49 protein-coding genes and 2 tRNA genes (2 of these 51 only partly in view) are annotated in these 57,143 nt (G+C 63.0%); 36 read left to right on the top strand and 15 right to left on the bottom strand.

Annotated elements, in window-relative coordinates:
• On the top strand, positions 1 to 599 hold the 3' portion of the coding sequence (locus BLR26_RS00795) for a trimeric intracellular cation channel family protein (RefSeq protein WP_038997454.1). It extends 13 nt beyond the left edge of the window; 599 of the gene's 612 nt are visible here — the last part of the coding sequence; its start codon lies off the left edge, out of view; the stop codon is at positions 597 to 599.
• 46 nt (positions 600 to 645) lie between these two features.
• On the opposite strand, the gene queG is transcribed toward BLR26_RS00795, so the two are convergent.
• Positions 646 to 1,743, bottom strand: a complete 1,098-nt coding sequence (queG, locus tag BLR26_RS00790) for a tRNA epoxyqueuosine(34) reductase QueG (RefSeq protein ID WP_093376728.1) — start codon at positions 1,741 to 1,743, stop codon at positions 646 to 648.
• A 62-nt stretch (positions 1,744 to 1,805) separates the two neighbouring features.
• Here queG and BLR26_RS00785 point away from each other — a divergent pair, with 62 nt between their 5' ends.
• From BLR26_RS00785 to BLR26_RS00730, 12 genes are all read left to right on the top strand, one after another.
• Positions 1,806 to 2,666 (top strand): NAD(P)H-hydrate dehydratase, encoded by an 861-nt coding sequence (locus BLR26_RS00785; protein ID WP_093376724.1) that lies wholly within the window; start codon positions 1,806 to 1,808, stop codon positions 2,664 to 2,666.
• Complete coding sequence (gene tsaE / locus BLR26_RS00780) at positions 2,654 to 3,124, top strand: tRNA (adenosine(37)-N6)-threonylcarbamoyltransferase complex ATPase subunit type 1 TsaE (RefSeq protein WP_093376720.1); 471 nt, start codon at positions 2,654 to 2,656, stop codon at positions 3,122 to 3,124. The genes BLR26_RS00785 and tsaE overlap by 13 nt, the downstream gene beginning before the upstream one ends.
• Positions 3,125 to 3,127: 3 nt before the next feature.
• Positions 3,128 to 4,552 carry an N-acetylmuramoyl-L-alanine amidase gene (locus tag BLR26_RS00775; protein WP_213602626.1) on the top strand — a complete coding sequence of 475 codons (1,425 nt, stop codon included), beginning with the start codon at positions 3,128 to 3,130 and terminating at the stop codon, positions 4,550 to 4,552.
• Positions 4,549 to 6,450, top strand: a complete 1,902-nt coding sequence (gene mutL, locus BLR26_RS00770; RefSeq protein ID WP_045193737.1) for a DNA mismatch repair endonuclease MutL — start codon at positions 4,549 to 4,551, stop codon at positions 6,448 to 6,450. Before BLR26_RS00775 ends, mutL begins: the two co-directional genes overlap by 4 nt.
• Position 6,451: 1 nt before the next feature.
• Complete coding sequence (gene miaA, locus BLR26_RS00765; protein ID WP_093376717.1) at positions 6,452 to 7,423, top strand: tRNA (adenosine(37)-N6)-dimethylallyltransferase MiaA; 972 nt, start codon at positions 6,452 to 6,454, stop codon at positions 7,421 to 7,423.
• A gap of 96 nt (positions 7,424 to 7,519) precedes the next feature.
• Complete coding sequence (hfq, locus tag BLR26_RS00760) at positions 7,520 to 7,780, top strand: RNA chaperone Hfq (RefSeq protein ID WP_010221594.1); 261 nt, start codon at positions 7,520 to 7,522, stop codon at positions 7,778 to 7,780.
• Positions 7,781 to 7,792: 12 nt separating this feature from the next.
• On the top strand, positions 7,793 to 9,094 hold the full coding sequence (hflX, locus tag BLR26_RS00755) for a ribosome rescue GTPase HflX (protein WP_010221595.1): 1,302 nt from the start codon (positions 7,793 to 7,795) through the stop codon (positions 9,092 to 9,094).
• Between the two features lie 96 nt (positions 9,095 to 9,190).
• On the top strand, positions 9,191 to 10,351 hold the full coding sequence (hflK, locus tag BLR26_RS00750; RefSeq protein WP_045193733.1) for an FtsH protease activity modulator HflK: 1,161 nt from the start codon (positions 9,191 to 9,193) through the stop codon (positions 10,349 to 10,351).
• On the top strand, positions 10,351 to 11,220 hold the full coding sequence (gene hflC, locus BLR26_RS00745; protein ID WP_045193732.1) for a protease modulator HflC: 870 nt from the start codon (positions 10,351 to 10,353) through the stop codon (positions 11,218 to 11,220). The genes hflK and hflC overlap by 1 nt, the downstream gene beginning before the upstream one ends.
• A 275-nt stretch (positions 11,221 to 11,495) precedes the next feature.
• Positions 11,496 to 12,683 carry an ATP phosphoribosyltransferase regulatory subunit gene (locus BLR26_RS00740; protein WP_045193730.1) on the top strand — a complete coding sequence of 396 codons (1,188 nt, stop codon included), beginning with the start codon at positions 11,496 to 11,498 and terminating at the stop codon, positions 12,681 to 12,683.
• A 54-nt stretch (positions 12,684 to 12,737) separates the two neighbouring features.
• Positions 12,738 to 14,030 carry an adenylosuccinate synthase gene (locus BLR26_RS00735; RefSeq protein WP_010221599.1) on the top strand — a complete coding sequence of 431 codons (1,293 nt, stop codon included), beginning with the start codon at positions 12,738 to 12,740 and terminating at the stop codon, positions 14,028 to 14,030.
• Positions 14,031 to 14,168: 138 nt separating this feature from the next.
• A complete protein-coding gene (locus tag BLR26_RS00730) occupies positions 14,169 to 16,103 on the top strand; it encodes a methyl-accepting chemotaxis protein (protein ID WP_093387181.1) in 1,935 nt (644 codons plus the stop codon).
• Between the two features lie 81 nt (positions 16,104 to 16,184).
• Here BLR26_RS00730 and BLR26_RS00725 read toward each other — a convergent pair whose 3' ends face one another.
• The 4 genes from BLR26_RS00725 to BLR26_RS00710 all read right to left on the bottom strand — a co-directional run bounded on the left by BLR26_RS00725 (position 16,185) and on the right by BLR26_RS00710 (position 19,203).
• A complete protein-coding gene (locus BLR26_RS00725) occupies positions 16,185 to 17,753 on the bottom strand; it encodes an ABC transporter permease (protein WP_093376711.1) in 1,569 nt (522 codons plus the stop codon).
• Entirely contained in the window at positions 17,753 to 18,766 is a 1,014-nt protein-coding gene (locus BLR26_RS00720; RefSeq protein WP_045196863.1) for an extracellular solute-binding protein, read from the bottom strand. The genes BLR26_RS00725 and BLR26_RS00720 overlap by 1 nt, the downstream gene beginning before the upstream one ends.
• Before the next feature lie 176 nt (positions 18,767 to 18,942).
• Positions 18,943 to 19,029, bottom strand: a tRNA-Leu gene (locus BLR26_RS00715).
• Between the two features lie 87 nt (positions 19,030 to 19,116).
• Positions 19,117 to 19,203, bottom strand: a tRNA-Leu gene (locus BLR26_RS00710).
• Positions 19,204 to 19,469: 266 nt separating this feature from the next.
• On the opposite strand from BLR26_RS00710, the gene rnr reads away from it, so the two are divergent.
• The 11 genes from rnr to BLR26_RS00655 all read left to right on the top strand — a co-directional run bounded on the left by rnr (position 19,470) and on the right by BLR26_RS00655 (position 36,067).
• Positions 19,470 to 22,067, top strand: coding sequence for a ribonuclease R (rnr, locus tag BLR26_RS00705; protein WP_045196866.1), 2,598 nt, complete (start codon positions 19,470 to 19,472; stop codon positions 22,065 to 22,067).
• Positions 22,064 to 22,816 carry a 23S rRNA (guanosine(2251)-2'-O)-methyltransferase RlmB gene (gene rlmB, locus BLR26_RS00700; RefSeq protein ID WP_045196868.1) on the top strand — a complete coding sequence of 251 codons (753 nt, stop codon included), beginning with the start codon at positions 22,064 to 22,066 and terminating at the stop codon, positions 22,814 to 22,816. Before rnr ends, rlmB begins: the two co-directional genes overlap by 4 nt.
• Before the next feature lie 254 nt (positions 22,817 to 23,070).
• Positions 23,071 to 23,493, top strand: coding sequence for a 30S ribosomal protein S6 (gene rpsF, locus BLR26_RS00695; protein ID WP_045196870.1), 423 nt, complete (start codon positions 23,071 to 23,073; stop codon positions 23,491 to 23,493).
• Positions 23,494 to 23,521: 28 nt separating this feature from the next.
• A complete protein-coding gene (rpsR, locus tag BLR26_RS00690) occupies positions 23,522 to 23,752 on the top strand; it encodes a 30S ribosomal protein S18 (RefSeq protein WP_009403887.1) in 231 nt (76 codons plus the stop codon).
• Positions 23,753 to 23,788: 36 nt separating this feature from the next.
• Complete coding sequence (locus BLR26_RS00685; RefSeq protein ID WP_045196874.1) at positions 23,789 to 24,688, top strand: hypothetical protein; 900 nt, start codon at positions 23,789 to 23,791, stop codon at positions 24,686 to 24,688.
• 21 nt (positions 24,689 to 24,709) lie between these two features.
• Positions 24,710 to 25,156 carry a 50S ribosomal protein L9 gene (gene rplI / locus BLR26_RS00680; protein WP_093376705.1) on the top strand — a complete coding sequence of 149 codons (447 nt, stop codon included), beginning with the start codon at positions 24,710 to 24,712 and terminating at the stop codon, positions 25,154 to 25,156.
• A gap of 110 nt (positions 25,157 to 25,266) precedes the next feature.
• Positions 25,267 to 26,664, top strand: a complete 1,398-nt coding sequence (gene dnaB, locus BLR26_RS00675) for a replicative DNA helicase (RefSeq protein WP_045196878.1) — start codon at positions 25,267 to 25,269, stop codon at positions 26,662 to 26,664.
• Between the two features lie 101 nt (positions 26,665 to 26,765).
• Positions 26,766 to 29,069 (top strand): YgiQ family radical SAM protein, encoded by a 2,304-nt coding sequence (locus BLR26_RS00670; RefSeq protein WP_093376702.1) that lies wholly within the window; start codon positions 26,766 to 26,768, stop codon positions 29,067 to 29,069.
• A gap of 282 nt (positions 29,070 to 29,351) precedes the next feature.
• Positions 29,352 to 32,636: a transglutaminase family protein gene (locus BLR26_RS00665; protein ID WP_093376697.1), complete on the top strand. Its 3,285-nt coding sequence runs from the start codon at positions 29,352 to 29,354 to the stop codon at positions 32,634 to 32,636.
• A 39-nt stretch (positions 32,637 to 32,675) separates the two neighbouring features.
• Complete coding sequence (locus BLR26_RS00660; RefSeq protein WP_045196884.1) at positions 32,676 to 35,162, top strand: circularly permuted type 2 ATP-grasp protein; 2,487 nt, start codon at positions 32,676 to 32,678, stop codon at positions 35,160 to 35,162.
• A complete protein-coding gene (locus BLR26_RS00655) occupies positions 35,162 to 36,067 on the top strand; it encodes a transglutaminase family protein (RefSeq protein WP_093376693.1) in 906 nt (301 codons plus the stop codon). The genes BLR26_RS00660 and BLR26_RS00655 overlap by 1 nt, the downstream gene beginning before the upstream one ends.
• Positions 36,068 to 36,095: 28 nt before the next feature.
• On the opposite strand, the gene BLR26_RS00650 is transcribed toward BLR26_RS00655, so the two are convergent.
• Positions 36,096 to 36,683: an LOG family protein gene (locus BLR26_RS00650; RefSeq protein WP_093376689.1), complete on the bottom strand. Its 588-nt coding sequence runs from the start codon at positions 36,681 to 36,683 to the stop codon at positions 36,096 to 36,098.
• 355 nt (positions 36,684 to 37,038) lie between these two features.
• On the opposite strand from BLR26_RS00650, the gene azu reads away from it, so the two are divergent.
• Positions 37,039 to 37,485, top strand: a complete 447-nt coding sequence (gene azu / locus BLR26_RS00645) for an azurin (protein ID WP_045196890.1) — start codon at positions 37,039 to 37,041, stop codon at positions 37,483 to 37,485.
• 62 nt (positions 37,486 to 37,547) lie between these two features.
• Here azu and nadE read toward each other — a convergent pair whose 3' ends face one another.
• On the bottom strand, positions 37,548 to 38,375 hold the full coding sequence (gene nadE, locus BLR26_RS00640) for an ammonia-dependent NAD(+) synthetase (protein WP_045196892.1): 828 nt from the start codon (positions 38,373 to 38,375) through the stop codon (positions 37,548 to 37,550).
• 3 nt (positions 38,376 to 38,378) lie between these two features.
• On the bottom strand, positions 38,379 to 39,581 hold the full coding sequence (gene pncB / locus BLR26_RS00635; RefSeq protein WP_045196893.1) for a nicotinate phosphoribosyltransferase: 1,203 nt from the start codon (positions 39,579 to 39,581) through the stop codon (positions 38,379 to 38,381).
• Between the two features lie 470 nt (positions 39,582 to 40,051).
• On the opposite strand from pncB, the gene BLR26_RS00630 reads away from it, so the two are divergent.
• The 6 genes from BLR26_RS00630 (at position 40,052) to BLR26_RS00600 (ending at position 46,578) form a co-directional block, all read left to right on the top strand.
• Complete coding sequence (locus BLR26_RS00630; RefSeq protein WP_045196895.1) at positions 40,052 to 41,188, top strand: branched-chain amino acid ABC transporter substrate-binding protein; 1,137 nt, start codon at positions 40,052 to 40,054, stop codon at positions 41,186 to 41,188.
• Positions 41,189 to 41,348: 160 nt separating this feature from the next.
• Positions 41,349 to 42,263, top strand: a complete 915-nt coding sequence (locus BLR26_RS00625) for an ABC transporter permease subunit (protein ID WP_010221625.1) — start codon at positions 41,349 to 41,351, stop codon at positions 42,261 to 42,263.
• Positions 42,264 to 42,265: 2 nt separating this feature from the next.
• Entirely contained in the window at positions 42,266 to 43,549 is a 1,284-nt protein-coding gene (gene livM, locus BLR26_RS00620; protein WP_045196897.1) for a high-affinity branched-chain amino acid ABC transporter permease LivM, read from the top strand.
• Complete coding sequence (locus BLR26_RS00615) at positions 43,546 to 44,421, top strand: ABC transporter ATP-binding protein (protein ID WP_038997426.1); 876 nt, start codon at positions 43,546 to 43,548, stop codon at positions 44,419 to 44,421. The genes livM and BLR26_RS00615 overlap by 4 nt, the downstream gene beginning before the upstream one ends.
• A complete protein-coding gene (locus tag BLR26_RS00610) occupies positions 44,418 to 45,134 on the top strand; it encodes an ABC transporter ATP-binding protein (RefSeq protein ID WP_038997425.1) in 717 nt (238 codons plus the stop codon). Before BLR26_RS00615 ends, BLR26_RS00610 begins: the two co-directional genes overlap by 4 nt.
• Before the next feature lie 676 nt (positions 45,135 to 45,810).
• Positions 45,811 to 46,578, top strand: coding sequence for an SDR family oxidoreductase (locus BLR26_RS00600; protein WP_093376681.1), 768 nt, complete (start codon positions 45,811 to 45,813; stop codon positions 46,576 to 46,578).
• A 12-nt stretch (positions 46,579 to 46,590) separates the two neighbouring features.
• On the opposite strand, the gene BLR26_RS00595 is transcribed toward BLR26_RS00600, so the two are convergent.
• From BLR26_RS00595 to BLR26_RS00585, 3 genes are all read right to left on the bottom strand, one after another.
• Positions 46,591 to 47,700 carry an AGE family epimerase/isomerase gene (locus tag BLR26_RS00595; RefSeq protein ID WP_093376676.1) on the bottom strand — a complete coding sequence of 370 codons (1,110 nt, stop codon included), beginning with the start codon at positions 47,698 to 47,700 and terminating at the stop codon, positions 46,591 to 46,593.
• Positions 47,701 to 47,833: 133 nt separating this feature from the next.
• On the bottom strand, positions 47,834 to 48,463 hold the full coding sequence (locus BLR26_RS00590; protein ID WP_045196907.1) for a TetR family transcriptional regulator: 630 nt from the start codon (positions 48,461 to 48,463) through the stop codon (positions 47,834 to 47,836).
• A 134-nt stretch (positions 48,464 to 48,597) separates the two neighbouring features.
• Entirely contained in the window at positions 48,598 to 48,954 is a 357-nt protein-coding gene (locus BLR26_RS00585; protein WP_093376673.1) for a hypothetical protein, read from the bottom strand.
• Positions 48,955 to 49,295: 341 nt separating this feature from the next.
• Between BLR26_RS00585 and BLR26_RS00580 the strand changes: the two genes are divergently transcribed.
• The gene (locus tag BLR26_RS00580) at positions 49,296 to 51,356 is read left to right on the top strand and encodes an AsmA family protein (protein ID WP_093376669.1); all 2,061 of its coding nucleotides are present in this window, start codon (positions 49,296 to 49,298) and stop codon (positions 51,354 to 51,356) included.
• A 116-nt stretch (positions 51,357 to 51,472) separates the two neighbouring features.
• Here BLR26_RS00580 and BLR26_RS00575 read toward each other — a convergent pair whose 3' ends face one another.
• The gene (locus BLR26_RS00575; protein WP_045196913.1) at positions 51,473 to 52,003 is read right to left on the bottom strand and encodes a ferritin-like domain-containing protein; all 531 of its coding nucleotides are present in this window, start codon (positions 52,001 to 52,003) and stop codon (positions 51,473 to 51,475) included.
• Between the two features lie 90 nt (positions 52,004 to 52,093).
• Positions 52,094 to 52,447 (bottom strand): osmotically-inducible lipoprotein OsmE, encoded by a 354-nt coding sequence (gene osmE, locus BLR26_RS00570; RefSeq protein WP_045196915.1) that lies wholly within the window; start codon positions 52,445 to 52,447, stop codon positions 52,094 to 52,096.
• 123 nt (positions 52,448 to 52,570) lie between these two features.
• Here osmE and BLR26_RS00565 point away from each other — a divergent pair, with 123 nt between their 5' ends.
• Complete coding sequence (locus BLR26_RS00565) at positions 52,571 to 53,461, top strand: lipase family alpha/beta hydrolase (RefSeq protein ID WP_045196917.1); 891 nt, start codon at positions 52,571 to 52,573, stop codon at positions 53,459 to 53,461.
• Here the strand turns inward: BLR26_RS00565 and BLR26_RS00560 are convergent.
• The gene (locus tag BLR26_RS00560) at positions 53,442 to 54,335 is read right to left on the bottom strand and encodes a DMT family transporter (RefSeq protein WP_093376664.1); all 894 of its coding nucleotides are present in this window, start codon (positions 54,333 to 54,335) and stop codon (positions 53,442 to 53,444) included. The genes BLR26_RS00565 and BLR26_RS00560 overlap by 20 nt on opposite strands.
• Positions 54,336 to 54,433: 98 nt before the next feature.
• On the opposite strand from BLR26_RS00560, the gene BLR26_RS00555 reads away from it, so the two are divergent.
• Complete coding sequence (locus BLR26_RS00555; RefSeq protein ID WP_093376659.1) at positions 54,434 to 55,225, top strand: AraC family transcriptional regulator; 792 nt, start codon at positions 54,434 to 54,436, stop codon at positions 55,223 to 55,225.
• A 62-nt stretch (positions 55,226 to 55,287) separates the two neighbouring features.
• Positions 55,288 to 55,569 carry a PsiF family protein gene (locus BLR26_RS00550; RefSeq protein WP_045196923.1) on the top strand — a complete coding sequence of 94 codons (282 nt, stop codon included), beginning with the start codon at positions 55,288 to 55,290 and terminating at the stop codon, positions 55,567 to 55,569.
• Between the two features lie 6 nt (positions 55,570 to 55,575).
• On the opposite strand, the gene BLR26_RS00545 is transcribed toward BLR26_RS00550, so the two are convergent.
• Complete coding sequence (locus BLR26_RS00545; protein WP_143013252.1) at positions 55,576 to 56,496, bottom strand: hypothetical protein; 921 nt, start codon at positions 56,494 to 56,496, stop codon at positions 55,576 to 55,578.
• Between the two features lie 219 nt (positions 56,497 to 56,715).
• Between BLR26_RS00545 and BLR26_RS00540 the strand changes: the two genes are divergently transcribed.
• On the top strand, positions 56,716 to 57,143 hold the start of the coding sequence (locus tag BLR26_RS00540; RefSeq protein ID WP_045196927.1) for an AI-2E family transporter. The gene runs 580 nt beyond the window's last position; only the first 428 of its 1,008 coding nucleotides appear in the window; the start codon lies at positions 56,716 to 56,718; its stop codon lies off the right edge, out of view.

Raw genomic sequence — 57,143 nt, 5'->3', positions numbered from 1 at the left:
TCTACCTCATTGCTATCACTGCCGAAGCCATGACTGGCGCGCTGTCTGCCGGGCGCCGCGGCATGGACTGGTTCGGCGTGGTGCTGATCGCCTGCATCACCGCCCTGGGCGGTGGTTCGGTGCGCGACGTGCTGCTGGGGCATTACCCGCTGACCTGGGTCAAGCACCCGGAATACTTGGTGCTGACCAGTTTCGCAGCGCTGATGACGATCTTTATCGCGCCGTTGATGCGTCACTTGCGCTCGCTATTCCTGGTGCTCGATGCCCTGGGGCTGGTGGCCTTTACCCTGATTGGCTGCATGACCGCGCTGGAAATGGGCCAGGGCATGCTGGTGGCGTCGATCAGCGGGGTAATCACCGGGGTGTTCGGCGGGATCCTCCGGGATATCTTCTGTAACGATATTCCGCTGATCTTCCGTCGGGAGCTGTATGCCAGTGTGTCGTTCGCCGCGGCCTGGTTTTACCTGGGCTGCGTGTACTTCAATGTGCCAGGCGAGCAGGCGATTCTGCTGACCCTGTTCGGCGGCTTCCTGCTACGCCTGCTGGCGATTCGCTTCCACTGGGAAATGCCCAAGTTTCATTACAACGACGAGCATTGAAGGCTTAAGCGGCAAGTGGCAAGCCACAAGCTGCAAGTTGAGGCGATCAGCTTGAAGCTTGTGGCTTGGTGCTCGCCGCTGTTTTCATGGCATGTTGCCCCAGTGCCCACTGCACATGCTCACGCACCAGCTCCGACGGAAAATCCTGCCGCGCCTTGAGCGCCTCCAGTACCTGGATGGTCGACGGCGCATTGCCAAGCCCCACCGCCAGGTTGCGCAACCAGCGCTCATAGCCGGCACGGCGCAGCGGCGAGCCTTCAGTGCTGTCGAGGAAGGTCTGTTCATCCCACATGAACAGCTCGGCAAGCCCGGCGCTGTCGAGGTTGTGCCGGGGCTTGAAGTCGTTTTCACCGCTCGGTCGGGCGAAGCGGTTCCATGGGCAGACGATCTGGCAGTCATCGCAGCCAAATACCCGATTGCCGATCAACGGTCGCAGATCTTCCGGGATCGCGCTTTTCAGTTCGATGGTCAGGTACGAGATACAGCGCCGGGCATCCAGCACATAGGGGCCGACAAAGGCCTGGGTCGGGCAGATGTCCAGGCAGGCGCTGCAGCGGCCGCAGTGTTCGCTGGCCTGCGGCGGGTCGACCGGCAGCGGCATGTCGACAAACAGCTCGGCAAGAAAGAAGTAACTGCCGGCCTTGCGGTTGAGCAGCAGGGTGTTCTTGCCGATCCAGCCCAGGCCAGCCTGCTCGGCAATGGCCTTTTCCAGCACCGGGGCGCTGTCGACAAAGGCCCGGAAGCCGAACGGGCCGATATCCTTCTGGATGCGCTCGGCCAGGTGCTGCACGCGTTTGCGCACCAGCTTGTGGTAGTCGCGACCCAGGGCGTAGCGGGAGATGTAGGCTTTTTCTGGATGCGCCAGCTGCTGGGCCATGCGCGTGTCGCCCGGCAGGTAGTCCATGCGCAGCGACACCACGCGCAAGGTGCCGGGCACCAGCTCATCGGGGTGCGAGCGCTTGCTGCCGTGGGCGCCCATGTAATCCATTTCGCCGTGGTAGCCCGCCTCGAGCCAGCGTTCCAGATGTTTTTCATGCTCGCCCAGGTCCACCCCGGTGATGCCGACATGGGCAAAACCGAGCTCTCGGCCCCAATCCTTGATCGATTGGGCCAGCGCAGGTAGATCGGGGGCAGAAGCAGACATGGGAATAAGGCAATACGGACTCAGGTGCGTATAATTCTGCCAGACATCAGAGCCTTTGACCCATGCCTCAGACCAAACACCCCGCAAACGAGCCCCATCGGCTCACCAGCGTCACCCTTGCGCCCCTGGCGCCACGTCCTGCTGACGCCCATAAGGGCGACTTCGGCCATGTGCTGGTGGTCGGTGGTGATCGCGGCACTGGCGGCGCGGTGCTGCTCAGCGCCGAAGCGGCGTTGCGCTGCGGCGCCGGCCTGGTATCGCTGGTCAGCCGGCCTGAGCATGTGCCTGCGGCCATGGCCCGCCTGCCCGAGGTGATGAGCCTGGGCGTGCATTCGGCCAACCAGCTGATGGCGCCGATCGAGCGGGCCTCGGTGCTGGTGGCAGGTCCAGGCCTGGGCCAGGCGGCCTGGGGGCGCAGCCTGTTGTCGGCGGTGGCCAGCAGCCCACTGCCTCAAGTGTGGGACGCCGATGCCCTCAACCTGCTGGCGCGCCAACCCTTGCCGCTGCCCAAGGGCAGCATCATTACCCCGCACCCGGGCGAGGCTGCGCGCCTGCTCGGTGTATCGACCGAAGCGGTACAGGCCGACCGGCCCGGGGCGGCGCGCAAACTCGCACGCAAATACGCGGTCGTATGCGTGCTCAAAGGCGCCGGCACCCTGGTCGCCGATCCGGCCGGGCAGTTGGCGCTGTGCTCGCGTGGTCATCCGGCCATGGCCGGCGCCGGTCTGGGCGATGTGCTCAGCGGCGTGCTCGGCGCTTTGCTGGCCCAGGGCATGTCGGCCTGGGACGCGGCCTGTCTGGGCGTCTGGCTGCATGCCTGCGCCGGCGAGCGCCTAGGCGCGCAGGGCCGTGGCCTGGCCGCCAGCGACATGGTCCCGGCAATTCGTCAGTTATTGGAGGAACATTCAGCGTGTCTGGCATAACCCTGTTTTTGGCCGATGAAGAGGCCATGGTGAATTTGGGCAAGCGTATTGCCGAAGTGACCAAAGGCCACGGTGTGATTTTTCTTGAAGGGGACCTGGGGGCCGGCAAGACCACCCTGTCGCGGGGCATTATTCGCGGCCTCGGCCACCAAGGTGCGGTAAAGAGTCCTACCTTTACTGTGGTTGAGCCTTACGAGATTGACGACATTCGTGCCTTCCACTTCGACCTCTATCGTCTGGTCGATCCGGAGGAGCTTGAATTCATGGGCATCCGCGATTATTTCGAAGGTGACGCCTTGTGCCTGTTCGAGTGGCCGCAAAAAGGGGCAGGCATTTTGCCAAAGCCCGACCTGACCATTACCATAAGCCCCCAGGCGGGCGGTCGTTCGCTCAACCTGTCGCCGCAGGGGGCACGTGGCGAAGCCTGGTGTGCCGCTCTGGCCTTGGAATTCAAATAGAAAATGGGGATAGGTATGCGCATTCGCGCACTGGTTTCTGTCGTAGGACTGCTGCTTACGGTAGTGACCGTTAACGCTCTGGCCGTCACGCAAGTCAAAAGTGTGCGTTTATGGCGAGCGCCCGATAACACACGGCTGGTCTTCGACCTCTCGGGCCCTGTGCAGCACAGCGTGTTTACCTTGACCGCCCCGGACCGCCTGGTGATCGACATCAATGGCGCGACCCTGGCTGCGCCGTTGTCGGTGTCCACCTCCAATACCCCGATTACCAGCGTGCGCTCGGCCCAGCGTACGCCGACCGACCTGCGCGTGGTGGTCGACCTGAAAAAGTCGGTGACGCCCAAGAGCTTCACCCTGGCGCCCAATGCCCAGTACGGTAACCGCCTGGTAGTCGACTTGTTCGACCAGGAAGCCGATGCCGCGCCGCCACCGCCCACACCGCCGGTGGCAACCACCCCTGCGGTACCGGTCACGCCGGCGCAACCGGCGATCAAGCTGACCCCGGTGCCCAATGGCAAACGTGACATCGTCATCGCCATCGATGCCGGTCACGGCGGTGAAGACCCGGGTGCCTCCGGTTCGCGCGGCCAGCATGAAAAAGACATCGTCCTGGCCATCGCCAAGGAGCTGCAGCGCCAGATCAACACCGAGAAGGGCTTTCGCGCCGAGCTGACCCGTACCGGCGATTACTTCATCCCGCTGCGCAAACGCACCGAGATTGCCCGCAAGAAGGGCGCTGACCTGTTCATCTCGATCCACGCCGACGCCGCGCCGTCCAAGGCCGCGTTCGGTGCCTCGGTGTTCGCCCTGTCCGATCGCGGCGCTACCTCGGAAACCGCACGCTGGCTGGCCGATAGCGAAAACCGCTCCGACTTGATCGGGGGGGCCGGCAACGTCAGCCTCGATGACAAGGACCGCATGCTCGCCGGCGTGCTGCTTGATCTGTCGATGACCGCTTCGTTGAGCTCCAGCCTCAACGTCGGCCAGAAGGTTTTGGGCAACATGGGCCGCATCACCCCGCTGCACAAGCAGCGCGTCGAGCAGGCCGGGTTCATGGTGCTGAAATCGCCGGACATCCCGTCGATCCTGGTGGAAACCGGCTTTATCTCCAACGCCAACGAGGCGGCCAAGCTGGCCACCCCAAGCCACCAGCAGTCGCTGGCGCGTTCGATTCACAGTGGCGTACGCCAGTTCTTCCAGCAGAACCCGCCGCCGGGCACCTATGTGGCCTGGTTGCGTGACAGCGGCAAGATCGCCCAGGGCCCGCGCGAGCATTCGGTGCGCCCGGGCGAGACCCTGGCGATGATCGCCGTGCGTTATCAGGTCAGCGTCGCCAGCCTGCGCAGTGCCAACAGCCTGAAGACCGATGAACTGAAAGTCGGCCAGCACCTGAACATCCCGACCACGGCACTGGCGGCCCAGCAATGAGCAGCAGTGCCCGGATCGAGCTGCTCAGCCCGCGGCTGGCTAACCAGATTGCCGCCGGTGAGGTGGTCGAACGCCCGGCCTCGGTGATCAAGGAACTGCTGGAAAACAGCCTGGACTCCGGCGCCAAGCGCATCGACGTCGAAGTCGAGCAGGGCGGCGTCAAGCTGCTGCGCGTTCGCGACGACGGTGGTGGTATCGCCGCTGACGACCTGCCGCTGGCCCTTGCCCGCCACGCCACCAGCAAGATCCGCGACCTGGAAGACCTTGAGCGGGTCATGAGCCTGGGTTTTCGCGGTGAAGCGCTGGCGTCGATCAGCTCGGTCGCCCGCCTGACCCTGACTTCGCGTACCCGCGACGCCGAACAGGCCTGGCAGGTGGAAACCGAAGGCCGCGACATGGCCCCGCGGGTGCAGCCGGCGGCGCATCCGGTCGGTACCTCGGTGGAAGTGCGTGACCTGTTCTTCAATACCCCGGCACGGCGCAAGTTCCTCAAGACCGAGAAAACCGAATTCGATCACCTGCAGGAAGTGATCCGCCGCCTGGCGCTGGCGCGTTTCGATGTGGGTTTTCACCTGCGCCACAACGGCAAGAGCATCCTCAGCCTGCATGAAGCCCATGACGATACCGCGCGCGCTCGCCGTGTCGCGGCAATCTGCGGCCCGGGTTTCCTCGAGCAGGCACTGCCGATCGAGGTCGAGCGCAACGGCCTGCACCTGTGGGGCTGGGTCGGGTTGCCGACCTTCTCGCGCAGCCAGGCTGATCTGCAGTACTTCTTCGTCAACGGCCGCGCGGTGCGCGACAAGCTGGTCGCCCACGCCGTGCGCCAGGCCTACCGTGATGTGCTGTTCAACGGCCGGCACCCGACTTTCGTGCTGTTTTTCGAGGTCGACCCTACCGGTGTCGACGTCAACGTGCACCCGACCAAGCACGAAGTACGCTTTCGTGACGGGCGCATGGTCCATGACTTTCTGTACGGCACCCTGCACCGCGCCCTGGCCGATGTACGCCCGGAAGACCAACTGGCCGCGCCCGCTGCCAGCAGCGAGATCGTCCGCCCGAGCGGTATTCAGGCCGGTGAATTCGGCCCCCAGGGCGAGATGCGCCTGGCCGCCAATCTGCTGGAGCAGCCGCCCGCTGAACCGGGCCTGCGCCCGTCCGTGGGCAGCAATGGCAGTGGCGCCGGTTATCAATACCAGTACACGCCAAGGCCGACCCAGGCCTTGCCTGCGGCCGAGGCCCAGGGTGTGTACCGGGAATTTTTCGCGCCGCTGGCCGAGGCAGCACCGCCAGCCTTGCCCGAAGGCCAGGGCGACATCCCGCCGCTGGGCTATGCCCTGGCCCAGCTCAAGGGCATCTATATCCTGGCTGAAAACGCCGTCGGCCTGGTGCTGGTGGACATGCATGCCGCCCATGAGCGGATCATGTACGAGCGCCTCAAGGTGGCCATGGCCAGCGAAGGCCTCAGCGGCCAGCCGCTGCTGGTGCCCGAATCCCTGGCCTTGAGCCAGCGCGAAGCCGATTGCGCCGAAGAGCACGCCGAGTGGTTCCAGCGCCTGGGCTTCGAGTTGCAGCGCCTGGGCCCGGAAAGCCTGGCGATCCGGCAGATTCCGGCGCTGCTCAAGCAGGCCGAGGCCAATCGCCTGGTCCAGGACGTACTGGCCGACCTGATGGAGTACGGCACCAGCGACCGCATTCAGGCGCACCTGAACGAACTGCTCGGGACCATGGCCTGCCACGGCGCCATCCGCGCCAACCGGCGCCTGGCCATCGCTGAAATGAACGGCCTGCTGCGCGATATGGAAAACACCGAGCGTAGCGGTCAATGCAACCATGGCCGGCCGACCTGGACCCAGATGGGCCTGGACGATCTGGACAAACTGTTCTTGCGCGGTCGATGACATGAGCGGCAAACCCCCCGCGATATTCCTGATGGGCCCGACTGCGGCGGGCAAGACCGACCTTGCCATCGAGCTGACCAAGGTGTTGCCGTGCGAGCTGATCAGTGTCGATTCGGCGCTGGTCTACCGTGGCATGGACATCGGCAGCGCCAAGCCGTCGAAAGAGATCCTCGCCGCCCATCCGCACCGGCTGATCGACATCCTCGACCCGGCCGAAAGCTATTCGGCCGCCGATTTTCGTCGTGATGCCCTGGAGGCCATGGCCGAGATCACCGTGCGCGGCAAGATTCCGCTGCTGGTCGGCGGCACCATGCTTTATTACAAGGCATTGCTCGAAGGCCTGGCGGACATGCCGGCGGCCGACCCGCACGTGCGTGCCGAGCTCGAAGAGCAGGTTCAGCGCCTGGGTTTGCACGCCCTGCACCAGCAACTGGCGGCGGTCGACCCGGAGTCGGCGGCGCGTATTCATCCCAATGACCCGCAGCGGCTGATCCGCGCGCTGGAGGTTTACCGGGTCAGCGGCCTGACGATGACCGAACATCGTCAGCGTCAATCCGCGCAAAGTAGCGCCGCAGGCGCGTCCGCAGCGGGACAATTGCCCTATACTGTCGCCAGCCTGGCCATTGCGCCAACCGATCGGCACATACTGCACGAGCGGATTGCGCTACGATTCGGGCAAATGCTGGAACAGGGCTTCGTTGACGAGGTCCGATTGCTGCGAGCCAGAAGTGACTTGCACGCGGGGCTGCCGTCTATACGGGCGGTTGGTTATCGCCAGGTCTGGGATTACCTTGATGGCAAGTTGACTTCAGTTGAAATGCAGGAGCGCGGCATTATTGCCACTCGCCAACTGGCGAAGCGGCAGTTCACCTGGTTGCGTAGTTGGGCTGACCTGCACTGGCTGGACAGCCTGGACTGCGACAATCTGTCTCGCACCTTGAAATACCTTGGATCGGTCTCCATATTGAGCTGAGTCCTTGCAATTGCCGTCTATCCTTGGGGTGGGGCGGCTTGAGCCATCAGTTTTTCTTTGATTTTTTTACTATTGATCCTTACAGGAGTGCGGCATATGTCAAAAGGGCATTCGCTACAAGACCCTTACTTGAATACTTTGAGAAAAGAAAAAGTTGGGGTTTCGATCTATCTGGTTAACGGCATCAAGCTGCAAGGCACGATCGAATCCTTCGACCAGTTCGTGATTCTGCTGAAGAACACCGTCAGCCAGATGGTTTACAAACACGCCATCTCGACAGTTGTCCCTGTGCGTCCGATCCGTCTGCCTAGCGCAACCGAATCCGAGCAAGGCGACGCTGAGCCAGGTAACGCCTGATAGGAGTCTGCTTTGTTCTTTGAGCGCCACGGTGGTGGTGAACGGGCAGTCCTCGTTCACTTGGAAGGTCAGAACCCTGAGGCGCGCGAAGATCCGCAGGAGTTTCAGGAGCTGGCACTGTCGGCTGGGGCCGATATTGTCGCGTTCGCCAATGTGGCGCGACATCAGCCCACCGCCAAATACCTGATTGGCAGCGGCAAGGTCGAAGAATTGCGCGACCTGGTCAACGCCGAACAGGTAGATTTGGTGATTTTCAATCACACCCTCACCCCCAGTCAGGAACGTAACCTCGAACGAGTCTTCGAGTGTCGCGTGCTTGACCGCACCGGTCTGATTCTCGATATCTTCGCCCAGCGGGCGCGTACCCATGAAGGCAAGCTGCAGGTCGAACTGGCCCAGCTCGAGCACATGAGCACGCGGCTGGTACGTGGCTGGACTCACCTTGAGCGGCAAAAAGGCGGTATCGGCCTGCGCGGCCCGGGTGAAACCCAACTGGAAACCGACCGCCGCCTGCTGCGGGTACGCCTGCGCCAGATCAAGGCGCGCCTGGAGAAGGTCCGCAGCCAGCGTGAGCAGGCTCGTCGTGGCCGTAAACGGGCGGATATCCCTTCGGTTTCCCTGGTCGGCTACACCAACGCCGGCAAATCCACGCTGTTCAACGCCCTGACCCAGTCCGAGGTCTACGCTGCCGACCAGTTGTTCGCGACCCTCGACCCGACCTTGCGCCGGCTCGAGCTCGACGACCTCGGGCCGATCGTGCTGGCCGACACCGTGGGCTTCATTCGTCACCTGCCGCACAAGCTGGTCGAGGCATTTCGGGCTACGCTCGAAGAGTCGAGCAACTCCGACCTGCTGCTGCACGTGATCGACGCCCATGAGCCTGAGCGCATGGCGCAGATCGAGCAGGTCATGGCGGTACTGGGAGAGATCGGTGCAGAAGGCTTGCCGATCCTCGAGGTCTATAACAAACTCGACCTGCTTGAAGGCGTCGAGCCGCAGATTCAGCGCGATGCCGATGGCAAGCCGCAACGGGTCTGGGTCTCGGCCCGCGATGGTCGGGGGCTGGAGCTGGTGGGGCAGGCGGTCGCCGAATTGCTGGGGGATGACCTGTTTGTCGGTACCTTGCGCCTTGAGCAGCGTTTTGCCCGGCTGCGCGCGCAGTTCTTTGAACTGGGTGCGGTGCAGAGCGAAGAGCACGACGATGAAGGCAGCAGCCTGCTGGCTGTGCGACTGCCGCGGGTGGAGTTGAACCGCCTGGTCAGCCGCGAAGGTTTGCAGCCGCTGGAGTTCATCGAGCAACATACTTTGCAATAAATGCCCGGCGACGCGGTCGGGCAGCCGTGACAGGCATTCTGTAGCATTGGACGGCGCGCCGTGGGCGCGTCTTTGCTTTATCAGATGGAGAGCGCTATGGCTTGGAATGAGCCGGGTGGCAACTCGAACAATCAGGATCCGTGGGGCGGGCGCCGTGGTGGCGACAAGAAAGGGCCACCGGATCTCGACGAGGCCTTCCGCAAGCTGCAGGACAGCCTGAACGGCATGTTCGGCAGTGGCAAGAAACGCGGTGGTGATGGCGGCATCGGCAAGGGCGGTGGCTTCGGCCTGCTCGGTATCGGTCTCGCCGTGCTTGCAGCTATCTGGCTGTACAGCGCCGTGTACGTGGTCGACGAACAGGAGCAGGCAGTCGTGCTGCGCTTCGGCAAATACTACGAAACCGTAGGGCCGGGCCTGAACATCTACTTCCCGCCGATCGATCGCAAGTACATGGAGAACGTTACCCGCGAACGTGCCTATACCAAGCAGGGGCAGATGCTGACCGAAGACGAGAACATCGTCGAGGTGCCGCTGACCGTGCAGTACAAGATCACCAACCTGCAGGATTTCGTGCTGAACGTCGATCAGCCTGAAGTCAGCCTGCAGCACGCGACCGACAGCGCCCTGCGTCATGTGGTGGGTTCCACCGCAATGGACAAGGTACTGACCGAAGGTCGTGAGCAGATGGCCGTGGAAATCAAGGAGCGCCTGCAGCGTTTCCTCGATACCTACCGTACCGGTATCACCGTCACCCAGGTCAACGTACAGAGCGCGGCAGCCCCGCGTGAAGTGCAGGAAGCCTTCGACGACGTGATCCGTGCCCGTGAAGACGAGCAGCGTGCCCGCAACCAGGCCGAGTCCTACGCCAATGGCGTGGTGCCAGAAGCCCGTGGTCAGGCCCAGCGGATCATCGAGGACGCCAACGGTTACCGCGACGAAGTCGTCTCGCGCGCCAAGGGTGAGGCCGACCGCTTCACCAAGCTGGTCGCCGAGTACCGCAAGGCCCCTGAAGTGACCCGTCAGCGCTTGTACCTGGACACCATGCAGGAAGTCTACAGCAACACCAGCAAGGTCCTGGTCTCCGGCAAGGACGGTCAGAGCAACCTGCTGTACCTGCCGCTCGACAAGATGATCCAGAACAGTGGTTCGCGTATTGCGCCGACCACCAGCGCTGCGCCTTCGGCCAACGCTGATGCGGCCCGTGCGGCGGAACTGCAACAGCAGCAAACACAGTTGCGTACTAGGGAGAGCCGCTGATGAGCAATAAATCGCTGATCGCCCTGATCGTGGCCGTGGTGCTGGGGATCGTGGCCTGGAACAGCTTCTACATCGTGGCCCAGACCGAGCGTGCGGTACTCCTGCAATTTGGTCGTGTGGTCCAGGCTGATGTCCAGCCCGGCCTGCATGTGAAGGTTCCTTACGTCAACCAGGTGCGCAAGTTCGACGCCCGCCTGATGACCCTGGACGCCCCGACCCAGCGCTTCCTGACCCTGGAAAAGAAAGCGGTGATGGTCGATGCCTACGCCAAGTGGCGGGTCAAGGATGCCGAGCGTTTCTACACTGCAACCTCGGGCCTCAAGCAGATTGCCGACGAACGTCTGTCGCGCCGTCTGGAAAGCGGCCTGCGTGACCAGTTCGGTAAACGCACCCTGCACGAAGTGGTCTCCGGTGAACGTGACGCGCTGATGGCTGACATCACTGCCTCGTTGAACCGCATGGCCAGCAAGGAGCTGGGTATTGAAGTGGTCGACGTTCGCGTTAAGGCCATCGACCTGCCCAAGGAAGTCAACCGCAGCGTGTTCGAGCGCATGAGCACCGAGCGTGAGCGTGAAGCCCGCGAGCACCGTGCCAAGGGTAACGAGCTGGCTGAAGGCATTCGTGCCGACGCCGATCGTCAGCGCCGGGTTCTGCTGGCCGAAGCCTACCGGGAATCGGAAGAAACCCGCGGTGACGGTGATGCCCAGGCGGCGTCGATCTACGCCAAGGCCTACGGTCAGGACCAGGACTTCTACGCGTTCTATCGCAGCCTCAAGGCTTACCGCGAGAGCTTTGCCGACAAGAGCGATGTGCTGGTGCTCGATCCGAGCAGCGACTTCTTCCGCTTCATGGGCAAGTCCAAGCCATAAGCATCTACCCCGCCGGGCGGCTAAAACGCCTGGCGGGGTGATCCCGCGAGAAAACGGGTGTATGATGCGGCAGCCGGGAAATTCCCGGCTTTTTTGCGTCTGCAAGATCGAACGGTTCAAACCCGGTTCGGGTCTACAGAGCAGCCCAAGGTATTCGAGGGTATAGGCACGGCGGTAGCGCTGGAATCGGTGCTGCGCGCCATTGTTTGCCGATACCTGCTTCACTCAAGGCTCGCCCGTGGGCAAGCCGCCCGGACCATAGGGGAAATGGCGTAATGGCAACGGTAGACCGCTGGCTGCTGCCAGATGGCATCGAAGAAGTACTGCCACCTGAGGCGGCGCGCATCGAGATCGCGCGTCGGCAGGTGTTGGATCTGTTCCAGAGCTGGGGTTATGACTTTGTCGTGACCCCGCATATCGAGTACCTGGAATCGCTGCTCACCGGTGCCGGCCAGGACCTGGACCTGCGGACCTTCAAGGTCATCGACCCGCAATCGGGCCGGCAGATGGGTTTCCGTGCCGACATCACTCCACAGGTTGCGCGCATCGATGCGCATACCCTGCGTCGTGAAGGCCCGAGCCGCCTGTGCTATGCCGGCAGCGTGCTGCACGCCTTGCCGCGGGCGCTGTCGACGTCGCGCAGCCCGATCCAGCTCGGTGCCGAGCTGTACGGCGACGCCAGCCCGGTCAGCGACGTCGAAGTGATCAGCCTGATGCTGGCCATGCTGCAACTGGCCGATGTGCCGGACGTGCACATGGACCTCGGTCATGTCGGTATCTACCGTGGCCTGGCCCGCGCCGCCGGTCTGTCCGGAGCAATCGAGCAGCAGTTGTTCGATGCCCTGCAGCGCAAGGCCGTCGACGAAGTGATCGAGCTGACTGCCAAGCTGCCAGCGGACCTCGCCGCTATGTTGCGCTCGCTCACCGAGCTGTGCGGTGGCCGTGAAGTGCTGGCCGAGGCGCGCGTGCGCCTGGGCCGTGCACCGGCTGCGGTACTGGCGGCACTGGATGACCTGATGGCGATCGCCGAGCGGCTGGCCACGCGTTATCCCGGGCTGCCGCTGTATTTTGACCTGGGCGAGTTGCGCGGCTACCACTACCACACCGGTGTGGTGTTTGCCGCGTTCGTCCCGGGTGTCGGTCAGTCGATCGCCCAGGGCGGTCGTTACGACGACATCGGAGCGGACTTTGGCCGGGCACGCCCGGCCACCGGTTTCTCCACGGATTTGAAGACCCTGGTCACACTGGGGCGAGCCGAGGTGGTATTGCCGTCTGGCGGGATCTGGATGCCCGACAGCAGCGATGCGGCACTCTGGCAGTTGGTCTGCCAATTGCGCAGTGAAGGTCAGCGGGTGGTTCAGGCCTTGCCTGGGCAGCCATTGACTGCCGCCGTAGAGGCGGATTGCGATCGGCAATTGATTCAGCAAAACGGGCTTTGGCAGGTTCTGCCGCTGGCCATTTGAGATTCCCCGCCGGCACGAGCCGGCGCCAAGTTTGCGCGAATGAGGACAAGTGTTATGGGTAAGAATGTCGTAGTCCTGGGCACCCAGTGGGGTGATGAGGGCAAAGGCAAGATCGTTGATCTGCTGACCGAACATGCTGCCGCCGTAGTGCGCTACCAGGGTGGCCACAACGCAGGCCACACCCTGGTGATCGACGGTGAGAAGACCGTGCTGCACCTGATCCCGTCGGGCGTGCTGCGCGAAGGCGTGCAGTGCCTGATCGGCAACGGCGTGGTGGTAGCACCGGACGCCCTGCTGCGTGAAATCAACAAGCTCGAAGAGAAAGGCGTACCGGTGCGCGAGCGCCTGCGCATCAGCCCTTCCTGCCCGCTGATCCTGTCCTACCACGTGGCCCTCGACCAGGCTCGTGAAAAAGCCCGTGGCGAGCAGAAGATCGGCACCACCGGTCGCGGCATCGGCCCGGCCTACGAAGACAAGGTTGCCCGTCGCGGCCTGCGCATCGGTGACCTGTTCCACCGCGAGCGTTTCGCTGCCAAGCTCGGCGAGCTGCTGGACTACCACAACTTCGTGCTGGTCAATTACTACAAAGAACCTGCAATCGATTTCCAGAAGACCCTGGACGAGTGCATGGAATACGCCGAGCTGCTCAAGCCGATGATGCTCGACGTCACCGCCGAGCTGCACAACCTGCGTCGCGCCGGCAAGGACATCATGTTCGAAGGCGCCCAGGGCTCGCTGCTGGACATCGACCACGGTACCTACCCGTTCGTGACCAGTTCCAACACCACCGCTGGCGGCATCGCTACCGGTTCGGGCGTTGGCCCTATGTACCTGGACTACATCCTCGGTATCACCAAGGCCTACACCACCCGCGTTGGCTCGGGCCCGTTCCCGACCGAACTGTTCGATGACGTCGGTGCCTTCCTGGCCAAGCGTGGTCACGAGTTCGGCGCCACCACCGGTCGCGCCCGCCGTTGCGGCTGGTTCGATGCCGTGATCCTGCGTCGCGCCATCGACGTCAACAGCATCTCCGGCCTGTGCCTGACCAAGCTGGACGTGCTCGACGGCCTGGAAACCATCCGTATCTGCGTTGGCTACAAGAACGAGAACGGTGCGGTCATCGATGCCCCGACCGACGCCGACAGCTACATCGGCCTGGAGCCGGTGTACGAAGAAATGCCGGGCTGGAGCGAGTCGACCCTGGGTGCCAAGACCCTGGAAGAACTGCCGGCCAACGCCCGTGCCTACATCAAGCGTGTGGAAGAGCTGGTCGGCGCGCCGATCGACATCATCTCCACCGGCCCGGACCGCAACGAGACCATCGTGCTGCGTCATCCGTTCGCCTGATTCGCGACTGATGTAAAGACAAAGGCCCCTTGATAGGGGTCTTTGTCGTTTCTGTCGGCTGATCGGCACAACCTTTGCTGTAAGAATCACTCCAGTGGTGCCATCACTTTAATGGCCCCAGAAGTAGAGGGTTCTTTCGTGTCCGCCGTTCTCTCACTGTTACGAAGCCGCCTGTTGCGGCCTGTCTTTGTTGCCCTCGGTATCGCTCTTTTGGTGCAAGTGCTGGTCGCGGTCGCGCTGACCCGGAGCACGGTCACAGCCCTTGAGGCCGATCTGGGCAAGCGTCTGGCCGCCGACAGCCAGCAACTTTCCGCCGAGCTTGAGCAGGCCGGGCGCGAAGTCAGCTCCGGGCTCGACAGCCTCTCCGCCAGTACCCGCCAGCGCCTGACCGCAGGTTTGTCCACGCGTTTGCAGGATGAGCAGGCGCAGTTGCGCGCGACCCTGGAAAAGAACCTCAAGGATTCGGCCAACGACATGGCCGAACTGCTCGCCTCGGTGGCGCCACGGGCCATGTGGGACAACGACGTGCCGACCCTGTCGGAGTTCTCCCGCCGGGCCCAGCGCAACCCTAGCGTGCTGTTCGTGGTGTACGACGACGCCCAGGGTCAGCACTTGACCCGCTACCTCAACCGGCAGAACCCGATCAACCAGGCGCTGCTGGAAAAGGGCCAGGGCGAGCGGGCGCTGGACAAGGTACTGGACGCCGCGCGCAACGACCCTTCGGTGTACTTCGTCGAGGCCTCGATCAACCCTAACGGGGTCGAGATCGGCAAGGTATTGATGGGCATTTCCACGGCCGTGGTCGACCACGAGCTGGTGGCGCTGGACAAGCGCTTCTCGGCGTTGATCGCCAGCGGTGATCAGTTGGTCGGCGACAGCCTGGTGGGTGCCGCCGCCGACAGCAACAAGGCTTTGCGCGCGCGCCTGGAGGCAGCGCAGGGCAGTGCTGCCGGTATGCAGGCCAACACCTCGCAAAGCGTTCAGGACGCGGCCGCGACCCTGCGCTGGAACATCGGTGTGGGGCTGGCCCTGGTCGGCCTGGGCGTGCTGCTGGTGGTCGCCGTGGTGCTGGGGCGGCGCGTGGTCAACAAGCTGCGCCTGCTGATTGCGGCACTGAACGACCTGGCGGCGGGTGAGGGTGATCTGACCAAGCGTGTTTCCATCGACAGTCGCGACGAGATCGGCGACATGGCGGCGGCGGTCAACCAGTTCGTCGCCAAGCTGCAGCCTATTGTGCGTGAGGCTGGCGAAGTGGCCCAGCGTACCGGCATCGAGATCGGCGCCATGACCCAGCGCAATGCCGGCGCCGATGCTGCTGCCGAGCTGCAGCGTGATGAAGTTGCCGCCAGCCTGCGCGACCTGTCGAGTATGGCCGATGAGGCCCAGGCCGAAAGCCAGGCGATGCAATCGGCCCTGCAGCAGGTGGTGGATATTCGCCAGGCCACCGACGAGAACAGCCGCACTTCCACCCAAGTGGCCAAGCTTATCGAAGACCTGGCCGGGCAGGTCGAGACCGGCTCCAAGGTCATCGAGCGCCTGGCCCAGCAAAGTGAGCAGATCGAGGTGGTGCTGACGGTAATTCACGGCATTGCCGAACAGACCAACCTGCTGGCGCTCAACGCTGCCATCGAAGCGGCGCGCGCCGGGGAAACCGGGCGCGGTTTTGCCGTGGTGGCCGATGAGGTGCGAGCACTGGCGAGCAAGACCCAAAGCTCGACCGGCGATATCCAGGCGCACATCGGCGCATTGCAGCAGGGCGCCAAAGAGGCAGTGGCGGCGATCAGCCAGGCCGGGCGCCAGGCTAGCGAAGGCCTGCTGGTGCTGCGCGACAACGCGCGCTTGCAGCAATCGGTGCAGGCATCGGTTGAGCAGGTGCATGCGGCGATTGGCCTGGCTACCCGTGCGGCCGAGCAGCAGGCTCATGGCGCGCAGGCCGTGCGTGGCCGGGTGCAGACCATTCACGCCCAGGCCGAGCGGGCTGCCGAGGTGGTGCTGCAAACCACCGCCAGCAGCAAGGTGCTCGATGACCTGGCGGCGCAGCTCAAGGCCAGCCTGGGGCAGTTCCGCGCGTGAGAGTAATCGCGGGGCAAGTCGAGTCGTCGCACCGCCGCTCCCACGGTGGGAGCGGGCTTGCCCCGCGATGCTTTTCAGGTATCACGCGCGGTTCAGATACATCCGCGTGGTCAGCAGGTACACCGGCAGCCCCGACACCAGGATCAGCAATGCCGCATAGGGCGCTGCCGCCGCGAACTCGACGTTGGCGGTATGCGCCCACACTTCGGTGGCCAGGGTGGTCATGCCGGTCGGGCTGAGCAGCAGGGTTGCGGTCAGCTCCTTCATGGCGTCCAGGAACACCAGTGCGAACGCCGCCGCCAGGGCCGGGAAGATGATCGGCAGGGTCACCCGGCAAAACGCCGTGAACTGGGTTGCGCCCAAGGTGCGGGCGGCTTCTTCGAGCTGCGGCGCCGCCTTGTTCAAGGCTGTGCGCACCGGCGCCTGGGCCAGGGGCAGGAACAGCAGCGCGTAAGCCAGTAGCAACAAGCCAGTGGTCTGGTACAGCGCCGGCACATAGTGCAAGGCGAAGTACACCAGGGTCAGGGCGATCACCAGGCCGGGCAGGGCGTGCAGCAGGTACGGCAGGCGTTCGGCCCAGATCGCCAGGCGGCCCTTGTAGCGCACCACCAGGAAACTCACCGGCAGTGCCAGCAGCAAGCTCAATCCGGCACCACCCAGCGATAGCGACAACGATGAGAACAGCGCGCGACTGATATCGGCCACCGGAAAGGCCGCCGACGAACCAACGCTCAGCCAGTAACCGAGCATGCCCAGTGGAATACCGCTGCCCAGCAGCGCCAGGACCAGGCAATACAGCTGCCCGACCGGCATCCGCCCGCGCAGGCGAATCGGCGCACCGCGCCGCGCCACGCCCTGGCCGATGCGCACAAGGCGGGCCTTGCCGCGCACACGCAGCTCCAGCCAGAGCATCATTAGGCACATGAACAACAGCACTGCCGAGAGCATCGCGGCGTTGGCGTTGCTGAATTCCAGCTCAAATTGCTGGTAGATCGCCGTGGTAAAGGTCTGCAGGCCGAGGATCGACAGGGCGCCGAACTCCACCAGCATGTGCAGGGCAATCAGCAGGCTGCCACCAATGATCGACGGCCACAGCAGTGGCAGGGTGATGCGCCAGAACACGCCCCAGCGCGTCTGCCCCAGGGTCCGTGCCGACTCTTCCAGTGAGGTATCGAGGTTGCGCAGGGTCGCTGCAACCGGCAGTAACACCAGTGGGTACTTGGACAGGCTCATCACCAGGATGGCACCGCCCAGGCCTTCGAAGCGCGGGCTCAGCGACACCCAGGTAAAGCCGCTGACAAAGGCTGGCACGGCAAACGGCAGGCACAGGATCACGCCCCACAGGCGCCGTCCGGGCAGGTCACTGCGTTCCAGCAACCAGGCCAGGGATACACCCAAGGCCATGCAGGCCAGGGTGACGCCGGCCATCAGCATCAGGGTGTTGCGCATCAGGCCCCAGACGAACGGGCGCCAGAGCAAGTGCAAGGCTTCGCGCCAGCCGGCTTCCCAGGTTTTCAGCGCCACGTACAGCAGCGGCAGCAGGCTCAGCCCGACCAGCAGCAGCACCGGCAGCACCACCCAGATCGACGGGCGCTTGCGCTTGGGAATATAACGGCTGGCCAGTGCGGCCGCGGGCAGGGCTGCGCTCATTACAGCAGGCCAACTTCGCGTTCGAGTTCCAGGGCTTCTTCAGCGTTACCCAGGTCGGCCGGGGTGATTTTTGGCGGACGCAGGTCTTCGAAGGGCTTCAGGCCCTGGTCCGAGACCATGCCTTTATGCAGCGGATACTCGGCGGTGGTCTGGGTGATTACCCGCTGGCCTTCTTCACTGGCCATCCAGGCCAGCAGGGCCTGGGCTTCTTTCGGGTGCTTGCTGGCTTTTACCGCCGCGGCGCTGGAGATGGTCACCAGGCCACCGACGTCGCCGTCGGCCAGGTAATAGAGTTTCGAATCCAGCTGGCCGCGCTCTTTCTTCAGGGCGTACCAGTAGTAATTGTTGACCAGCACGGCCGCCACTTCGCCATTCTCCACGGCTTTGAGCGCAACCATGTTGTTAGTGTAGGTCTTGCCGAAGGCTTTGAGGCCGGTCAGCCATTCTTCGGCGGCCTCGCGACCGTGCAGCTTGAGGATGGCCACGGCCTGTTCCTGGAAGGCGCCGCTGGTCGGCACGAAACCGATCTTGCCGTCCCACTCGGGGTCGGCAAAGTCCATCACTGAAGGTGGCAGGTCTTTCTCGTCGATTACCTTGGGGTTGAAGGCGACCACGCGGGTGCGTGCGGTAACGCCCATCCAGGTACCGTTGGCGGCGACGTATTCCTTGGGCAGGACCTGCAGGGTCGAATCATCGATCTTGGCCAGCAGGCCCAGTTCGCCGAGGTTGTTCAGCGGTGGCGATTCTTCGGTGTAGATGACGTCGGCGGGGGAGCGATCACCTTCTTCGATGATCTGGCTGGCCAGCTGGTTGCTGCTGCCCTTGCGGATATTGATGTGGATGCCGGTCTTGGCCTCGTAGGCCTTGGCGATGGCTTCACCGATTTCCTTGTGCTGGCCGTTGTACAGGGTCAGCGACACCGGGTCGGCGGCCATGGCGGCTGGGGTGCCGAGCAGCATGGCGAAAACAGAGACGGCCAGGCCGCGCAACAGGGGGTTATTGCGGAACGTCATGCGGGTACTTCCTCGCTTGCGGCTACATATCTGGAAACAATGATAATCGATATCGCTTCTCAAATGCCCTTGTGAGGGAAAATTCATGAGCAGGCTATCGGTCGTTTCGGGATTGCAGGCGAGGAAAAGGGTAGGGCAGAAACGAAAAAACCCGCTTTCGCGGGTTTGATCTGAATTGGTGCCCAGAAGAAGACTCGAACTTCCACGACCGTAAGGTCACCAGCACCTGAAGCTGGCGTGTCTACCAATTTCACCATCTGGGCAAAATGAAGCGGTGTAGCTTGTAACGAAAACAGTGTAGCGTGTTGCAGTAAATCTCAGAAGCCAGCGGCAGTTCTAAGATTTGAAATTGGTGCCCAGAAGAAGACTCGAACTTCCACGACCGTAAGGTCACCAGCACCTGAAGCTGGCGTGTCTACCAATTTCACCATCTGGGCATTTCGCTGAGGAACATGATGCTTCACATCGTGCTGCTTCTCAACTATAACGACGGTGTCCGTCGTTGTGGTGCGCACTATACGGATGCTCCTGAGAGCTGTAAACCCCCGTTCAGAAAAAATCTTAAAAAATTCAAGTCGTTGTTCCTTATGATGGTTTTGGCAGCATCCAGGGGGCTCTGACAGGGCTGTCCAAGCCTGAAATTTCCGGTTTCAATACGCCTATGCCAAACTAACCCTTATATAGACAAGGTGAACCCCTCCTAATGGCCGATTGGCAGACCCTCGATCCCGAGGCCGCTCGTGAAGCGGAAAAATACGAAAACCCTATTCCTAGCCGTGAGCTGATCCTCCAGCGTCTGGACGAGCGCGGCTCGCCGGCAGCCCGTGAGCAGCTGGTCGAAGAGTTCGGCCTGACCACCGAAGACCAGATCGAAGCCCTGCGCCGCCGTCTGCGCGCGATGGAGCGTGACGGCCAGCTGATCTATACCCGGCGCGGCACTTATGCCCCGGTAGACAAGCTCGACCTGATCCTCGGCCGCATCGCCGGCCACCGTGACGGCTTTGGCTTCCTGATCCCGGATGACGGCAGCGACGACCTGTTCCTGAGCCCTGCGCAAATGCGCCTGGTGTTCGATGGCGACCGCGCCCTGGCCCGGGTTTCCGGCCTGGATCGCCGTGGCCGCCGCGAAGGCGTGGTGGTCGAAGTGATCTCCCGCGCCCACGAAAGCATCGTTGGCCGCTACTTCGAAGAAGGCGGTATCGGCTTTGTCACCCCCGACAACCCCAAGGTCCAGCAAGAAGTGCTGATCACCCCGGGGCGTAACGGCGGTGCCAAGATCGGCCAGTTCGTCGAAGTCAAGATCACCCACTGGCCGACCCCGCGCTTCCAGCCCCAGGGCGACGTTACCGAAGTGATCGGCAACTACATGGCCCCGGGCATGGAAATCGACGTTGCCCTGCGCAGCTACGACATTCCGCACGTCTGGCCCGAAGCGGTGATCAAGGAAGCGCGCAAGCTCAAGCCGGAAGTCGAAGAGAAAGACAAAGAGCACCGCGTCGACCTGCGTCACCTGCCGTTCGTCACCATTGACGGCGAAGACGCGCGCGACTTCGACGATGCGGTGTACTGCGAGAGCCTGGGCAAATTGCGCCTGTTCTCCGGTGGCTGGCGCCTGTACGTGGCGATTGCCGACGTTTCCAGCTACGTGCGCCTGGGCTCTGCCCTGGATGCCGAAGCCCAGGTGCGCGGCAACTCGGTGTACTTCCCCGAGCGCGTGGTACCGATGCTGCCTGAAGAGCTGTCCAACGGCCTGTGCTCGCTGAACCCGCACGTCGACCGGCTGGCGATGGTCTGTGAAATGACCATCAACAAGTCCGGGCAGATGGTCGATTACCAGTTCTATGAAGCGGTGATCCACTCCCATGCACGCCTGACCTACAACAAGGTCAGCAGCATGCTCGAACACGCTCGTACCCGCGAAGGCAAGGCCCTGCGCGAGCAGTACAGCGAAGTGGTGCCGGACCTCAAGCAGCTCTATGCGCTGTACAAGGTGCTGCTGGCGGCCCGTCATACCCGTGGCGCGATCGACTTCGAAACCCAGGAAACGCGGATCATCTTCGGTTCCGAACGCAAGATCGCCGAAATCCGCCCGACCGTGCGCAACGACGCCCACAAGCTGATCGAAGAGTGCATGCTGGCGGCCAACGTGGCCACCGCCGAGTTCCTCAAGAAGCACGAAATTCCGGCCCTGTACCGTGTTCACGACGGCCCGCCACCGGAGCGCCTGGAAAAACTGCGCGCCTTCCTCGGCGAGCTGGGCTTGTCCCTGCACAAGGGCAAGGACGGCCCGTCGCCCAAGGATTACCAGGCATTGTTGGCGAGCATCGCCGACCGCCCGGATTTCCACCTGATCCAGACCGTGATGCTGCGCTCGCTGAGCCAGGCGGTGTACAGCGCCGACAACAACGGCCACTTCGGCTTGAACTACGAGGCGTACACCCACTTCACCTCGCCGATCCGCCGCTACCCGGACCTGCTGACCCACCGGGCGATCCGCAGCGTGATCCGTTCGCGTCAGGAAACCCCGCACGTCAAGCGTGCCGGTGCCATGAGCATCCCCAAGGCGCGCATCTACCCGTACGACGAGGCGACCCTGGAGCAGCTCGGCGAGCAGTGCTCGATGAGCGAGCGGCGTGCCGACGAGGCCACCCGCGACGTGGTCAACTGGCTCAAGTGCGAGTACATGAAAGACCGCGTCGGCGAGAGCTTCCCGGGTGTGATCACCGCGGTGACCGGCTTTGGCCTGTTCGTCGAGCTGACCGACATCTACGTCGAAGGCATGGTCCATGTCAGTGCCCTGCCGGGCGACTACTACCACTTCGACCCTGTGCACCACCGCCTGGCCGGTGAGCGTACCGGGCGCAGCTTCCGCCTGGGCGATACCGTCGAAGTGCGGGTGATGCGCGTCGATCTCGAGCAGCGCAAGATCGACTTCGAGATGGCCGAGAACACCCTCAAGGCGCCGATTGGCCGCAAGCAGCGTGGTGAAGGCGTGCGCCCGCAAGACGGCAAGCCGGTGCCGGTGCTCGACAAGAAGGCCGAGGCGCCGGCCAAGGCTGCAGAGCCTGCCCGTCGCAGCCGCAAGAACGAAACTGCCGAAGCCTATTTCCCAGCCAATGCCGTGGCCAACAACGCCGAAGTGCGCAAGAGCCGGGAAATGAAAAAGGCCTTGATGTCCGATGCCAAGCACGCAGGCGGCAAGCCTGCGTCGAAGTCGGGCAAATCGGAAAAACCGAGCAAGCATCGTAAAGGGCCGCCGAAAGCCGGCTCCGCGTCACGTAAACCCAAGGCCAAGTCATGAGTCAGTTGGAAAAAATCTACGGCGTGCATGCCGTGGAAGCCCTGTTGCGTCACCACCCCAAGCGGGTCAAGCAGATCTGGCTGTCCGAAGGCCGTAGCGAGCCGCGCCTGCAGGCGCTGCTGGAGCTGGCCGGGCAAAACCGCGTGGCGGTCGGCCAGGCTGAACGCCGCGAGATGGATGCCTGGGTTGAAGGCGTGCACCAGGGCGTGGTGGCTGAAGTCAGCCCGAGCCAGGTCTGGGGCGAGGCGATGCTTGAAGAGCTGCTCGACCGCACTGAAGGCGCGCCGTTGATCCTGGTACTCGACGGCGTTACCGACCCGCACAACCTCGGCGCCTGCCTGCGCACCGCCGATGCCGCCGGCGCGCTGGCGGTGGTGGTGCCCAAAGACAAGTCGGCGACCTTGACCCCAGCGGTTCGGAAAGTGGCCTGCGGTGCGGCAGAAGTCATTCCGCTGGTGGCGGTCACCAACCTTGCGCGGACTCTGGAGAAGCTCCAGCAACGTGGCCTGTGGGTGGTCGGTACTGCGGGCGAGGCCGAGCAAGAGCTGTATCAGCAGGACCTGACCGGCCCGACCATCCTGATCATGGGCGCCGAGGGCAAGGGCATGCGCCGCTTGACCCGCGAGCACTGTGATTTTCTGGTCAAGCTGCCGATGGCAGGCAGCGTCAGCAGCCTGAACGTGTCGGTGGCGACGGGCGTGTGCCTGTTCGAGGCCGTTCGTCAGCGCCAGGCAAAGCGCCAGGCTTGATTTCGGCGTTGCATCTATCGCGGGTCCAGCCCGCTCCCACAGGTCCTTGTGGGAGCGGGCTGGACCCGCGATGCTTTTAAGGCTGTTCAAATAATCACCAATGACCTTGCTTGTCCCCCGGCGCTTCTCTACAATTGCGCCCCTTGCCATGTTGGCAGGCGTTCACGCGCCTCTTCCCAGGGCAAGACATACAAGTGTCCTTCACTCCTTGTCTGACCACTCTGGTGGCAGACTACAACCCGTAAGGAGCATTCATGCGTCATTACGAAATCATCTTTCTGGTCCACCCTGACCAGAGCGAGCAAGTCGGCGGCATGGTTGAGCGTTACACCAAGCTGATCGAAGAAGACGGCGGTAAAATCCACCGTCTGGAAGACTGGGGCCGTCGTCAACTGGCCTATGCAATCAACAATGTTCACAAGGCTCACTACGTGATGCTGAACGTTGAGTGCACCGGCAAGGCCCTGGCCGAGCTGGAAGACAACTTCCGCTACAACGATGCCGTGATCCGTAACCTGGTCATCCGTCGCGACGAAGCCGTTACCGGCCAGTCCGAGATGCTCAAGGCTGAAGAGAACCGCAGTGAGCGCCGTGAGCGTCGCGACCGTCCTGAGCACGAAAGCGCCGAAAGCGCTGATAGTGATGACAGCGACAACAGCGATAACGCTGACGAGTAATCCACGGACCTTTTGAGGAGCCTATTACATGGCACGTTTCTTCCGTCGTCGTAAATTCTGCCGCTTCACTGCTGAAGACGTGAAAGAGATCGATTACAAAGATCTCAACACCCTGAAAGCTTATGTATCCGAAACCGGCAAAATCGTTCCAAGCCGTATCACCGGTACCAAAGCTCGTTATCAGCGTCAGCTGGCTACCGCTATCAAGCGCGCCCGCTTCCTGGCCCTGCTGCCCTACACCGACAGCCACGGCCGCTGAGACCGGGTCGTCGACAAGTAGCAAAGGATAAAATGCATGCGCGCCTTGGCTGATTTCATCATGCGCGGTCGCGTGCAAGCCACCCTCGTGGTGGTGGGTTGTGCGGCTTTGCCGCTGTTGTTCTGGTTGAGTGCCGCCGCCGGGAGCCTGGTGTTCCTGCGGCGCGGTTTCAAGGACGCTTCCGGTGTCCTCGCCTGGGCTTTGTTGCCGGCGATGGCCTGGTGGTTCTTCGGCGAGCCGCGCACCTTGATGGTGTTGCTGGGTACGCTGGGTCTGGCGGCGCTGTTGCGCGCCGGGCAGTCCTGGAACCGGGTGCTGTTGTTCAGCATCGGCATGGGCCTGGTGTACGGGGTTGTACTGGGTTCGGTGTTCCGCGAACCGATTGAAGCTCTGGCTGGAGCGCTTGAAAAAGCCCTGCCGCAGATGCTCGACGGTCTCTACCAACAGTTATCGGTAGAGGAGCGGGGCCGCCTTGGAAGCCTTATTGCACCGGTGCTCGTCGGCCTGATTGCGGCGTTGTTGCAAGCCGTCAGTGTGCTGGCCCTGATGTTGGGCCGTTACTGGCAGGCGTTGTTGTATAACCCGGGTGGTTTTGGTCGCGAGTTTCAAGCGGTCAGGCTCCCCCTGGTGCCGGCGCTGGTGCTGGTGGTGCTCATGTTGGTGGGGCCGAATTTCGGTCCTGAGCTGGCGATGTTGACACCCCTGTGCAGCATTCCACTGATGTTTGCAGGGCTCGCCCTGCTGCATGGGCTGGTGGCGCAAGGACGACTGGCCAAGTTCTGGCTGGTCGGGTTGTACGTGACGCTGGTGCTGTTTATGCAGCTGACTTATCCGTTGCTCGTGGTCCTGGCCATTGTCGACAGCCTGATTGATTTTCGCGGTCGCAAGGCGCCCCCAAAAGGTGCCGATAACGATTCCGCGAACGGTGAAGGTTAAAAGTTAAGAGGTTATTACCAAATGGAACTGATCCTGCTGGAAAAAGTCGCCAACCTGGGCAACCTGGGCGACAAGGTAAAAGTTAAGTCCGGTTACGGTCGTAACTACCTGCTGCCATTCGGCAAAGCCACCGCTGCGACCGCTGCCAACCTGGCTGCGTTCGAAGAGCGTCGTGCTGAGCTGGAAAAAATCGCTGCAGAGAAAAAAGCTTCGGCCGAAACTCGCGCTGCCCAACTGGCTGAGCTGGAAGTGACCATCACTGCCACCGCCGGTGACGAAGGCAAGCTGTTCGGTTCGATCGGCACCCACGACATCGCTGATGCCCTGACCGCCTCCGGCGTTGAAGTGGCTAAAGCTGAAGTTCGTCTGCCGAACGGCACCATCCGTAACGTCGGCGAATACGACGTTGCCGTGCACCTGCACAGCGACGTTGAAGCCACCGTTCGCGTGGTTGTTGTCGCAGCCTAAGCTGTACCGATCGGCTGGCACCTTGGGTGTCAGCCGGTTAACATCGGGCACGATCCTGCTTTGCAGGTCGTGCCCTTTGTCTTTTTCATCACCCTGATTCCTGCGTGGCCATGAACGAGATAACCGCCCCCGAGCAATATGATCTGCAAACCGCTGCCCTGAAGGTGCCGCCGCATTCCATCGAGGCCGAACAGGCCGTGCTCGGTGGCTTGATGCTGGACAACAACGCCTGGGAGCGCGTGCTCGATCAAGTCTCCGACGGCGACTTCTATCGGCATGACCACCGCCTGATCTTCCGCGCCATCCACAAGCTCGCCGACCAGAACGCCCCGTTCGACGTGGTGACCCTGCACGAGCAGCTGGACAAGGAAGGCCTGAGTTCGCAGGTTGGCGGCCTGGGTTACCTGGGCGAACTGGCCAAGAACACCCCGTCAGTGGCCAACATCAAGGCCTATGCCGCGATCATCCGCGAGCGGGCAACCCTGCGTCAGCTGATCAGCATCAGCAACGAGATCGCCGACAGCGCCTTCAACCCGCAAGGGCGCAATGCTGCCGAGATCCTCGACGAAGCCGAACGGCAGATCTTCCAGATCGCCGAAGCGCGGCCGAAGACCGGCGGCCCGGTGGGCGTCAACGACCTGCTGACCAAGGCCATCGACCGCATCGACACGCTGTTCAATACCGACAGTGCGATCACCGGCCTGTCCACCGGCTACACCGACCTCGACGAGAAGACCAGCGGCCTGCAGCCGGCCGACCTGATCATCGTCGCCGGCCGGCCGTCGATGGGTAAGACCACCTTCGCCATGAACCTGGTCGAGAACGCGGTACTGCGCAGCGACAAGGCGGTGCTGGTGTACTCGCTGGAGATGCCAGGCGAATCGTTGATCATGCGTATGCTGTCGTCGCTCGGGCGCATCGACCAGACCAAGGTGCGCTCCGGCCAGCTTGAAGACGACGACTGGCCGCGGCTGACCTCGGCGGTCAACCTGCTCAACGACCGCAAGCTGTTCATCGATGACACCGCCGGCATCAGCCCGTCGGAAATGCGCGCCCGGACCCGCCGCCTGGTGCGCGAGCACGGCGACATCGCCCTGATCATGATCGACTACCTGCAGCTGATGCAGATCCCGGGCTCCAGCGGCGACAACCGTACCAACGAGATTTCCGAGATCTCCCGCTCGCTCAAGGCCCTGGCCAAAGAGTTCAACTGCCCGGTAGTTGCCCTGTCGCAGCTCAACCGCTCCCTCGAACAGCGGCCGAACAAGCGCCCGGTGAACTCCGACTTGCGCGAATCGGGTGCGATCGAGCAGGACGCCGACGTGATCATGTTCGTTTACCGCGACGAGGTGTACCACCCGGAGACCGAGCACAAGGGCATTGCCGAAATCATCATCGGCAAGCAGCGCAACGGCCCGATCGGCTTTATCCGCCTGGCCTTCATCGGCAAGTACACACGCTTCGAAAACCTCGCGCCGGGCAGTTACAACTTCGACGACGACGAGTAAGGGCAATTTGGACAATTCCGACCTTGAGCGTCGGAATTGGTCAATTTTTGTGCTATATTCCGCGCCCGCGATTTTTCATCGATTAGCCACCGGTCACTGACATGCAAGCAGCCAAACCACTTTTCGACTATCCCAAGTACTGGGCCGAATGCTTCGGGCCAGCACCGTTCCTGCCGATGAGCAGGGAGGAGATGGATCAGCTCGGCTGGGATTCCTGCGACGTCATCATCGTGACCGGTGATGCCTACGTCGACCATCCGTCGTTCGGCATGGCCATCATTGGCCGCCTGCTGGAAGCCCAGGGCTTTCGCGTGGGCATCATTGCCCAGCCGGACTGGCAGTCCAAAGACGACTTCATGAAGCTCGGCGAGCCGAACCTGTTCTTCGGCGTCGCGGCCGGCAACATGGATTCGATGATCAACCGCTACACCGCTGACAAGAAGATCCGCTCCGACGACGCCTATACCCCGGGCGGCATGGCCGGCAAGCGTCCGGACCGCGCCAGCCTGGTGTACAGCCAGCGCTGCAAGGAAGCCTACAAGCATGTGCCGATCGTCCTCGGCGGCATCGAAGCCTCCCTGCGCCGCATCGCTCACTACGACTACTGGCAGGACAAGGTCCGTCATTCGATCCTGATCGACGCCTGCGCCGACATCCTGCTGTACGGCAACGCCGAGCGGGCCATCGTCGAAGTGGCCCAGCGCCTGTCGTTCGGCGAGTCGATCGAGAGCATCACCGACATTCGCGGCACCGCCTTCGTACGCCGTGATACCCCGCAAGGCTGGTACGAGGTCGACTCGACCCGTATCGACCGTCCGGGCAAGGTCGACAAGATCATCAACCCGTACGTCAACACCCAGGACACCCAGGCCTGCGCCATCGAGCAGGAAAAGGGCGAGGTCGAAGACCCCAACGAAGCCAAGGTTGTGCAGATCCTCGCCAGCCCGCGCATGACCCGTGACAAGACGGTCATCCGCCTGCCGTCGTTCGAGAAGGTCCGCAACGACCCGGTGCTATATGCCCACGCCAACCGCGTGCTGCACCTGGAGACCAACCCGGGTAACGCCCGTGCCCTGGTGCAGAAGCATGGCGAAGTGGACGTGTGGTTCAACCCGCCACCCATTCCGATGACCACCGAAGAAATGGACTACGTGTTCGGCATGCCCTATGCGCGCATCCCCCACCCGGCGTACGGCAAGGAGAAAATCCCCGCCTACGACATGATCCGCTTCTCGGTGAACATCATGCGCGGCTGCTTCGGCGGCTGCACCTTCTGCTCGATCACCGAGCACGAAGGGCGCATCATCCAGAACCGCTCGCACGAGTCGATCATTCGCGAGATCGAAGAGATTCGCGACAAGGTGCCCGGCTTTACCGGGGTCATCTCCGACCTCGGCGGCCCGACTGCGAACATGTACCGCATTGCCTGCAAGAGCCCCGAGATCGAGTCGGCGTGCCGCAAGCCGTCGTGCGTGTTCCCGGGCATCTGCCCGAACCTCAACACCGACCACTCGGCGCTGATCAAGCTGTACCGCAGCGCCCGTGACCTGCCGGGGGTGAAGAAGATCCTCATCGCCTCGGGCCTGCGTTACGACCTGGCGGTAGAGTCGCCGGAATACGTCAAGGAGCTGGTGACCCACCACGTCGGCGGCTACCTGAAGATTGCCCCGGAGCACACCGAGGAAGGCCCGCTGAACCAGATGATGAAGCCGGGCATCGGTAGCTATGACCGCTTCAAGCGCATGTTCGAGAAGTACTCGAAAGAGGCGGGCAAAGAGCAGTACCTGATCCCGTACTTCATCGCCGCGCACCCGGGCACCACCGACGAAGACATGATGAACCTGGCCCTGTGGCTCAAGGGCAACGGCTTCCGTGCCGACCAGGTGCAGGCGTTCTACCCGTCGCCAATGGCCTCGGCCACGGCCATGTACCACTCGGGCAAGAACCCGCTGCGCAAGGTCACTTACAAGAGCGACCCGGTGACCATCGTCAAGAGCGAGCAGCAGCGCCGCTTGCACAAGGCCTTTTTGCGCTACCACGATCCGAAGGGCTGGCCGATGCTGCGTGAAGCCCTGGAGCGCATGGGCCGCGCCGACCTGATCGGCCCGGGCAAGCACCAGTTGATCCCGCTGCACCAGCCGGCGACCGACAGCTACCAGAGTGCCCGGCGCAAGAACTCGACCCCGGCCGGCAGCCACAAGGTGGCCAAAGAGCAGAAGATCCTCACCCAGCACAACGGCTTGCCGCCGCGTGCCAGCGATGGTTCCAAGCCGTGGGACAAGCGTGAACAGGCCAAGGCGGCGGCGTTTGCCCGCAACCAGGAAGCGGCCAAGGCGCGCAAGGATGCCGCCAAGGGCGGCAAGGGCAAGAAAAAGCCCGCCCGCCAGCCGGTTCTGCCGCGCTAACTGAAACGCCATCATCTGTGGGGGCGGGCTTGCCCCGCGATAGCGCTCTGTCAATCACAGCGCATCGCGGGTTAAGTCGGATCGCCGTAACGCCGCTCTCACAGCAGATACCTGTGTTCCTTCCTGGCAAAGCCTCAAATCTGTGCAAGGCTTGCACGGCGGCCTCGCTACGGTGCGCTTTTGGTGCGACTGTACCGGCTGCATGCAGGGAATCGCAGGCCTGGGCCCATGGCACAAGTCTTGCGCGGTTCCACTACCGCCCAGGCTCGCAGGAGGCCCGCCGTGTCGATTCATGTCGCCTTGCACCATGTCACCGAGTACCGCTACGACCGTGCAGTTGAACTGGGCCCGCAAATTGTTCGCCTGCGCCCGGCTGCTCACAGCCGCACGAGGATCCTCTCCTACGGGCTGAAGGTGCAGCCGGACGGACATTTCATCAATTGGCAGCAGGACCCACAGGGCAACTACCTGGCGCGCCTGGTATTCCCGGAAAAGACTGACAGCCTGCGCGTGGAAGTCGACCTGGTCGCCGAGATGGCGGTGTTCAATCCGTTCGACTTCTTTCTCGAACCCTACGCCGAGCAGATTCCCTTCAGTTATGGCCGAGATGAACGCCACGAACTGCTGCCCTACCTGGAGCAACTGCCGCTGACGCCGAAGTTCGCCACCTACCTGGACAGCATCGAGCGCACGCCCCAGGCCAGTGTCGATTTCCTGGTGGCGCTCAATCAGCGCCTGAGCGAGGACATCAGCTACCTCATCCGCCTTGAGCCCGGTGTGCAAACCCCAGAGCAGACCCTGGAACTGGGTTCCGGCTCCTGCCGCGACTCGGCCTGGCTACTGGTGCAGTTGTTGCGCCACCTGGGCCTGGCGGCGCGGTTCGTCTCCGGTTATTTGATTCAGCTGACCGCCGACATCAAGGCACTGGACGGCCCGTCGGGCACCGAAGAGGACTTCACCGACCTGCACGCCTGGTGCGAGGTGTACCTGCCCGGCGCCGGCTGGATCGGCCTGGACGCCACCTCCGGGCTGTTTGCCGGGGAAGGGCATATCCCATTGGCTTGTAGCCCCGATCCGACTTCAGCGGCACCGATCAGCGGCCTGGTCGAGCCCTGCGAATGCACTTTCGAGCATGAAATGAGTGTCGAGCGCCTGTGGGAATCGCCGCGGGTGACGCTGCCCTACAGCGACGAACAATGGCAGGCCATCGTCGCCCTCGGGCGCCAGGTGGACAGCGACCTGAAAGCAGCGGACGTGCGCCTGACCATGGGCGGTGAACCAACCTTCGTGGCCATTGACGACCCTGACGGCGCCGAGTGGAACACCGCAGCGCTGGGCGCGAACAAACGGCGCCTGGCCGGTGAGCTGTTCCAGCGCCTGTACAAGCATTACGCGCCCCATGGCCTGGTGCACTTCGGCCAGGGCAAATGGTACCCGGGCGAGCAACTGCCGCGTTGGTCGCTCAACTGCTTCTGGCGGCGTGATGGTGTGCCGCTGTGGAACAATCCGGCGTTGATCGCCGACCAACACCAGGATCTCGGCGCCGACAGCGCGCTGGCCGCGCGCTTCCTGGCCAGCGTTGCCGAACGGCTGAGGCTGCCTGCGCGTTATGTCTTCGGCGCCTACGAAGACTCACTCTATTACCTGTGGCGCGAGGGCGGCCTGCCGTCCAACGTGCGCCCCGACGCTGCGCGCCTGGACGACGAGATGGAGCGTGCAAGGCTGCGCAAGGTGTTCAGCCAGGGCCTGGACAAGGTCATCGGCCAGGTGCTGCCGCTGGCCCGCAGCGCCGACGAGCAACGCTGGCAGAGCGGACGCTGGTACTTGCGCGATGAGCATTGCCGCCTGGTGCCGGGCGACTCGCCGCTGGGTTACCGCTTGCCGCTGGCTGCGCAGCCCTGGGTCAAGGCCGCGGAATATCCCTACGTGCATCCGACCGATCCCAACCAGGTGCTCGGCGATCTGCCTGATCGTGACCAACTGCTCAAGGCCAGCGCCGGGCAGGCGGTCGATGAGCAGGAGCACGCAGCCCCCGAGGTCGATGCCTCGGCCGACTGGCTGACCCGTACCGCGCTGTGTGCAGAGCCGCGAGAAGGGCGCCTGTACCTGTTCATGCCACCGCTGTCTCGCTTGCAGGATTACCTCGAACTGGTTGCGGTGATCGAAGCCACCGCGGCCGAGCTGCATTGCCCGGTCATCCTCGAAGGCTACGAGCCGCCGGCCGATCCGCGCCTAGCCAACTTCAAGGTGACTCCCGACCCCGGCGTCATCGAGGTCAACGTGCAGCCTTCGGCCAGTTGGGACGAACTGGTGGAGCGCACCGAGTTCCTATACGAGCAGGCGCGCCTGACGCGCTTGAGCAGCGAAAAATTCATGATCGACGGCCGACACACCGGCACCGGTGGCGGTAACCATTTCGTCCTCGGTGGCGCCACCCCGGCCGACTCGCCGTTCCTGCGCCGCCCTGACTTGCTACGTAGTCTGATCAGCTACTGGCACAATCACCCGTCGCTTTCCTACCTGTTTTCCGGCCTGTTCATTGGTCCGACTTCCCAGGCGCCGCGGGTGGATGAAGCGCGTAACGATGCGCTGTATGAGCTGGAGATCGCTTTCGCGCAGATGCCGGCAGCGGGCGAGGAAGGCCCGCCATGGCTGGTCGACCGGCTGCTGCGCAACTTGCTGATCGACGTTACCGGCAATACCCACCGCGCCGAGTTCTGCATCGACAAGCTGTACTCCCCGGACGGCCCGGCCGGGCGTTTGGGGTTGCTGGAACTGCGCGCCTTCGAGATGCCGCCGCATGCGCGCATGAGCCTGGTCCAGCAACTGCTGCTGCGGGCCCTGGTCGCGCGTTTCTGGCGTGAGCCCTATGCGCCCAAGCGCCTGGCCCGCTGGGGCACCGAGCTGCATGACCGGTTCATGCTGGGGCACTTTATCGAACAGGACTTTGCCGATGTGCTGGTCGAGCTCAACGCCGCAGGCTACCCGCTGCGTGCCGAGTGGTTTGCCGCACACCTGGAGTTTCGCTTCCCCAAGGTCGGCGACTATGCCGTCAACGGCATCGAGCTGGAACTGCGCCAGGCCCTGGAGCCCTGGCATGTACTGGGCGAGGAGGGCGCGGGCGGTGCCACGGTGCGTTATGTCGACTCGTCGCTGGAGCGCCTGCAGGTCAAGGTCAGCGGCCTGCCGCCGGAGCGTTATCAACTGACCTGTAACGGTCGGGCGCTACCCTTGCAAGCCACCGGGCGCGTCGGTGAGTTCGTCGCGGCGGTGCGCTATCGCGCCTGGCAGCCGGCCAATTGCCTGCAGCCAACAATTGCGGTGCAGGCGCCGCTGGTGTTCGACTTGCTCGATACCTGGATGGGCCGCTCGCTGGGCGGTTGCCAGTACCACGTGGCGCATCCGGGCGGTCGCAACTACCAGACCCTGCCGGTCAATGCCAACGAAGCCCAGAGCCGGCGCCAGGCGCGCTTCTTCCGCCTCGGACACAGCCCGGGTGTAGTGGACATACCATCGGCGCAGGTGAACCCGGAACTACCCTTTACCCTGGATTTGCGCCGCGGCTGAGCGCTACTCTGAACTGACCTGTGGCCTTCGAGCATTGCCATGCCTGACCTGTTGGATGCTTACCCGCTGAGTGCGGGGACTTATCACGAGATGCTCGAAAGCCAGGGTGCGGTGCGTGCGCACTGGCAGCCGTTGTGCGCCTACCTGCAGCGCAGCGGGCCGGCGCAGCTGGCCCAGCGCCAGGCCTCGCTGACCCGCCAGTTGCGCGAGAACGGCGTCACCTACAACGTTTACGCCGACCCCAAGGGCGCCGACCGGCCCTGGGAGCTGGACCTGTTGCCGCACCTGCTGCCTGCCGCCGAATGGCAGCAACTGGCCGCCGGTGTCGAACAACGCGCGCGCTTGCTCAATGCGGTACTGGCCGATATCTACGGGCCGCAGCAGTTGATCAGCGAAGGCCTGCTGCCCGCCGAGCTGGTCTATGGCCATAACAATTTCCTCTGGCCCTGCCAGGGTATAGCGCCACCTGAAGGCACCTACCTGCATGTCTACGCGGTGGACCTGGCCCGTGCCCCGGACGGGCGCTGGTGGGTGACGGCAGACCGCACCCAGGCGCCGTCGGGCGCAGGCTTCGCGCTGGAGAATCGCACCATCGTTTCGCGGGCGTTGCCCGAGCTATACCGCGACTTGCAGGTGCAACACCTGGCCGGTTTCTTCCGCACCCTGCAACAGACCCTGGCGCGCCTGGCACCCAGTGACCAGGAGGCGCCACTGGTGGTGCTGCTGACCCCAGGGCGCTTCAACGAGAGCTATTTCGAGCACCTGTACCTGGCGCGGCAGCTGGGTTATCCACTGGTCGAGGGCAGCGACCTGACCGTGCGCGATGCCACCGTATACCTCAAGACCCTGAGCGGCCTGCGCCGGGTGCACGCAATCATGCGGCGCCTGGACGATGATTTCTGCGACCCGCTGGAGCTGCGCACCGACTCGGCCCTGGGCGTGCCCGGCTTGCTCGATGCCGTGCGCCAGGGCCGGGTGCTGGTGGCCAATGCGCTGGGCAGCGGCGTGCTTGAGTCGCCGGGCCTGCTCGGTTTCTTGCCGGCGATCAACCAGCGCTTGTTTGCTGAAGAACTGAGCCTGCCGTCGATCGCCACCTGGTGGTGCGGTGAGCCACCGGTGATGGCGCGGGCACTGGAGCAGTTGCCGAAGCTATTGGTCAAGCCGGCGTTCCCGTCACAGAGTTTCAGCCCGGTGTTCGGCCGTGACCTCGACCCGGCCCAGCGCCAGGCCCTGGCCGAACGCATCCAGGCACGGCCCTACGCCTATGTCGCCCAGGAGCTGGCGCAGTTGTCCCAGGCGCCGGTGTGGCAGGCCGACAAGGGCCAGGTGCAGCCGCGGGCCATTGGCATGCGTGTGTACGCGGTGGCCTCGGCGGACGGTTATCGGGTGCTGCCCGGTGGCCTGACCCGGGTTGCTGCGCAAGCTGACGCCGAGGTGGTGTCGATGCAGCGCGGTGGCGCCAGCAAGGACACCTGGGTGCTCGGCGAAGCGGCGCCAGCGGGCGAGCAATGGCGGGCCCAGCGCACCATCGGCGTGGCCGAACTGATCCGCCAGGACCCTTACCTGCCGTCGCGGGTGGTGGAGAACCTGTTCTGGTTCGGGCGCTACTGCGAGCGCTGCGATGCCAGTGCGCGCCTGCTGCGGATCATCCTCACCCGCTACCTGGACGGCGACGATCCGCTGGCCCTGCAGGCGGCGGTGGAACTGGCCGATGAATTGTCGCTGCTGCCGGAGGAGGGCGAGTTGCCCGAGCGCCTGCGCGCGGCGCTGGACGATGGCGACTGGGCCTTCAGCCTGCGGGCCAATTTGCAGCGTCTGCACTGGGCGGCGTCGCAGGTGCGCGGCAAGCTCTCGCGGGAGAACTGGCAGGCGCTGGTCGAGCTGCAGCGGGAGGCGCAATGCCTGGAAGATGCCGAGGCGGACTTTGGCGAGCGGGTGGATTTTCTCAACCGCCTGGTGATGTCGCTGGCGGCGCTGTCGGGTTTTGCCCTCGACGACATGACCCGCGACGAAGGCTGGCGCTTCCTGATGATTGGCCGGCGTATCGAGCGATTGCAGTCACTGTGCAGCAGCCTGGCGGCGTTTCTGCGCGGGCCGGCGGTGTACGACCAGGCCGGGCTTGAATGGTTGCTGGAGCTGGGCAATAGCAGCATCACCTACCGCTCGCGCTACCTGGCGGTGGCGCAGTTGATCCCGGTGCTCGATCTGCTCCTGCTCGATGAACAGAACCCCCACGCCGTGCTGTTCCAGCTCAAACTGCTGGTGCGTGCCAACCAACGCTTGAGCGAGGAATTCGACAGCCCGCGCGACCCGGCTCTGGCGCTACTGGCCGAGCAATTGCGTCACTTCGACCTGCGCAGCCTGGAAGACCCGTTGTTCGGCAGCGCCAGTGTACAAGCGGTGCTGTCGGGGCTTGCTGACCTGCTGCAAGGGGTGGCCCTGGCCAGTGGCGAGATTTCCGAGCGCCTGGCCCTGCGCCATTTCGCTCACGTCGACGATGTCAGCCAGCAGACGGTGTCGCTGTGATGAGTGCGCGCTACCAGATTATCCACGACACCCATTACCGCTACGACAGCCCGGTGTCCCTGGCCCAGCAGCTGGCGCACCTGTGGCCACGGCCTTGCGCCTGGCAACGCTGCACGGCCCAGGCCCTGCAGGTCAGCCCGCAGCCGACCCTGCGGCGCGATGAGTGGGACGTGTTCGGCAACCCGCTGACGCGCCTGGCGTTCGAGCGCCAGCATGAGCAGTTGCGGGTGGTGGCGCGCTTGCAGGTTGAAGTGCTCGAGCGGGCGGCGCCGGACTTTGCCGCCTCGCCGGCCTGGGAGCAGGTGCGCGAGGCCCTGACCTATGCCAGTCAGCCGATGGCAGCGGCGCTTCTGGAAGCCTGCCGTTATCGATTCGAGTCGCCTTATGTACGCCTCAAGCAGCGCTTCGTGGCCTTCAGCGAATCCTCTTTCGAGCCTGGCCGGGCATTGCTGGAAGGCGTGCAGGCGTTGATGGAGAAGATCTTCAGCGAGTTCACCTTCGATGCCGAGGCGACCCAGGTCGCCACGCCGCTGGTGGAGGTGCTGGAGCGCCGCCGCGGCGTGTGCCAGGACTTTGCCCACCTGATGCTCGCCTGCCTGCGCTCGCGCGGCCTGGCGGCGCGTTATGTCAGCGGCTACCTGCTGACCCGGCCGCCACCCGGCCAGCCACGGCTGATCGGCGCCGATGCCTCGCATGCGTGGATTTCAGTGTTTTGCCCGGGGCAGGGCTGGATCGATTTCGATCCCACCAACAACCTGCGCCCGGCGCTGGAACACATCACCCTGGCCTGGGGCCGGGATTTTTCCGATGTCTCGCCGCTGCGTGGGGTGATCCTCGGTGGCGGCAGCCATGACCCGCAGGTGCAGGTCACGGTGATGCCGCTGGATGAGGCCACAGCCTTGTAGGAGCGGGCTTGCCCCGCGATGAGGCGGGTCAATCAGGCTTCTTGTCGACCCACTTGGGCAGCACCGGGGCTTCAAAGTTGTCCATGGCCTCGAGCAGCTCGGCTGGCGAGTCGGCCAGTTGCAGCATGGCGCGGTGTTGCGGGCGCACGAAGCCTTCTTCCACCACATGGTCAAGGAAGCTGCCCAGCTTGCTGTAGAAGCCGTTGACGTCGAGCAGGCCCAGGGGCTTGGCGTGGTAACCCAACTGGCCCCAGGTCCAGACTTCGAACAGCTCTTCCAGGGTGCCCAGGCCACCGGGCAGGGCCACGAATGCGTCGCTCAGTTCGGCCATGCGTGCCTTGCGCGCGTGCATGCCGTCGACCACTTCCAGGCGGGTCAGGCCGGTGTGGCCGATCTCGGCGTTTTTCAGCGCTTCAGGGATGATGCCGATGACTTCGCCACCGGCGGCCATGGCCGCATCGGCAACGATACCCATCAGGCCCACGGCGCCACCGCCGTACACCAGGGTCAGGCCGCGCGTGGCGATGGCCTGGCCGAGGGCGATGGCCGCCTCGCGGTAGGCCGGGTTGACGCCGGTGCTGGCGCCACAGAACACACAAACGGAACGTACGGGCATTGCTTCTCTCCGGTTACAAGCGCACACAGAGTAAGGTGCTGGCCGCTCGCTTCCAAGCCCGCAGTCGTTACTCCGGCCGGGCGAATTCGCATGAGGCGCCCGCAGCGCCGCAGGCGTAGGCGGCCAGCAGGCCATTGAAGAAAGTACCAAAGGACATGATCGTTTACTCCTAAATGAGAGGTTGTCTCATCCTCCCTCAAAGGTGCATGATGGGCACTTAGATTTCCTGTATACAATCCATAGAACAAATTCACTGCCTGGCTCTTCGGCCAGTGCTTGACCCACATCATGGGCCGGCCTTGCGGTTTCAGGCAGTCTGCAAACTGATAAAAAACCCCTGCCATGGAGATTCACGATGTTTGCCAAAGTTGTCGCAGTATCCTTGCTGACCCTCGCCAGCACTCAGGTATTTGCCGCTGAGTGCAAGGCGACGATCGACTCCACCGACCAGATGTCCTTCAACACCAAGGCCATCGAAATCGACAAGAGCTGCAAGACCTTCACTGTCGAACTGACCCACTCCGGTTCGTTGCCGAAGAACGTCATGGGCCACAACCTGGTCATCAGCAAAGAAGCTGACATGCAGCCGATCGCCACCGACGGCCTGGCTGCCGGCATCGACAAGAGCTACCTGAAAGAAGGCGACGAGCGCGTGATCGCCCACACCAAGATCATCGGCGCTGGCGAGAAGGATTCGCTGACCATCGACGTGTCCAAGCTGAAAGCTGACGAGAAGTACGGCTTCTTCTGCTCGTTCCCTGGCCACATCTCGATGATGAAAGGCACTGTTACCCTGAAGTAATTCGGGTACCTGATCGCGGGGCAAGCCCGCTCCCACAGGAGCGGGCTTGCCCCGCGATGCGTTCAAGGCGCGAACGGCATCTCGCGCTTGTGCTGGGTCTTGCGGTAGGTGGCGCTGATGATGTCGAACGCTTCCTGGCTCACCGCCTCGCCATGCAGGAACGCATCGATCTGCGCATAGGTGACGCCGTGGGACGCTTCGTCCGGCTTGCCTGGCGCCAGGTCCTCAAGGTCTGCAGTCGGCACCTTCTCCACCAGTGACTCCGGCGCGCCAAAGCTGCGCGCGATGGCCCGCACCTGGTTTTTCACCAGGCCACTGAGCGGTGCCAGGTCGCAGGAACCATCACCAAACTTGGTAAAGAAGCCCATCACCGCTTCGGCGGCATGGTCGGTGCCGATCACCAGGCCCTGGCGGGCGCCGGCGATGGTGTACTGGGCAACCATGCGCATGCGCGCCTTGGTGTTGCCGACGACGAAATCGACCATCGCTGGCGCGCCGTTTTCCAGGGCCTTGACCTCGGTCGCCAGGGCACGCACGGCCGGGGCGATGTCGACAGTGTGCACCTCGTCGGCCTTGATCACCTCCAGGCAGGCCTGGGCGTCGTGTTCGTCGTGCTGCACCTGGTACGGCAGGCGCACGGCAATGAAGCGGTACTGCTCATCAGCCGTCTCGCTGCGCAGTTCATTGATCGCCCGTTGCGCCATCAGCGCGGCGGTCAGCGAGTCAACACCACCACTGATACCCAGCACCAGGGTCTTGAGCCGTGCGTTGTGCAGGCAGGTCTTGATGAAGGCCACGCGCCGGGCCACTTCGGCTTCGAGCGCGGCGCTGTCGGCGAACGGCGGCTGGACCTTGAGCGCTTGCGCAATCTCTCGCTGGACGGCTTGCATGAATTACTCCTTGGACACTTTGAAGACGTGGCGCAGGTAGGCGACGAAGTTTTCGTCGCGGCATTGGGTCTTGGCCGCCTCATCGGAAATCTTGGCGACGGGCTGGCCGTTACAGTCGGTCATTTTAAGCACGATGCTCATCGGCGCCACCCCGGGCAGATCGCAGGTGAGGTTGGTACCGATGCCGAAGCTGACATTGATGCGCCCGCGCAGGGCCCGGAAGATCTCCAGCGATTTGGTCAGGTTCAGGCCGTCGGAGAACACCAGGGTCTTGGTCATCGGGTCGATCCCCAGCTTGCGATAGTGGCTGATGGCCTTTTCCGCCCACTGCACCGGATCGCCCGAGTCATGGCGCAGGCCGTCGAACAGCTTGGCGAAGTACAGGTCGAAATCGGTCAGGAAAGCATCCATGGTGATGCAATCGGTCAGGGCGATGCCCAGCAGCCCGCGGTACTCGCGCACCCAACAATCGAGCGCGGCAATCTGGCTGTCGATCAGCCGCGGCCCCAGTTGCTGGTGGGCCATGATCCACTCGTGGGCCATGGTCCCCAGTGGCTTGATATCCAGTTTCCGTGCCAGGTGCACGTTGCTGGTGCCGACGAAACGCGCGGGGAAATCTTCCTTGAGCACCCGTACCACTTCTTCCTGAACCTTGTAGGAGAAGCGTCGGCGGGTGCCGAAGTCGGCGACCTGCAATTCGGCCAGCTCCTCACTGCTGGCATTGGCCTTGAGCCAGTCGAACTTACGGTACAGCTGGTCGCGGGCGTCGCTGAGTTTGGCCTGGGGGTGGCGATGGCGGTTGCGCACCTCACTGATGATCGCAAGCAAAGGTACTTCAAACAGGATCACGTGCAGCCAGGGGCCGCGCAGGCGCAAGTACAGCTGGTCGTTCTCGACCCCCAGTTGCAGGTAGCGCAGGTTGAAGCGGAACAGGCCGAGAAAGCGCAGGAAGTCCGGCTTCATGAAGCTGATCTGCTCGAGGAAGCCCAGCTGGCCATTACCCAGGCTCAGTTCGCACAACTGCTCGATCTGCTCGCGGATCTGCGCCAGATAAGGGCGCAGGTCTTCACCATTGCGGCAGCGGAACTCCCATTCCACGTCGACGTTGGGGTAGTTGTGCAGCACGGCCTGCATCATGGTCAGCTTGTAGAAATCGGTGTCGAGCAGGTTCTGCACGATGCGATCGGCAAATGCACTCTCGCTCATAGGGGGCTCCAAAGGGGGCGCGCGCCATCACCGCCAGCGACGGCGCACAGACCTGCGCATTGTGCCAGCCTTTGCCGCCACGCGGGCAGGCCGAGGCCGGGGTAATTCGGTAGCAGGCTACAGGTAGCGGCGCTTTTGTCGGGCAGCGGCTAGCCTGTAATGGTGCCCGCTGTAGCAGTCGCGCACCAAGGATGTGCAGTTCGGTTACGCATCCTGTTACAGGCTGGTTGCACGTAACCACAACCCAGGGTTGCAATGATGGCACTTCGCGGTTGCTCTTTTTTCTCGTGTCCGGTGGCGCTTGTCGTGAGGCAGACGGTTGCACGACCAGTAAAAAAAGGCCGTGAATCCTGGCTGCGCAACTTGTTCACGAGTTTTTCCAGAATAAAAAACCAATGGCACGGCCCTTGCTCAGAGCAATTGCTGAAAGTTGTAGTGCCAACCAAAAAAAACTCCAGGAGCACCACCTCATGTCGCAGACGTTTTACAAGAAAGGCTTTCTGGCCCTCGCCGTAGCTACGGCGCTGGGCGTTTCTTCGTATGTTCAGGCCGACATCAAGATCGGCGTAGCAGGCCCGATGACCGGTGCCAACGCAGCGTTTGGCGAGCAGTACATGAAAGGTGCACAGGCAGCGGCTGACAAGGTCAATGCCGCGGGCGGCGTCAACGGCGAGAAGATCGTGCTGGTCAAGGGCGACGATGCCTGCGAGCCGAAGCAGGCCGTGGCGGTGGCCAACCGCCTGGTCGACCAGGACAAGGTGATCGGTGTGGTCGGGCACTTCTGCTCGTCCAACACCATTCCGGCGTCTGAGGTGTATGACGAAGCCGGTGTCATCGCCATCACCCCGGGCTCGACCAACCCGGCGGTTACCGAACGCGGCCTGACTGGCATGTTTCGCATGTGCGGACGTGACGACCAGCAGGGCATCGTCGCCGGCGACTACATCGTCGACGTGCTCAAGGGCAAGAAGGTTGTCGTCCTGCATGACAAGGACACCTACGGCCAGGGCCTGGCCGATGCGACCAAGGCTCAACTGGTCAAACGCGGCGTGACACCGGTGCTGTACGAAGGCCTGACCCGTGGCGAGAAAGACTTCAGCGCCGTGGTCACCAAGATTCGTGGTGCCGGTGCCGACGTCGTCTACTTCGGTGGCCTGCACCCGGAAGCCGGTCCACTGGTGCGACAACTGCGTGAAGCGGGCCTGAAAGACGTCAAGTTCATGTCCGACGACGGCATCGTAACCGACGAACTGGTGGCCACTGCCGGTGGCGCGCAATACGTCGATGGCGTGTACATGACCTTCGGCGCCGACCCGCGCCTGCTGCCAGACAGCAAGGCGGTGGTCGAGGAGTTCCGCAAAGGCGGCACCGAGCCAGAAGGCTACACCCTGTATGCCTACGCTTCGGTCCAGGCCCTGGCTGCAGCCTTCAACGGCGCCAAGTCGAACAAGGGCGAAGACGCTGCCAAGTGGCTCAAGGCCAACCCGGTGCAAACCGTGATGGGCGAGAAAAAGTGGGACAGCAAGGGCGACCTGACGGTCTCTGACTATGTGGTCTACCAGTGGGACAAGGACGGCAAGTACCACCAACTGGAAAAACAAAAATAACAACGGTAGGCGACCCGGGCCTGAGCCCGGGTCGCTACCCGGTTTTGCGCCGTACCTGTCTTTTCTCGTAGATCTGCACAACCCTGCGCTGCGAGGGCCGCTTCATCCGGGGCTCACCGTAGTCGGCGCTTGTGCAATCTCAAATACGTGAGATTGCGTTATGGATGGTATTTTCCTGCAGCAACTGGTCAACGGGCTGACCCTCGGGTCCGTCTATGGCCTGATCGCCATCGGCTACACAATGGTCTATGGCATTATCGGCATGATCAACTTCGCGCACGGCGAGGTGTATATGATTTCCGCGTACCTGGCGGCAATCAGCCTGGCATTGCTGGCGTATTTCGGTATCGAATCCTTCCCCTTGCTGATGCTCGGGACGCTGATCTTCACGGTGGTGGTCACCGGAGTCTACGGCTGGACCATCGAACGCATCGCCTACAAACCCCTGCGCAACTCCACCCGCCTGGCGCCGCTGATCAGTGCCATCGGCATCTCGCTGATCCTGCAGAACTACGCGCAGATCAGCCAGGGCGCACGCCAGCAAGGCGTACCGACCCTGCTTGAAGGCGCCTGGCGCGTCGAAGTGGGCACCGGTTTCGTGCAACTGACCTACACCAAGATCTTCATCCTGGTGGCGGCCTTCGTCGGCATGGCGGCGCTTACCTACATCATCAAGTTCACCAAGCTCGGGCGCATGTGCCGGGCCACCCAGCAGGATCGCAAGATGGCTTCGATCCTCGGTATCAACACCGACCGGGTGATCTCCTATGTGTTTGTCATCGGTGCTGTCATGGCGGCCCTGGCCGGCGTGCTGATCACCATGAACTACGGCACCTTCGACTTCTACGCGGGCTTTATCATCGGCATCAAGGCCTTCACCGCCGCGGTGCTCGGTGGCATTGGCTCGCTGCCGGGCGCCATGCTCGGCGGGATCATCCTCGGGATTTCCGAGTCGCTGTTCTCCGGGCTGATCAACTCCGACTACAAAGACGTGTTCAGTTTCTCGCTACTGGTGCTGATCCTGATCTTCCGTCCCCAAGGCCTGCTGGGTCGCCCACTCGTGGCGAAGGTGTAAGTATGTCTGCTGCCAAAACAACTACATTCGATATCAAGCGCAGCCTGATCGATACGGTCCTCGCCGGGCTGATTTCCCTGATCGTTTTCGGGCCCATCGTCGGCGTGGTGCTCGACGGCTACAGCTTCAACCTTGAACCGACCCGTGTCGCCTGGCTGGTGGCCGGGGTGATGGTCGGGCGGTTTTTCCTCAGCCTGTTCCTGCAGACGCCCAAGGGCCAGTCGATTCTCCAGGGCTTCGAGGGCAGTGGTTCCGGCGTGCACGTGCTGGCGCCGGACTACAAGTCGCGGCTGCGCTGGATCATTCCGGCACTGATCGTGATTGCCATCGTCTTCCCATTCTTCGCCAACAAGTACCTGCTGACCGTGGTCATCCTCGGCCTGATCTACGTACTGCTGGGTCTGGGCCTGAACATCGTGGTAGGTCTTGCCGGCCTGCTCGACCTGGGTTACGTGGCCTTCTACGCCATCGGCGCCTACGGCCTGGCCCTGGGTTACCAGTACCTGGGCCTGGGCTTCTGGACGGTGTTGCCCCTGGCGGCAATCGCTGCGGCGCTGGCCGGGTGCATATTGGGCTTTCCGGTGCTGAGGATGCATGGCGACTACCTGGCCATCGTTACCCTCGGCTTTGGTGAGATCATCCGTCTGGTGCTCAACAACTGGCTGTCGTTCACCGGCGGTCCCAACGGCATGCCGGTGCCGTCGCCAACCTTCATGGGCCTGGAGTTCGGCCGTCGGGCCAAGGACGGCGGGGTGCCGTTCCACGAGTTCTTCGGCATTGCCTACAACCCCAACGTGAAATTCCTGTTCATCTACATCGTGCTGTTCCTGGTGGTGCTGGCGGTGCTGTACATCAAGCACCGGTTGACCCGCATGCCGGTCGGCCGCGCCTGGGAAGCGCTGCGCGAAGACGAGATCGCCTGCCGGTCCATGGGCCTGAACCATGTGCTGGTGAAACTCTCGGCCTTCACCCTCGGCGCCTCTACCGCCGGCCTTGCCGGGGTGTTCTTTGCCAGCTACCAGGGCTTCGTCAACCCGTCGTCGTTCACCTTCTTCGAGTCGGCGCTGATCCTTGCCATCGTCGTGCTCGGCGGCATGGGCTCGACCGTCGGCGTGGTGATTGCTGCGTTCGTGCTGACCGTGGCGCCGGAGCTATTGCGCAGCTTCTCCGAGTACCGGGTGCTGCTGTTCGGCGTGCTGATGGTGTTGATGATGATCTGGAGACCGCGCGGCCTGATTCGTATCAGCCGTACCGGTGTAGTCCCGCGTAAAGGAGTGGCGCCATGAGCGATGACGTGATTCTCTCGGTTGAAAACCTGATGATGCAGTTTGGCGGCATCAAGGCGCTCAGCGATGTCAGCCTCAAGGTCAGACGCAACCAGATCTTCGCCCTGATCGGCCCCAACGGCGCCGGCAAGACCACGGTGTTCAACTGCCTGACCGGCTTCTACAAGGCCAGTGGCGGCAAGATCGAACTGAACCTGCGCGGCACCCGCACCAATGTCATCCAGCTGCTGGGCGAACGCTTTCAGCTGGGCGATTTCGTCTCGCCCAAGCGCTTCATCAACCGCCTGCACTACAAGATGTTTGGCGGTACTCACCTGGTCAACCGCGCAGGGCTGGCGCGGACCTTCCAGAACATTCGCCTGTTCCGGGAAATGTCGGTGGTCGAGAACCTGCTGGTGGCCCAGCACATGTGGGTCAACCGCAACCTGCTGGCCGGCGTGCTCAACACCAAGGGCTACCGCAAGGCCGAAAGCGATGCCCTCGACCATGCCTTCTACTGGCTGGAAGTGGTCGACCTGGTCGACTGCGCCAACCGCCTGGCCGGTGAGCTGTCGTACGGCCAGCAACGGCGCCTGGAGATTGCCCGGGCCATGTGCACGCGGCCGCAGATCATCTGCCTCGACGAACCGGCTGCCGGCCTCAACCCGCAGGAAACCGAAGCGCTGAGCAAAATGATCCGCGTGCTGCGCGACGAACATGACCTGACCGTGGTGCTGATCGAGCACGACATGGGCATGGTCATGAGCATTTCCGACCATATCGTGGTGCTTGACCACGGCAACGTGATCGCCGAAGGCGCGCCACAGGACATCCGTCACAACCCGACGGTGATTGCTGCCTACCTGGGCGCCGATGAAGAGGAACTGGTATGAGTACACCGATCCTCGAACTGAAAGAGATCGACGTGTTCTACGGGCCGATCCAGGCCCTGAAGAAAGTCTCGCTGCACATCGATGAAGGCGAAACGGTGAGCCTGATCGGCTCCAACGGTGCCGGCAAGTCGACCCTGCTGATGTCGATCTTCGGCCAGCCGCGGGCGGCAGCCGGGCAGATCATCTACCGTGGCACCGACATTACTCACAAATCGTCGCACTACATCGCTTCCAACGGCATTGCCCAGTCGCCGGAAGGTCGCCGGGTGTTCCCCGACATGTCGGTGGAAGAGAACCTGATGATGGGCACCATCCCGATCGGCGACAAGTTCGCCAGCGAGGACATGCAGCGCATGTTCGAACTGTTCCCGCGGCTCAAGGAGCGGCGCAACCAGCGCGCCATGACCATGTCCGGCGGCGAGCAGCAGATGCTCGCCATCGCCCGGGCTTTGATGAGCCGGCCCAAATTGCTGCTGCTCGATGAGCCGTCGCTGGGCCTGGCGCCGATCGTGGTCAAGCAGATCTTCGCCACCTTGCGCGAGCTGGCGCAGACCGGCATGACCATCTTCCTGGTGGAGCAGAACGCCAACCATGCGCTGAAGCTCTCGGACCGCGCCTATGTAATGGTCAACGGTCATATCCGCATGACCGGTACTGGCCAGGAGCTGTTGGTCAACGAGGAGGTGCGCAACGCTTACTTGGGCGGGCACTGATCGTTGGTGAAAAAAAGCGCCCCGGCTGACGGGGCGTTTTTTTGTCCACAGTTTTGTGGAAAACATTGTCCAGACATTCTTTTGGGCGCGACAGAACGTCGCTTCAGCGGGCGTTTTCATAGAGGTTTGAGTTGTCCACCATTGGTGTGGAACCGACTGTGGGTAACTTGGGTGCAGCTTGCTGAAGCCCTTTGTTTACAAGGCTTCCAGAGTTGTGGTTGTTTTTTGATCAGGTTTTTTCGCGGCTTTCGCATCGGGGTTTGTCAAGTGTTTTGTCCTTAGCGCAAATGGCGATTAAAGCGCGCTTCCGGCCTGTGGATAACTCTGTGGGCAAGCCTTGGAAAGATCGGCGAAGACAGCGTCGTTACAGGCCTGGAGCCATCATGGAAATCCACGCCTTCGACGCCTGTTGCCGGCCTTAGGTCAAGGCCTGCGCCAGAGGTCAAGGGAAATACTTGCGCAAGCCCCGGATTACGCGGCTTGCAGGGTTTTCGAGTTGCCCCCGGATTTTGTGGAAGGGCTTGTGGATAACATGCGTAAAGCTTGCCGCAGGCCTTCTATACCGGGGCTTTCACAGCTTTGATCGTTTTTTGTACAGTGATGCGAATTGCTTGCTGCCGAACGCGGCCGCGGGCATGCTGCAACCCCTGTGATCAGCCTCATCAAGGAGACCCGCATGACCTCTACCGTATTCATCACTGGCGCAACTTCCGGCTTCGGCGAAGCCTGCGCCCGTCGTTTTGCGCAAGCCGGTTGGTCGCTGGTGCTGACCGGTCGCCGTCAGGAGCGCCTGGAAGCGCTGTGTGCCGAGCTGTCGCAACAAACCGAAGTGCACGGCCTGGTACTCGACGTGCGTGACCGCAAGGCCATGGAAGAAGCCATCAACAACCTGCCACCGTCGTTCGCCAAGCTGCGCGGGCTGATCAACAATGCAGGCCTGGCCCTGGGCGCCGACCCGGCGCCCAAGTGCGATCTGGACGACTGGGAAACCATGGTCGACACTAACATCAAGGGCCTGATGTACAGCACCCGCCTGCTGCTGCCGCGGCTGATCGCCCACGGCCGTGGCGCGACCATCCTCAACGTCGGCTCGGTAGCCGGCAACTACCCCTATCCGGGTAGCCATGTGTATGGCGGCACCAAGGCGTTCGTCGGGCAGTTCTCGCTGAGCCTGCGCTGCGACCTGCAGGGCACTGGCGTGCGGGTTAGCAATATCGAGCCGGGCCTGTGCGAGAGCGAGTTCTCGCTGGTGCGTTTCGCTGGCGACCAGGCGCGTTACGATGCCACCTATGCCGGCGCCGAGGCGATCCAGCCGCAGGATATCGCCGAGACCATCTTCTGGATCATGAACCAGCCGGCGCACATCAACATCAACAGCCTTGAGCTGATGCCGGTGAGCCAGGCGTGGGCAGGGTTCTCGATCGATCGTTCAGGCAAGGCTTGACCCGCGACAGCGTCAAACCTGACGCTGCAGCCCTTCCAGGCAAGTCGCCAGGTGGTAAGGCGTAGTCGACGGCATATCGGCGCGGCTGACCTTGCCACTGGCATCGCGGCACTCATGCCAGCCACCGTCATGCAGGAAGTTCTGCTGCAGCGCCTTGAGCTGGGCCAGCACCGTGGCGGCGCTGGCCGGGCGCAAGGTCAGGGCGCGCAGGTATTCGGCCTGGGCCCAGATGCGCTGGGTGGCGTCGCGCACCTGGCCCTCGGCGCTGAGCATGGCCAGCACGGCGCTGTCCTTCACACCGCACTGTTCGGCATAGGCAAATGCGCGGCTGAGCGAGGCATGCAGCTCGCTACCGCGTAGCAGCGGTGAAGACTCCAGCAAGTAGAACCATTCGAACTGGTGACCGGGTTCGAACCAGTTATCCACAGCCCCGCGTGGTTTCTCCAGCATCACCCCGTGTACGGGGTCGATGAAGTGTGTCTGCATCGCCGCAGCCAGGCTTTGCAGGGCTTGTTCGACAGCCTCGTCGTCACGCACCGAGAGGGTGGCGAGGAAGGCTTCGGCCAGATGCATCAGCGGGTTCTGCAGCGGGCCGCTGGCCAGGTCCGACCAGTCTTCGCCAAGGCTCGCCTCGTACAGGCCGTCATCACGGGCGAACTGCTCGGTTACCACTTCCAGCGCGGCATTGAGGGCCGATTCGACCAGTGGCTCATGCACCTTGCCCCAGTAATGCGCGCAGGCAAACACGATGAAGGCATGGGTGTAGAGGTCTTTGCGCCGGTCCAGCGGCTTGCCCTGGGCGTCGATGCTGTAGAACCAGCCACCGTGCTCGGCATCATGGAAATGCCGCTGCAACGAGCGAAACAGCGCGGCGGCGCGTTCGCTGGCGCCGGGTTGCTCGATGCGGCTGCTGAACAGGTACAGCTGGCGCGCGCAGGCCATGGCCCGGTAGCGTTGCACCGGCATGGGTTGCTGCTGCGGGTCGAGGGCTTCGAAGGGCAGGGCCATCTCTGCATTCCAGCCCGGGCCTTGCCACAGCGGCACGATGCGCTGGTCAAAGTGCGCCTGGACCTCGGCGAGCAGGGCGGGCAGTTCAGGCTGGGCAGTACGAAGGTCGGGCATGGAAAATTTCGTCGCGGTCGGTGCGTTTGCGCGCAATGGTAGCAGGAAAAGGCGCTGACTTTGCCGGCCTCATCGCGGGCTAGGAGCGGGCTTGCCCCGCGATGAGGCCAGTACAGCCAGCACAGCAGACTGCCTACAGCGCACTGAGCCCCTGCCAGTGCTTGGCACCGACAAAGATGAAGCGCAGCTGCTGGGTGATCTTCTCCTGGGCGCTGATCGGTTCACCGGCGTTGTCGCTTGGCTCGTCGATCAGCTCCGGCAGGGTGGCGAACACGGTTTTCACCACCAGGTCAGCCATCACCGCCAGGGCCGCGGCGTCCAGATGCTGCCAGCGCGGCATGCGCGCAAGGTCGGTGGCCAGGTCCGAGCTGATGCCCTGGCGCAGGGTACCGATGGCTTGGCGCACCGGTTGCGAACCGCCATATTGCTCGCGGGCGAGAAACAGGAACTGGGCACGGTTGGCCGCCACCACATCGAGAAAGATCCGCACCGAGGCGTCGGTGATGCCGCCCAGCTCGAATTCGTTCTGGCGCACCAGGCGGATGGTCTGGCGGAAGGTTTCGCCCACTTCATTGACCAGGGCCAGGCCCAGTTGGTCCATGTCGGTAAAGTGCCGGTAAAAACCGGTAGGGACGATGCCTGCGGTTTTTGCCACTTCGCGCAGGCTGATGCTGCCGAAGCCTCGACCGCTCTCCATCAGGTGGCGGGCGGCATCCAGCAGGGCGTGGCGGGTCTGTTGCTTTTGTTCGGCGCGCGGCAGCATGGCAAGTATCGGCAGGCAGTGAAACAGCCCTGCACTCTAATAGCCTGGCGCCAGAAAAACAAAGCCCGGTCAATGGACCGGGCTGGGAGGGGAGCTGCTACAGCGCTGGTGTGTCTTGTTGTCTGGCATAGGCTTCAGCTCGCGCGTTGGTTTTCGATCAGGCGATCAGAGCCACCTTCTGCGACCTCGAAGCGTGCTTTCAGACGCTCAGAACCACCTTCGGCTACTTTGTAATACTGTTTCAGGCGATCAGCACCACCCTCGGCGACTTTGACCCGGTCATTCAGGCGATCAGCACCGCCTTCGGCAACGCGGTTGTTACGTTCCAGCAGGCGATCGGAACCACCTTCGGCCAGCGGGTTCAGCGGTTGCGAAATGACCGTCGAGCTCGAACGCGCTTCGGCGGTCAGCGCCTGGTCGGCGGCAGGTACGGCAAAGGCGTTGGCGGCCAGGATGGACAGGGACAGGCTCAGCAGTAATTGGCGTTTCATGATTCGGTGCTCCTCGGCGGGGCTGGAAAGTGGGTACGGAACCAATGCTACGCCGGGAAACGCCAGATAAAAGTTCATAAAGATAATGGTAACAATCAACGCAATTGATGCTTCGCGCCAGCCGCTCTAGAACGTGGTTTGTGGCGCCATGAGCAACTGCGGCGGAGCCGTTACCGAGGTCGGCGAACACGCTAACAATCGACAAAAGTTGAGAAAAAGGTCAGAAAAAACCTGGTTATCATGGCCAATCGATTAAACCCCTCGGCGTTTCATCAGTCCGAACAGATAAGTGCCCTCAACGCGCCCGCTTTTTGCCATGCAGTCATCAGGAGAATCGTGCAATGACGCGCCCCGCCAAAATCATCACCTGGACCCTCGCCAGCCTGCTGCTGGTGCTGGCGGTGCTGGTGGTCGTCATCGCCACCTTCGACTGGAACCGGGTCAAGCCCACCCTTAATGCCAAGGTGTCCGAAGCGCTGCACCGGCCCTTCGCCATCAACGGCAACCTGGCGGTGCGCTGGCAGCGCGAGCCGGAGCAGGGTGGTTGGCGCGCCTGGCTGCCATGGCCGCACTTCATCGCCGAAGACCTGACCCTGGGCAACCCCGACTGGCTCAAAGAGCCGCAGATGGTCGGCCTCAAGCGCGTCGAGTTCCGCCTGGCGCCGCTGCCGCTGCTGCTGCAGCAGATCGTCATTGCGCGCATCGACCTCAACCAGCCGACCGCCAGCCTCAAGCGCCTGGCCGATGGTCGCGCCAACTGGACCTTCGACTTCGGCCCCAAGGATGAGCAGGCAGAGCCGTCGAAGTGGGTGCTGGACATCGGCGCCATCGGCTTTGACAAGGGCCAGGTCAGCCTCGATGACCAGACCCTGAAGACCCGGCTGGACGTGCTCATCGACCCGCTGGGCAAGCCGATCCCTTTCAGCGATATCGTCGGCAAGGCTTCGGCACAAAAGGCCGGTGCCGCCCAGGACTACGCCTTCGGCCTCAAACTCAAGGGTCGCTACAAAGGCCAGGCATTGGCCGGTACCGGCAAGATCGGCGGCTTGCTGGCCCTGCAGGACGCCTCGCAACCGTTCCCGCTGCAGGCCGACATGGCCATTGGCGATACCCGCATCGCCGTGGCCGGCACCCTCACCGACCCACGCAACCTCGGTGCCCTCGACCTGCGCCTGCGCCTGTCGGGCGCAAGCCTCGCTAACCTGTATCCGCTGACCGGCGTGACCCTGCCCGATTCGCCGCCCTACGCCACCGACGGTCATCTGACCGCCAAGCTGCATGAACCCGGTGGCGCGGTGTTTCGCTATGAAGGCTTCAACGGCAAGATCGGCGACAGCGATATCCATGGCGACCTGGCGTTCGTCTCCAGCCAGCCAAGGCCGAAGCTGACCGGCAAGCTGGTTTCCAACCAGTTGCTGTTCAAAGACCTCGCACCGCTGATCGGCGCCGACTCCAATGCCCAGCAGAAAGCTCGCGGCGGTGCCAGCAAGCAACCGGCAGGCAAGGTGTTGCCGGTCGAGGAGTTTCGTACCGAACGCTGGCGGACCATGGACGCCGACGTGACCTTCAGCGGCAAGCGCATCGTGCACAGTGCCGAGCTGCCGTTCACTGACCTGTCCAGCCACTTCGTCCTCGATGACGGTGTGCTGCGCCTGGAGCCGCTGCGCTTTGGCATCGCCGGCGGCAAACTCGACGCCCAGGTACGCCTCGATGGCCGTAGCGTGCCGTTGCAGGGCAGGGCGCAATTGAGTGCGCGCAACTTCAAGCTCAAGCAACTGTTCCCGACCTTCGAGCCGATGAAGACCAGCTTCGGCGAGCTCAATGGCGACGCCGACATCAGTGGGCGCGGCAACTCGGTCGCAGCCTTGCTGGCCACCGCCAATGGCGACCTGAAGATGCTCATCAATGACGGTGCGATCAGTCGTGGCTTGATGGAAATCGCCGGGCTCAACGTCGGCAACTACGTGGTCGGCAAGCTGTTTGGCGACAAGGAAGTGAAGATCAACTGCGCGGCAGCCGATTTCGGCATCAAGGACGGTTTGGCCACGACCCGGGTGTTCGTCTTCGATACCGAGAACGCGATCATCTACATCGATGGCACGGCCAACTTTGCCAGCGAGCAACTGGACCTGAAGATCAACCCCGAATCCAAGGGCGTGCGCCTGTTCTCGTTGCGCTCGCCGCTGTATGTGCGCGGGCCGTTTGCCAAGCCCAGTGCCGGCGTGCAGGCGCTGCCGCTGGCGCTGCGGGGTGCGGGGATGGTGGCGTTGGGCGTGGTTGCCGGGCCGGCAGCGGGGTTGCTGGCGTTGATTGCGCCGAGTGGTGATGTGCCCAACCAGTGCACACCGTTGCTGGAGCAGATGAAGGCTGGCAAGGCGCCGCGGGCGGTGAAGAGGGGTTGAGGGGAAGCAATCGCGGGTCAAGTCGAGTCGTCGCACCGCCGCTCCCACAGGTCTGGTGCACTCAGTTCCATTGTGGGAGCGGCGGTGTGGCGACCCGACTTGACCCGCGATAAGGTCTACAGACCTTGCAGTAAATCCGCCATGTCGTCGGCGTGCTCTTCTTCCTGGGCCAGGATATCTTCGAAGATGCGCCGGGTGGTCGGGTCGCTTTCGCCAATGTACTGGATGATCTCGCGGTAGCTATCGATGGCGATCCGCTCGGCGATCAGGTCTTCCAGGACCATTTCCTTGAGGTTGTTGCCAGCGACGTACTGGGCATGGGAGTTCTTGCTCAGGTTGTCGGGGTTCAGGTCCGGCTCGCCGCCCAGCTGGACAATGCGCTCGGCCAGCTTGTCGGCATGCTGCAGCTCCTGGGTGGCATGTTCGAGGAATTCGTCGGCGGCGACACTGGCCTTGATCCCGCTGGCCATGTAGTAGTGGCGCTTGTAGCGCAGGGCGCAGACCCACTCGGTGGCCAGCGACTCGTTGAGCAGGCGCAGGATTTTCTCCCGGTCGGCGCTGTAACCCTCGGTCACCGCGCCCTGCTCGACATGCTGGCGGGCGCGTTCGCGCAAGGTTTTAACATCGGTCAGTTCAACGTTGCTCATCATCATCTCCAGGCTGAAAACGGATCGATCTTCACGCTCTGTCGGCGCGCTGGTTACTTAAGCTGTGAGTCCCCGGCACGCGGAAAAGTTTTATAGCTTGGCCTTGGCCTTGTCGACGGCATCGTCGTCGACCTGGCGTTGTTCGCAGGTCTTGAAGCCCTTGGCGTCGACATGGCCGGTGGCGTCGAAGCGCACGTAGTAGGCCTGCTGCTTGCCGTCACGGTTGAGGATGTAGTTGTTGCAGGTACCGCCATGGGGCAGGTCGATCACCGTCGAGGGGCTGCCGCCAATGGCAATCACCCGCTGCATGGTCATGCCGTTCTCGACCTGCTTGACCAGCGGTTCCTCGTGGTAGGTGACGTAGTCCACCGGGTTCTCCGGCCGGCTGCCACAGGCGGCCAGGGTGGCGGTGGTCAGCAGAATGGCCAGGGTATGCTTGTACATGGTTGAGCTCCTTGCTGAGGGTCTATTGGCTTGGAACCCCAGCGAGCGGCGGGAGTTCGATTGCGATTGCCATCGAATTGCCTGTAGGGTTGGCCGACTGTCCACGGAACGGGGAATGCAGCCATGGCCCAAGGGCTCGCCACGCGTTATCCACTGCTGCTGGTGCCGGGCATGCTCGGGTTTGTCCGCTTGCTGCTGTATCCCTACTGGTTCGGGATCGTTTCGGCGTTGCGCCGGGGCGGTGCCCAGGTGTTTGCCGTGCAGGTTTCGCCGCTGAACTCCTGCGAAGTGCGCGGCGAGCAGTTGCTGCTGATCATCGCCGATATCCGCCAGCGTACCGGCGCCGACAAGGTCAACCTGCTCGGCCACAGCCAGGGCGCCCTGACCGCGCGTTATGCGGCGGCCAAACGGCCGGAATGGGTGGCCTCGGTCACCTCGATTGCCGGGCCCAATCACGGCTCGGAGCTGGCCGATCACCTGCATGACTATTACCCCGCCCACTCTGCCCGCGGCCGTGTGCTCAAGGCTTTGCTGCACGGGTTGGCGGTATTGATGGGTTGGCTGGAAACCGGCTGGCGCGGACCGAAACTGCCGATCGACGTGCACGCCTCGCACCAGTCGCTCACCAGTGCCGGCGTGGCGCGCTTCAACCAGGCTTATCCACAGGGTCTGCCGACGACCTGGGGCGGCGAGGGCCCGGCCCAGGTCAATGGTGTGCGTTACTACTCCTGGTCCGGCACCTTGCAGCCGGGCCTGACCGATCGCGGTCTCAACCGCCTGGATGGCAGCAACCGCTTCTGCCGCCTGTTCGCCCGCACCTTCGTACGGGAAAAGGGCCAGTGCGACGGCATGGTCGGGCGCTTCAGTTCGCACCTGGGCCAGGTGATCGGCGATGACTATCCGCTCGATCACCTGGACATCGTCAACCAGTCGCTAGGGGCGGTGGGCAAGGGCGCGGAGCCGGTGCGGCTGTTCACCGAGCATGCCGCCAGGCTCAAGGCTGCGGGGCTGTAGCGCGGCGGTGCAGGGGTGTTTTCCAGCGTTCGGCGAGGATCACCCCGACCAGGGTCATCACCCCGCCGACCAGGTGATAGAGCGCCAGTTGCTCGCCCAGCACCATGGCGGCGATCACTGCCGTGACTGCCGGTAGCAGGTTGAAGAACAGCGTCGTGCGGCTCGGGCCGAGGCGGCTGACCGCCTGCATCCAGGCCAGCGGCGCGATCATCGAGGCCAGTACGCAGGCATAGATCACCAGGCCGATATTGCCAGCGCCCAGGCCGGTCTTCGGTGAAAACACGAACAGCGGAAACAGCACGATGATCGCCACCAGCACCTGCAGGTACAGCAGTTGCAGCGGCGCGATGCGCAACTGCCACTTTTTCAGCAGGGTGCTGTACACCGCATAGGCCAGGGTGGCAATCAGCATCAGCGCATCGCCACTGTTTACGCCGTGTTGCACCAACGCCGCCAGATCACCGGCCGAGACCACCACCAGCACACCGACGAACGACACCACGGCGCCAATCAGCGCGCCGATGGTCAGCCGCTGGCCGAGGCTGATGATCGCCAGGGCCAGGGACATCAACGGCATCAGCGAGAGGATGATGCCCATGTTGGTGGCGCTGGTGATGGCGGCGGCGAAGTAGGCCAGGCTCTGGTACACCGCCATGCCGAGCACGCCGAGGATGAAGATCTTGCCGAGGTTCGGGCCGATGGCTGACCAGTTGCGCAACACCGGGCGCAGCAGGAAGGGGGTGAACAGCAGGCCGGCCAGCAGCCAGCGATAGAAACCGATCTCGGCCGGGAAGATCGCCCCGGCGGACATCTTGGTGACCACGGTATTGCCGGCCCAGATGAAGATTGCCAGCAACGGAAACGCATAATTCATGAAACGGGAACTCTTGAGGATACAGGCGGCAATTATCCACTTGTCTGTCCCGTTGCTTATACTTGTATCCAGACAACCTGCGCATAGATCCAGACAGCATGCCGATAAAGTACCTGAACATCCCGCAATTCGAGACCTTGCCGGCCCCGGTGTACTTTCGCTATGACGAATTCGGCGCCGACACCCACAGTGCCGCCCACCGGCACGCCTGGGGCCAGCTCAACTATGCGGCCCACGGCATCATGCACCTGGAGATCGCCGGCCAGCGCTTCATCTCGCCGCCGCACTATGCGGTGTGGGTGCCGCCCGATACCGAGCACAGCTGCTACAACCCCCAGGCCATTGTCTATCGCTCGGTGTACCTGGATCGCGAGATGTGCAAAGGGCTGCCAGGCGAGCCTTGCACCTTGGTGATCAGTGACATACTCAAAGCCATACTCGGCGATTTTGCCGCCCGTGACGTCAAGGTGCCTGAAGATGAAGCCGACCAGCGTTTGGCCCAGGTGCTGGTTGACCAACTGCGCCGCGCCCCGGCCCAGACCTGTTACCTGCCCTACGCCCGCAGCGCCGGTTTGGCTGAAGTATTGCAGGCGCTGCACGCCGAGCCTGGCGACAATCGCCCGCTCGGCCATTGGGCGGCCAGCGTGCATGTCAGTGAACGCACCCTGGCCCGGCAGTTCATTCGCGAGCTGGGCATGAGCTTTGGCGAATGGCGCCTGCGCCTGCGCTTTTTGCGTGCCATCGAGGCCCTTGAGCAGAACCTGCCGACCCAGCAGATTGCTTTCGACCTGGGCTACAGCAGCGCCTCGGCATTTATCGCCATGTTCCAGCGCCAGGCCCATTGCACCCCGGAGCAGTACCGGCGGCAGGCTCGCGCTGGAGGTTTGTAAGAATATTTGTCTACACTTCGGCCAAGGCTGCGCGTGGTGCGCAGCGACCAGGAGAAAACGCCATGAAGATGGTGCGTGTGCCGTTGCTGTTGCTCGGTTTGCTGATGTGTTCCCAAGGATTTGCCGCCACGGCGCAACAGGAGAAAATGAAAACCTGTAACGCCGATGCCACCACCAAGGCGCTCAAGGGCGACGAGCGCAAGGCGTTCATGAGCACCTGCCTGAAAGCCAAGCCTGCGACCCAGCAGGACAAAATGAAAACCTGCAACGCCGACGCCACCACCAAAGCGCTCAAGGGTGATGAGCGCAAGGCGTACATGAGCGACTGCCTGAAGAAAAAGTAACCTGCGTCAGTTGGCGTAAGTCACCGACTCCAGCCGGTCCAGGCCCTGGCCGATAAACAGCGAGAACGGCCGGCCGGCGTGGTCGGCCAGCTCCCGGCAGTCACTCTGGAGCATGCTGATGCGCTGGTCGGTGCCTGAGTAGAGGTTAACGCTCTGCTTGCCCAGCGAGCCGATTTCGAAGGCCATCTCGAACGGGCCGTACGGATTGCGCTGCAGCGTCCGTTCGGCTTGCCAGGCCTTGATCTGCCCGTTGCGGATTCGTTCCTTCAGGACCGGGTCCTTGAAGTCGAACTGTGCAGGCACCGTGGCATAACGCATCTGACCGTACTCGATGACCACCTGCGCACGTTCCGACGGACCTTCCTCGAGCTGCACGATCGACCTGAGCTTGAATGGCCCGCGCGAGACTTCGGCCAGCACGTGGCAGGTGATGATGCTCGACACTTCGCTTTTTTTCTCGGCGGCCTGGATGCTGTCCATGAGGGTGGCGGTGGAAAGCGCTTCGATACGGCTGCCAAGCTTGATCTCGAGGGTGACCGGGCCCTTGATCTTTTCCAGCGCCTCGCGCCAGACCTGGTACTGGGGCTCCAGTGACTGCGGTTCAAGGGTGACGTCGACTTCCCAGGACGTGGCCGCTCGGGCCCGGGGAATTTCGTCGAACAACTCGCGCAGGGCCTGACGCTTACCGGCATCGAGCGAGCGCGAGACGCTGATGAGCAAGTCCTGGCGGTGGTCATTGTCGAGTTCGACCTCGATGTCCTTCGGGTCGATACCCAGTTTCAGGATGGCCTGGTACAGGTCATCGCCGTACTGCTGTTTGAGGTCGCCATAGTAGGCGCTTACCGGCTGGGCGAAATGCAGGGTGGCGAAATCTTCCGAACAGCCGCCAAGCAGCAACAGGGGAAGCAGGACAAGCAGTTTGCGCATGGTTTTGAACTCTGTGCCTTGAAGGTGGGAAGGCACAGAGGGATTCCTGTTTCGCCTGCCTGCGAATGCGCCAGCGCGGCGCCGCCATTCCATTGGGGGCGGCAATCATAGAAACATCAGGGCGGCATTACCAGCCGCAACGCCGCTGCGTGCCACTATGCCTGCCGGGCGAAGGCTGGCAGACTGCCGGTTTTCCATGCCGTCGCCTTTCGAGGTTGTATGACCTTTACTCAGCGCCAGATCACCCTGGCCAGTTGGATCATCGTCTTCACCGGCCTGTTGCTGGTGTTGCCGCTCAAGTTGCTGCCAAGCCTGTTGGCCGGGCTGCTGGTGTTCGAACTGGTCAACATGCTCACACCCAAGCTGCAGCACCTGATTGCCGGGCAACGGGCGCGCTGGCTGGCGGTCGCGCTGCTCGGCACTCTGGTGGTCAGCACCCTGACCTTGCTGTTTGCCGGCGCCATCAGTTTTTTGCTGCACGAGGCTGAAAACCCCGGGGCATCGCTGGACAAGTTCATGCTCCTGGTCGACCAGGCGCGCGGGCAACTGCCGCCGTTCATCGACGCCTACCTGCCGGCCAGTGCCTCGGAGTTCAAGGTGGCCATCGGCGAATGGCTCAAGACCCACCTGGGCGAGCTGCAACTGGT

This window comes from Pseudomonas sp. UC 17F4 (assembly GCF_900101695.1).
GTDB lineage: Bacteria > Pseudomonadota > Gammaproteobacteria > Pseudomonadales > Pseudomonadaceae > Aquipseudomonas.
Note: the sequence above shows the minus strand (reverse complement) of the source record. Positions and strands in the feature narration are given on the sequence as shown.

Excerpts from the sequence above, each read along its gene's own strand:
- queG (WP_093376728.1), bottom strand. The coding sequence starts at position 1,743 with ATGTCTGCTTCTGCCCCCGATCTACCTGCGCTGGCCCAATCGATCAAG.
- BLR26_RS00785 (WP_093376724.1), top strand. The coding sequence starts at position 1,806 with ATGCCTCAGACCAAACACCCCGCAAACGAGCCCCATCGGCTCACCAGC.
- BLR26_RS00775 (WP_213602626.1), top strand. The coding sequence starts at position 3,128 with ATGGGGATAGGTATGCGCATTCGCGCACTGGTTTCTGTCGTAGGACTG.
- mutL (WP_045193737.1), top strand. The coding sequence starts at position 4,549 with ATGAGCAGCAGTGCCCGGATCGAGCTGCTCAGCCCGCGGCTGGCTAAC.
- miaA (WP_093376717.1), top strand. The coding sequence starts at position 6,452 with ATGAGCGGCAAACCCCCCGCGATATTCCTGATGGGCCCGACTGCGGCG.
- hfq (WP_010221594.1), top strand. The coding sequence starts at position 7,520 with ATGTCAAAAGGGCATTCGCTACAAGACCCTTACTTGAATACTTTGAGA.
- hflK (WP_045193733.1), top strand. The coding sequence starts at position 9,191 with ATGGCTTGGAATGAGCCGGGTGGCAACTCGAACAATCAGGATCCGTGG.
- hflC (WP_045193732.1), top strand. The coding sequence starts at position 10,351 with ATGAGCAATAAATCGCTGATCGCCCTGATCGTGGCCGTGGTGCTGGGG.
- BLR26_RS00740 (WP_045193730.1), top strand. The coding sequence starts at position 11,496 with ATGGCAACGGTAGACCGCTGGCTGCTGCCAGATGGCATCGAAGAAGTA.
- BLR26_RS00735 (WP_010221599.1), top strand. The coding sequence starts at position 12,738 with ATGGGTAAGAATGTCGTAGTCCTGGGCACCCAGTGGGGTGATGAGGGC.
- BLR26_RS00725 (WP_093376711.1), bottom strand. The coding sequence starts at position 17,753 with ATGAGCGCAGCCCTGCCCGCGGCCGCACTGGCCAGCCGTTATATTCCC.
- BLR26_RS00720 (WP_045196863.1), bottom strand. The coding sequence starts at position 18,766 with ATGACGTTCCGCAATAACCCCCTGTTGCGCGGCCTGGCCGTCTCTGTT.
- rnr (WP_045196866.1), top strand. The coding sequence starts at position 19,470 with ATGGCCGATTGGCAGACCCTCGATCCCGAGGCCGCTCGTGAAGCGGAA.
- rlmB (WP_045196868.1), top strand. The coding sequence starts at position 22,064 with ATGAGTCAGTTGGAAAAAATCTACGGCGTGCATGCCGTGGAAGCCCTG.
- rpsF (WP_045196870.1), top strand. The coding sequence starts at position 23,071 with ATGCGTCATTACGAAATCATCTTTCTGGTCCACCCTGACCAGAGCGAG.
- rpsR (WP_009403887.1), top strand. The coding sequence starts at position 23,522 with ATGGCACGTTTCTTCCGTCGTCGTAAATTCTGCCGCTTCACTGCTGAA.
- BLR26_RS00685 (WP_045196874.1), top strand. The coding sequence starts at position 23,789 with ATGCGCGCCTTGGCTGATTTCATCATGCGCGGTCGCGTGCAAGCCACC.
- rplI (WP_093376705.1), top strand. The coding sequence starts at position 24,710 with ATGGAACTGATCCTGCTGGAAAAAGTCGCCAACCTGGGCAACCTGGGC.
- dnaB (WP_045196878.1), top strand. The coding sequence starts at position 25,267 with ATGAACGAGATAACCGCCCCCGAGCAATATGATCTGCAAACCGCTGCC.
- BLR26_RS00670 (WP_093376702.1), top strand. The coding sequence starts at position 26,766 with ATGCAAGCAGCCAAACCACTTTTCGACTATCCCAAGTACTGGGCCGAA.
- BLR26_RS00660 (WP_045196884.1), top strand. The coding sequence starts at position 32,676 with ATGCCTGACCTGTTGGATGCTTACCCGCTGAGTGCGGGGACTTATCAC.
- BLR26_RS00655 (WP_093376693.1), top strand. The coding sequence starts at position 35,162 with ATGAGTGCGCGCTACCAGATTATCCACGACACCCATTACCGCTACGAC.
- BLR26_RS00650 (WP_093376689.1), bottom strand. The coding sequence starts at position 36,683 with ATGCCCGTACGTTCCGTTTGTGTGTTCTGTGGCGCCAGCACCGGCGTC.
- azu (WP_045196890.1), top strand. The coding sequence starts at position 37,039 with ATGTTTGCCAAAGTTGTCGCAGTATCCTTGCTGACCCTCGCCAGCACT.
- nadE (WP_045196892.1), bottom strand. The coding sequence starts at position 38,375 with ATGCAAGCCGTCCAGCGAGAGATTGCGCAAGCGCTCAAGGTCCAGCCG.
- pncB (WP_045196893.1), bottom strand. The coding sequence starts at position 39,581 with ATGAGCGAGAGTGCATTTGCCGATCGCATCGTGCAGAACCTGCTCGAC.
- BLR26_RS00630 (WP_045196895.1), top strand. The coding sequence starts at position 40,052 with ATGTCGCAGACGTTTTACAAGAAAGGCTTTCTGGCCCTCGCCGTAGCT.
- BLR26_RS00625 (WP_010221625.1), top strand. The coding sequence starts at position 41,349 with ATGGATGGTATTTTCCTGCAGCAACTGGTCAACGGGCTGACCCTCGGG.
- livM (WP_045196897.1), top strand. The coding sequence starts at position 42,266 with ATGTCTGCTGCCAAAACAACTACATTCGATATCAAGCGCAGCCTGATC.
- BLR26_RS00615 (WP_038997426.1), top strand. The coding sequence starts at position 43,546 with ATGAGCGATGACGTGATTCTCTCGGTTGAAAACCTGATGATGCAGTTT.
- BLR26_RS00610 (WP_038997425.1), top strand. The coding sequence starts at position 44,418 with ATGAGTACACCGATCCTCGAACTGAAAGAGATCGACGTGTTCTACGGG.
- BLR26_RS00600 (WP_093376681.1), top strand. The coding sequence starts at position 45,811 with ATGACCTCTACCGTATTCATCACTGGCGCAACTTCCGGCTTCGGCGAA.
- BLR26_RS00595 (WP_093376676.1), bottom strand. The coding sequence starts at position 47,700 with ATGCCCGACCTTCGTACTGCCCAGCCTGAACTGCCCGCCCTGCTCGCC.
- BLR26_RS00590 (WP_045196907.1), bottom strand. The coding sequence starts at position 48,463 with ATGCTGCCGCGCGCCGAACAAAAGCAACAGACCCGCCACGCCCTGCTG.
- BLR26_RS00585 (WP_093376673.1), bottom strand. The coding sequence starts at position 48,954 with ATGAAACGCCAATTACTGCTGAGCCTGTCCCTGTCCATCCTGGCCGCC.
- BLR26_RS00580 (WP_093376669.1), top strand. The coding sequence starts at position 49,296 with ATGACGCGCCCCGCCAAAATCATCACCTGGACCCTCGCCAGCCTGCTG.
- BLR26_RS00575 (WP_045196913.1), bottom strand. The coding sequence starts at position 52,003 with ATGAGCAACGTTGAACTGACCGATGTTAAAACCTTGCGCGAACGCGCC.
- osmE (WP_045196915.1), bottom strand. The coding sequence starts at position 52,447 with ATGTACAAGCATACCCTGGCCATTCTGCTGACCACCGCCACCCTGGCC.
- BLR26_RS00565 (WP_045196917.1), top strand. The coding sequence starts at position 52,571 with ATGGCCCAAGGGCTCGCCACGCGTTATCCACTGCTGCTGGTGCCGGGC.
- BLR26_RS00560 (WP_093376664.1), bottom strand. The coding sequence starts at position 54,335 with ATGAATTATGCGTTTCCGTTGCTGGCAATCTTCATCTGGGCCGGCAAT.
- BLR26_RS00555 (WP_093376659.1), top strand. The coding sequence starts at position 54,434 with ATGCCGATAAAGTACCTGAACATCCCGCAATTCGAGACCTTGCCGGCC.
- BLR26_RS00550 (WP_045196923.1), top strand. The coding sequence starts at position 55,288 with ATGAAGATGGTGCGTGTGCCGTTGCTGTTGCTCGGTTTGCTGATGTGT.
- BLR26_RS00545 (WP_143013252.1), bottom strand. The coding sequence starts at position 56,496 with ATGCGCAAACTGCTTGTCCTGCTTCCCCTGTTGCTGCTTGGCGGCTGT.